This is a genomic window from Kribbella endophytica, assembly GCF_054781295.1.
Map to the genome: position 1 here is coordinate 899,867 of NZ_BAAGUR010000001.1, position 57,545 is coordinate 957,411.

Annotated in this window: 53 protein-coding genes (2 of these 53 running past the window's edge); 21 read left to right on the forward strand and 32 right to left on the reverse strand. The window is 69.2% G+C overall.

Annotated features, from left to right (window positions below; genetic code table 11):
- Positions 1-1,136, reverse strand: partial view of a molecular chaperone DnaK gene (dnaK, locus tag ACYVIO_RS04350; RefSeq protein ID WP_460649323.1) — the 5' portion only. The gene continues 739 nt to the left of window position 1, outside the view; the window shows 1,136 of its 1,875 coding nt (coding positions 1-1,136); its start codon is at positions 1,134-1,136; the stop codon falls past the left edge of the window.
- A 228-nt stretch (positions 1,137-1,364) separates the two neighbouring features.
- Between dnaK and ACYVIO_RS04355 the strand changes: the two genes are divergently transcribed.
- Positions 1,365-1,844, forward strand: a complete 480-nt coding sequence (locus tag ACYVIO_RS04355; RefSeq protein WP_460649324.1) for a GNAT family N-acetyltransferase — start codon at positions 1,365-1,367, stop codon at positions 1,842-1,844.
- Positions 1,845-2,076: 232 nt separating this feature from the next.
- Here the strand turns inward: ACYVIO_RS04355 and ACYVIO_RS04360 are convergent, their stop codons facing one another.
- Positions 2,077-2,646, reverse strand: a complete 570-nt coding sequence (locus ACYVIO_RS04360) for a phosphoribosyltransferase family protein (RefSeq protein ID WP_460649325.1) — start codon at positions 2,644-2,646, stop codon at positions 2,077-2,079.
- Between the two features lie 122 nt (positions 2,647-2,768).
- A complete protein-coding gene (locus ACYVIO_RS04365) occupies positions 2,769-3,791 on the reverse strand; it encodes a sialidase family protein (RefSeq protein ID WP_460649326.1) in 1,023 nt (340 codons plus the stop codon).
- A gap of 231 nt (positions 3,792-4,022) precedes the next feature.
- Here ACYVIO_RS04365 and ACYVIO_RS04370 point away from each other — a divergent pair, with 231 nt between their 5' ends.
- Positions 4,023-4,880, forward strand: a complete 858-nt coding sequence (locus tag ACYVIO_RS04370) for a DUF559 domain-containing protein (RefSeq protein ID WP_460649327.1) — start codon at positions 4,023-4,025, stop codon at positions 4,878-4,880.
- 119 nt (positions 4,881-4,999) lie between these two features.
- On the opposite strand, the gene hutI is transcribed toward ACYVIO_RS04370, so the two are convergent.
- From hutI to hutH, 9 genes are all read right to left on the reverse strand, one after another.
- A complete protein-coding gene (gene hutI / locus ACYVIO_RS04375) occupies positions 5,000-6,163 on the reverse strand; it encodes an imidazolonepropionase (protein ID WP_460649328.1) in 1,164 nt (387 codons plus the stop codon).
- Entirely contained in the window at positions 6,160-7,467 is a 1,308-nt protein-coding gene (locus ACYVIO_RS04380) for a formimidoylglutamate deiminase (protein WP_460649329.1), read from the reverse strand. Before ACYVIO_RS04380 ends, hutI begins: the two co-directional genes overlap by 4 nt.
- Positions 7,464-8,651, reverse strand: a complete 1,188-nt coding sequence (locus ACYVIO_RS04385; protein ID WP_460649330.1) for an allantoate amidohydrolase — start codon at positions 8,649-8,651, stop codon at positions 7,464-7,466. Before ACYVIO_RS04385 ends, ACYVIO_RS04380 begins: the two co-directional genes overlap by 4 nt.
- A complete protein-coding gene (locus ACYVIO_RS04390) occupies positions 8,648-9,580 on the reverse strand; it encodes an ABC transporter substrate-binding protein (protein WP_460649331.1) in 933 nt (310 codons plus the stop codon). The genes ACYVIO_RS04385 and ACYVIO_RS04390 overlap by 4 nt, the downstream gene beginning before the upstream one ends.
- Positions 9,581-9,600: 20 nt before the next feature.
- The gene (locus ACYVIO_RS04395; RefSeq protein WP_460649332.1) at positions 9,601-10,317 is read right to left on the reverse strand and encodes an ABC transporter permease; all 717 of its coding nucleotides are present in this window, start codon (positions 10,315-10,317) and stop codon (positions 9,601-9,603) included.
- Between the two features lies 1 nt (position 10,318).
- On the reverse strand, positions 10,319-10,969 hold the full coding sequence (locus ACYVIO_RS04400; protein WP_460649333.1) for an ABC transporter permease: 651 nt from the start codon (positions 10,967-10,969) through the stop codon (positions 10,319-10,321).
- On the reverse strand, positions 10,966-11,964 hold the full coding sequence (locus ACYVIO_RS04405; RefSeq protein ID WP_460649334.1) for an ABC transporter ATP-binding protein: 999 nt from the start codon (positions 11,962-11,964) through the stop codon (positions 10,966-10,968). Before ACYVIO_RS04405 ends, ACYVIO_RS04400 begins: the two co-directional genes overlap by 4 nt.
- A gap of 172 nt (positions 11,965-12,136) precedes the next feature.
- Positions 12,137-13,792: a urocanate hydratase gene (hutU, locus tag ACYVIO_RS04410; protein ID WP_460649335.1), complete on the reverse strand. Its 1,656-nt coding sequence runs from the start codon at positions 13,790-13,792 to the stop codon at positions 12,137-12,139.
- A 29-nt stretch (positions 13,793-13,821) separates the two neighbouring features.
- Positions 13,822-15,366 carry a histidine ammonia-lyase gene (gene hutH, locus ACYVIO_RS04415; protein ID WP_460649336.1) on the reverse strand — a complete coding sequence of 515 codons (1,545 nt, stop codon included), beginning with the start codon at positions 15,364-15,366 and terminating at the stop codon, positions 13,822-13,824.
- Positions 15,367-15,473: 107 nt separating this feature from the next.
- Between hutH and ACYVIO_RS04420 the strand changes: the two genes are divergently transcribed.
- From ACYVIO_RS04420 to ACYVIO_RS04435, 4 genes are all read left to right on the forward strand, one after another.
- The gene (locus tag ACYVIO_RS04420; protein ID WP_460649337.1) at positions 15,474-16,370 is read left to right on the forward strand and encodes a GNAT family N-acetyltransferase; all 897 of its coding nucleotides are present in this window, start codon (positions 15,474-15,476) and stop codon (positions 16,368-16,370) included.
- A complete protein-coding gene (locus ACYVIO_RS04425) occupies positions 16,367-16,561 on the forward strand; it encodes a hypothetical protein (protein ID WP_460649338.1) in 195 nt (64 codons plus the stop codon). Before ACYVIO_RS04420 ends, ACYVIO_RS04425 begins: the two co-directional genes overlap by 4 nt.
- 24 nt (positions 16,562-16,585) lie before the next feature.
- On the forward strand, positions 16,586-17,344 hold the full coding sequence (locus tag ACYVIO_RS04430; RefSeq protein WP_460649339.1) for an IclR family transcriptional regulator: 759 nt from the start codon (positions 16,586-16,588) through the stop codon (positions 17,342-17,344).
- Between the two features lie 95 nt (positions 17,345-17,439).
- A complete protein-coding gene (locus ACYVIO_RS04435; protein ID WP_460649340.1) occupies positions 17,440-18,924 on the forward strand; it encodes a carboxylesterase/lipase family protein in 1,485 nt (494 codons plus the stop codon).
- Positions 18,925-18,973: 49 nt separating this feature from the next.
- Here ACYVIO_RS04435 and rpsN read toward each other — a convergent pair whose 3' ends face one another.
- Both rpsN and rpmG read right to left on the reverse strand, forming a co-directional pair.
- On the reverse strand, positions 18,974-19,279 hold the full coding sequence (rpsN, locus tag ACYVIO_RS04440) for a 30S ribosomal protein S14 (RefSeq protein ID WP_460649341.1): 306 nt from the start codon (positions 19,277-19,279) through the stop codon (positions 18,974-18,976).
- A 3-nt stretch (positions 19,280-19,282) separates the two neighbouring features.
- On the reverse strand, positions 19,283-19,450 hold the full coding sequence (rpmG, locus tag ACYVIO_RS04445; RefSeq protein ID WP_460649342.1) for a 50S ribosomal protein L33: 168 nt from the start codon (positions 19,448-19,450) through the stop codon (positions 19,283-19,285).
- Between the two features lie 137 nt (positions 19,451-19,587).
- Between rpmG and ACYVIO_RS04450 the strand changes: the two genes are divergently transcribed.
- From ACYVIO_RS04450 to ACYVIO_RS04465, 4 genes are all read left to right on the forward strand, one after another.
- Entirely contained in the window at positions 19,588-20,736 is a 1,149-nt protein-coding gene (locus ACYVIO_RS04450; RefSeq protein ID WP_460649343.1) for a CobW family GTP-binding protein, read from the forward strand.
- On the forward strand, positions 20,733-20,978 hold the full coding sequence (locus ACYVIO_RS04455) for a type B 50S ribosomal protein L31 (RefSeq protein WP_077018606.1): 246 nt from the start codon (positions 20,733-20,735) through the stop codon (positions 20,976-20,978). Before ACYVIO_RS04450 ends, ACYVIO_RS04455 begins: the two co-directional genes overlap by 4 nt.
- Before the next feature lie 315 nt (positions 20,979-21,293).
- Positions 21,294-22,130 carry an SMP-30/gluconolactonase/LRE family protein gene (locus ACYVIO_RS04460; protein WP_460649344.1) on the forward strand — a complete coding sequence of 279 codons (837 nt, stop codon included), beginning with the start codon at positions 21,294-21,296 and terminating at the stop codon, positions 22,128-22,130.
- Between the two features lie 912 nt (positions 22,131-23,042).
- A complete protein-coding gene (locus ACYVIO_RS04465; protein ID WP_460649345.1) occupies positions 23,043-24,464 on the forward strand; it encodes an aromatic amino acid ammonia-lyase in 1,422 nt (473 codons plus the stop codon).
- A 66-nt stretch (positions 24,465-24,530) separates the two neighbouring features.
- Here ACYVIO_RS04465 and ACYVIO_RS04470 read toward each other — a convergent pair whose 3' ends face one another.
- From ACYVIO_RS04470 to ACYVIO_RS04500, 7 genes are all read right to left on the reverse strand, one after another.
- The gene (locus ACYVIO_RS04470; RefSeq protein ID WP_460649346.1) at positions 24,531-25,469 is read right to left on the reverse strand and encodes a PE-PPE domain-containing protein; all 939 of its coding nucleotides are present in this window, start codon (positions 25,467-25,469) and stop codon (positions 24,531-24,533) included.
- A gap of 181 nt (positions 25,470-25,650) precedes the next feature.
- Complete coding sequence (locus ACYVIO_RS04475; protein ID WP_460649347.1) at positions 25,651-26,886, reverse strand: SGNH/GDSL hydrolase family protein; 1,236 nt, start codon at positions 26,884-26,886, stop codon at positions 25,651-25,653.
- Between the two features lie 96 nt (positions 26,887-26,982).
- Positions 26,983-28,167 carry an SGNH/GDSL hydrolase family protein gene (locus ACYVIO_RS04480; protein WP_460649348.1) on the reverse strand — a complete coding sequence of 395 codons (1,185 nt, stop codon included), beginning with the start codon at positions 28,165-28,167 and terminating at the stop codon, positions 26,983-26,985.
- A gap of 98 nt (positions 28,168-28,265) precedes the next feature.
- Positions 28,266-29,117 (reverse strand): hypothetical protein, encoded by an 852-nt coding sequence (locus tag ACYVIO_RS04485; RefSeq protein ID WP_460649349.1) that lies wholly within the window; start codon positions 29,115-29,117, stop codon positions 28,266-28,268.
- A gap of 60 nt (positions 29,118-29,177) precedes the next feature.
- On the reverse strand, positions 29,178-30,197 hold the full coding sequence (locus ACYVIO_RS04490) for a magnesium and cobalt transport protein CorA (RefSeq protein WP_460649350.1): 1,020 nt from the start codon (positions 30,195-30,197) through the stop codon (positions 29,178-29,180).
- A 10-nt stretch (positions 30,198-30,207) separates the two neighbouring features.
- Positions 30,208-30,885 (reverse strand): response regulator, encoded by a 678-nt coding sequence (locus tag ACYVIO_RS04495; RefSeq protein ID WP_460649351.1) that lies wholly within the window; start codon positions 30,883-30,885, stop codon positions 30,208-30,210.
- Complete coding sequence (locus ACYVIO_RS04500) at positions 30,885-33,428, reverse strand: sensor histidine kinase (RefSeq protein WP_460649352.1); 2,544 nt, start codon at positions 33,426-33,428, stop codon at positions 30,885-30,887. The genes ACYVIO_RS04495 and ACYVIO_RS04500 overlap by 1 nt, the downstream gene beginning before the upstream one ends.
- Positions 33,429-33,579: 151 nt before the next feature.
- On the opposite strand from ACYVIO_RS04500, the gene ACYVIO_RS04505 reads away from it, so the two are divergent.
- A complete protein-coding gene (locus tag ACYVIO_RS04505) occupies positions 33,580-34,218 on the forward strand; it encodes a hypothetical protein (RefSeq protein ID WP_460649353.1) in 639 nt (212 codons plus the stop codon).
- A 42-nt stretch (positions 34,219-34,260) separates the two neighbouring features.
- Here the strand turns inward: ACYVIO_RS04505 and ACYVIO_RS04510 are convergent, their stop codons facing one another.
- Positions 34,261-34,656, reverse strand: a complete 396-nt coding sequence (locus ACYVIO_RS04510; protein WP_460649354.1) for a RidA family protein — start codon at positions 34,654-34,656, stop codon at positions 34,261-34,263.
- A gap of 118 nt (positions 34,657-34,774) precedes the next feature.
- Here ACYVIO_RS04510 and ACYVIO_RS04515 point away from each other — a divergent pair, with 118 nt between their 5' ends.
- The 5 genes from ACYVIO_RS04515 to ACYVIO_RS04535 all read left to right on the forward strand — a co-directional run bounded on the left by ACYVIO_RS04515 (position 34,775) and on the right by ACYVIO_RS04535 (position 39,859).
- Entirely contained in the window at positions 34,775-35,899 is a 1,125-nt protein-coding gene (locus ACYVIO_RS04515) for a TIGR03118 family protein (RefSeq protein WP_460649355.1), read from the forward strand.
- Positions 35,900-36,057: 158 nt separating this feature from the next.
- Positions 36,058-37,164, forward strand: a complete 1,107-nt coding sequence (locus ACYVIO_RS04520) for a TIGR03118 family protein (protein WP_460649356.1) — start codon at positions 36,058-36,060, stop codon at positions 37,162-37,164.
- Between the two features lie 151 nt (positions 37,165-37,315).
- Entirely contained in the window at positions 37,316-38,125 is an 810-nt protein-coding gene (locus ACYVIO_RS04525; protein WP_460649357.1) for a class I SAM-dependent methyltransferase, read from the forward strand.
- A gap of 97 nt (positions 38,126-38,222) precedes the next feature.
- Positions 38,223-38,924 (forward strand): type IV toxin-antitoxin system AbiEi family antitoxin domain-containing protein, encoded by a 702-nt coding sequence (locus ACYVIO_RS04530; protein WP_460649358.1) that lies wholly within the window; start codon positions 38,223-38,225, stop codon positions 38,922-38,924.
- A complete protein-coding gene (locus ACYVIO_RS04535) occupies positions 38,921-39,859 on the forward strand; it encodes a nucleotidyl transferase AbiEii/AbiGii toxin family protein (RefSeq protein WP_460649359.1) in 939 nt (312 codons plus the stop codon). Before ACYVIO_RS04530 ends, ACYVIO_RS04535 begins: the two co-directional genes overlap by 4 nt.
- Positions 39,860-39,964: 105 nt before the next feature.
- Here the strand turns inward: ACYVIO_RS04535 and ACYVIO_RS04540 are convergent, their stop codons facing one another.
- Both ACYVIO_RS04540 and ACYVIO_RS04545 read right to left on the reverse strand, forming a co-directional pair.
- Positions 39,965-40,528 (reverse strand): cysteine dioxygenase, encoded by a 564-nt coding sequence (locus tag ACYVIO_RS04540; protein WP_460649360.1) that lies wholly within the window; start codon positions 40,526-40,528, stop codon positions 39,965-39,967.
- A gap of 86 nt (positions 40,529-40,614) precedes the next feature.
- The gene (locus ACYVIO_RS04545; protein ID WP_460649361.1) at positions 40,615-41,553 is read right to left on the reverse strand and encodes an amidohydrolase family protein; all 939 of its coding nucleotides are present in this window, start codon (positions 41,551-41,553) and stop codon (positions 40,615-40,617) included.
- A 110-nt stretch (positions 41,554-41,663) separates the two neighbouring features.
- Between ACYVIO_RS04545 and ACYVIO_RS04550 the strand changes: the two genes are divergently transcribed.
- Positions 41,664-42,677, forward strand: a complete 1,014-nt coding sequence (locus ACYVIO_RS04550) for a LacI family DNA-binding transcriptional regulator (protein ID WP_460649362.1) — start codon at positions 41,664-41,666, stop codon at positions 42,675-42,677.
- 128 nt (positions 42,678-42,805) lie between these two features.
- Here the strand turns inward: ACYVIO_RS04550 and ACYVIO_RS04555 are convergent, their stop codons facing one another.
- Positions 42,806-44,251, reverse strand: coding sequence for a GAF domain-containing protein (locus tag ACYVIO_RS04555; protein WP_460649363.1), 1,446 nt, complete (start codon positions 44,249-44,251; stop codon positions 42,806-42,808).
- Between the two features lie 113 nt (positions 44,252-44,364).
- Here ACYVIO_RS04555 and adh point away from each other — a divergent pair, with 113 nt between their 5' ends.
- A complete protein-coding gene (gene adh / locus ACYVIO_RS04560) occupies positions 44,365-45,888 on the forward strand; it encodes an aldehyde dehydrogenase (RefSeq protein ID WP_460649364.1) in 1,524 nt (507 codons plus the stop codon).
- 8 nt (positions 45,889-45,896) lie between these two features.
- Entirely contained in the window at positions 45,897-46,274 is a 378-nt protein-coding gene (locus tag ACYVIO_RS04565; RefSeq protein WP_460649365.1) for a DUF779 domain-containing protein, read from the forward strand.
- Between the two features lie 47 nt (positions 46,275-46,321).
- On the opposite strand, the gene ACYVIO_RS04570 is transcribed toward ACYVIO_RS04565, so the two are convergent.
- From ACYVIO_RS04570 to ACYVIO_RS04600, 7 genes are all read right to left on the reverse strand, one after another.
- Positions 46,322-46,819, reverse strand: coding sequence for a hypothetical protein (locus ACYVIO_RS04570; protein ID WP_460649366.1), 498 nt, complete (start codon positions 46,817-46,819; stop codon positions 46,322-46,324).
- Between the two features lie 16 nt (positions 46,820-46,835).
- Positions 46,836-49,322: a GH116 family glycosyl hydrolase gene (locus ACYVIO_RS04575; protein ID WP_460649367.1), complete on the reverse strand. Its 2,487-nt coding sequence runs from the start codon at positions 49,320-49,322 to the stop codon at positions 46,836-46,838.
- Positions 49,306-49,953, reverse strand: a complete 648-nt coding sequence (locus tag ACYVIO_RS04580; protein ID WP_460649368.1) for a hypothetical protein — start codon at positions 49,951-49,953, stop codon at positions 49,306-49,308. The genes ACYVIO_RS04575 and ACYVIO_RS04580 overlap by 17 nt, the downstream gene beginning before the upstream one ends.
- A complete protein-coding gene (locus tag ACYVIO_RS04585) occupies positions 49,950-50,762 on the reverse strand; it encodes a carbohydrate ABC transporter permease (RefSeq protein ID WP_460649369.1) in 813 nt (270 codons plus the stop codon). The genes ACYVIO_RS04580 and ACYVIO_RS04585 overlap by 4 nt, the downstream gene beginning before the upstream one ends.
- The gene (locus ACYVIO_RS04590; RefSeq protein ID WP_460649370.1) at positions 50,759-51,637 is read right to left on the reverse strand and encodes a carbohydrate ABC transporter permease; all 879 of its coding nucleotides are present in this window, start codon (positions 51,635-51,637) and stop codon (positions 50,759-50,761) included. The genes ACYVIO_RS04585 and ACYVIO_RS04590 overlap by 4 nt, the downstream gene beginning before the upstream one ends.
- A complete protein-coding gene (locus tag ACYVIO_RS04595) occupies positions 51,634-52,965 on the reverse strand; it encodes an ABC transporter substrate-binding protein (protein WP_460649371.1) in 1,332 nt (443 codons plus the stop codon). The genes ACYVIO_RS04590 and ACYVIO_RS04595 overlap by 4 nt, the downstream gene beginning before the upstream one ends.
- Positions 52,966-53,088: 123 nt before the next feature.
- Entirely contained in the window at positions 53,089-53,508 is a 420-nt protein-coding gene (locus tag ACYVIO_RS04600) for an RbsD/FucU family protein (protein WP_460649372.1), read from the reverse strand.
- 125 nt (positions 53,509-53,633) lie between these two features.
- Here ACYVIO_RS04600 and ACYVIO_RS04605 point away from each other — a divergent pair, with 125 nt between their 5' ends.
- Positions 53,634-54,617 (forward strand): hypothetical protein, encoded by a 984-nt coding sequence (locus ACYVIO_RS04605; protein WP_460649373.1) that lies wholly within the window; start codon positions 53,634-53,636, stop codon positions 54,615-54,617.
- A gap of 149 nt (positions 54,618-54,766) precedes the next feature.
- Positions 54,767-57,545 carry the 5' portion of a M36 family metallopeptidase gene (locus ACYVIO_RS04610; protein ID WP_460649374.1) on the forward strand. The gene runs 80 nt beyond the window's last position, so the window shows 2,779 of its 2,859 coding nt (coding positions 1-2,779); it begins with the start codon at positions 54,767-54,769; the stop codon falls past the right edge of the window.

The following is a 57,545-nucleotide window of genomic DNA, read 5'->3' on the forward strand; positions in this document are numbered from 1 at the left end:
ACGCCACCCTTGGTCTCGATGCCCAGGCTCAGCGGGGTCACGTCGAGCAGCAGGACGTCCTTGACCTCACCCTTCAGCACACCGGCCTGCAGGGAGGCTCCGACGGCGACGACCTCGTCCGGGTTCACACCCTTGTTCGGGTCCTTGCCACCGGTCAGCTCCTTGACGAGCTCGGCGACGGCGGGCATCCGGGTCGAACCACCGACGAGGATGACGTGGTCGATCTTCGACACGTCGGCACCGGCGTCCTTGATGACGGCCTTGAACGGCGCGCGGGCGCGCTCGAGCAGGTCGTTGGTGAGCTTCTGGAACTCGGCGCGGGAGAGCTTCTCCTCCAGGTGCAGCGGGCCGGAGTCGGTCAGGCTCAGGTACGGCAGGTGGATGCTGGTCTCGGCGGCGCTGGAGAGCTCGATCTTGGCCTTCTCCGCGGCCTCCTGCAGACGCTGCATGGCCATCTTGTCGCCGGACAGGTCGGTGCCGTTCTTGTTCTTGAACTGGGTCACCAGCCACTGGACGATGCGCAGGTCCCAGTCGTCACCACCGAGGTGGTTGTCACCGGAGGTCGCCTTCACCTCGAAGACGCCGTCACCGATCTCCAGCAGGGACACGTCGAAGGTGCCGCCACCGAGGTCGAAGACCAGGATGGTCTGCTCGGTGCCCTTGTCCAGGCCGTAGGCCAGCGCGGCCGCGGTCGGCTCGTTGACGATCCGGTGCACGTTCAGGCCGGCGATCTCGCCGGCTTCCTTGGTCGCCTGGCGCTGCGCGTCGGAGAAGTAGGCCGGCACGGTGATGACCGCGTCGGTGACCTGCTCCCCGAGGTACGCCTCGGCGTCCCGCTTCAGCTTCTGCAGCACGAACGCGCTGATCTGCTGCGGGGTGAACTTCTTGCCGTCGATGCTGACGTTCCAGTCCTCGCCCATGTGGCGCTTGACGGACCGGATGGTGCGGTCGACGTTCGTGGTGGCCTGGCGCTTGGCCACCTCGCCGACCAGGACCTCGCCGTTCTTGGCGAAGGCGACCACCGAGGGCGTCGTACGCGCTCCCTCGGCGTTGGGGATGACGGTGGGCTCGCCACCTTCCAGTACGGCGATGACGGAGTTCGTCGTACCGAGATCGATACCGACCGCGCGGGCCATGTGCGTTACCTCCACGAAGTTGAGTGATGCAGACTCAATGTTGCCGATCCAGGATCGGTATTTCAAGTTGCCCCCGGATCCGATCCGGCAGACTTGAGTACACCTGGCTCAACATTGCACCACGGTCGGCTCATTCCCAACCCCGGCCCTCGGATTTCCGGGATCACCCCAGTTCGGCCCTGGTCCGACCCCTGCCGCTGCAAGCGCTTGCCGTGGGAGGCTGACCAGGTGAAACTCCGCCCACTGTCCACCGCTGACGAGTCCACCGTGCTCGCCTTCAACGCCGCCGAGTCCCACCTCGACAAACTCGGTCCCGACCGGCTGGACTGGCTCCGCCTGATCGCCGCCCATGCAGCCGTCGTCGACGTCGACGGTGACGTCGCCGGCTTCGTCCTCACCTTCGCCCCCGGATCCGCGTACGACGGCCTGGACTTCCAGTGGTTCGCCGAGACCTACGCCGACCGCTACCTCTACCTGGACCGCTTGGTGATCGCCGAGCCGTACCGCCGCCAGGGCATCGCCACCTCCGTCTACCGCGCCGTCGAACGGGCCGCCAAGCCCTTCGACCGCCTGGTCTGCCGCGTCCAGTCGGACCCGCCGGACATCCCGTCCCTCGCCCTGCACGCCGCCCGCGGCTTCGTCGAGGTCGGCAAACTCCAGCGCCCCGACGGCACCACCAGCGCCATGCTGTCGAAGGAGCTGACCTGAGCCGCTAGCCGAACCGGAGTCGGCGCCCCGGCCGACATCCGGCCGGGGCGGCACCTGTCGCCGGGCACGGCGAGATCGACGGCCGGGCGGCGGGCTGCCCCGGCGGGGCACGCCGTGGGTCGGCAGCAGACGCGCTCCCTGCCGGTGGGTTCTCCAGGCTCACTGGCGAACTTCCGCCGGCCGCGGCGGGACGTTCCGGCGACGTCGTCCGGCGGGACAGCGGCGACCAGCCCTAGAGCGTCCGTACGTCGAGCAGCGCGCGGACCGGGAGGTCGTGGCGGAGGCGGGGGTCGACGAGGCCGTCGACGATGCAGGCGGCGCCGATGAAGTGGGCGCCGCAGTCCTCGACCAGCTGCCGGACGGTCCGGGCGGTGGCGCCGGTGTCTGCCCAGTCGTCGACCATCAGGACCCGGTCGCCGGACTGGAGCAGGCCGCGGCGGAAGCCGAAGACCAGGTTGCGGTCGCGGTAGTCCGGTCCGGTGGTCCGGCAGACCCAGCGGTCGCTGTCGGTCGCCTGGGCGATCTCCTTGCGCGCCTCCACGAACCCGACGCCCAGCGAGGCAGCCGTCAGCGCGCCGATCATCGCGCCGCGCGACACCGGGCCGACCACGACGGTCGGCGACTCGTCGTACAGGCCGGCGAGGGCAGGGCCGAGGTCGCGGAGCAGGTCGGCGTCCCGCCACCAGCCGGTCAGGTCGGCGCAGGCCCAGCGGTCGACGCGGTCCTGCCGCCAGCGAAGCCCAGCACGCAGCCGCCCGCGGACACCACCGCCGGCTTGCTGGTGCACTGCTGACCTGGACACCCTCCAAGCGTGACGGCCGGGCCCGACCAGCGCACGGCATTTACCGCACAGCGACCGACCGGCCGGAGCGCCCGGCCTCCCGCCGCGCCCAGCCCCGCAGCGCCCGGCGCGCAGCGGATCGCCTATTGCAGCGCCGTACGAGGCAAGAGCTCGCCGACGATCTCCCGGGTGAAGATGTCGTAGCTGATCACCAGCAGCTCGTCGTCGGGGAGCTCGACGACCGCGGGGTTGGCCTGGTCCATCGTGTCCTGGCCGGCGTCGATCACCACGCGCAGCGCGTCCTGGTCCCACGGCCCGAGCGGCTCGCTGATGATCGTCGCCACCGTCGGGCGCCCCGGGTTGAACTGCTTCGACACATCGCCGTACGCCAGCAGCACTGTGCCGTCCGACAGCGTCAGCGTGTCAGCCGACGAGGCGTGCAACCCGCACAGCTCCGGCTCCGACCAGGTGACCCCGTTGTCGTCGCTGCGTACCAGCTCGGCCTCTTCGTCGGTCCGCAGCAACGCCACCACCTGTCCACCCGGCAGCAACGTCAGCACGGGCTCCAGATACTCGCGCCCGTCCCTCCGGCCCAGCACGACCTCCTGCTCGGCCGGCCAGGTGAGCCCGCCGTCAGTCGACCGCACCACACTCGCCGAGTGGTTCTCGTCCCCCGGGAACACCCCGTACACCGGAGCCAGCAGGTCCCCGCCCGGCAGCTCCAGGATCTGCCCGTGCGCCACGATGTGCCCGGCCCGGAACCCGTGCCACACCTCGGCGGTCCCGTGATCCACCATCGCCGACCCGACAGCGACCGGCTCGTCCCAAGAGGCCCCACCGTCGACCGACCGAGCCACCAGCACTCCCGGACACACGTACGGCCGCACCGACCAGTCGATCTGGAACCAGCTCAGCAGAACGTCCCCGTTGGCGAGCTGCACCACCATCGGGTCCCGGTCGTCGTACAGCCTGTCCACCACCACCCGAGGCTCCGACCACGACCGCCCGTCGTCCGAACTCTCCGCCGCAACGATCCGCCCCACGCTCCGCACGTGCCCGAGCCCTTCCCGCCACACCACCAGCACCCGCCCGTCCACCAACCTGACGGCACTCGGAAAGTACGGCAACTGACCAGCAATGCTTCGGGCGATCACCACGCGACTCATACATCCACGCTTTCACACACCGACGGCCACCACTGATCAACCAGCGCGCTGCACCGTCCTCCACGCTCAACCCCGGCACGAAACCGCCGCTCGGCGGAGCTTGATCAGTGGTGGCCGTCGGTCCTCGCGCGGCATCGCTCAGATCAGGCCTGGTCGATGTTGCCTGTGGACAACGCACGGCACCGACGGGCCGCGATCCGGCATGCTGCTGCAGTGGTGGAGGTTGGTGAAGTGCTTGCTCGGCGGGGTGGGAGTGCGACCTTGTCGGAGCTGCGGGCGGTCGTCACCGCGCACGCGATCCGAACGGCACTCGCGGCGAGCGCCATTCGCCGGGTGGCCAAGGGTGTCTACGCACTGCCGGAAGCGCCACCGGCGTTGACGGCGGCGCGCAGTCAAGGCGGCGTCGTCTCACACCTCAGCGCGGCTCAGCACTGGCGGATGAGCATCATCGCCGTCCCTCCGCTACCTCACGTGACTCTTCCGCCCCGCCGAGCGCGGCGCCGGACCGGGCTTCCCTGCATCCTCCACTGGGCCGAGGTGCGCGCGATCGACGACGTGACGACGCCGGTCCGAACCGTGCTGGACTGTGCCCGCGCGCTGCCGTTGAACGAGGCACTCGCGGTGGCGGACTCTGCTCTCCACTTGGGGCTCGTGGATCACGACGAACTGGTGGACGTAGCCTCGCGACTCGCAGGTCCCTACCGGCGGCGCATCCGGCGAGTGGTCGGTCTTGCCGACCGGCGGTCGGAGTCAGTCCTCGAGTCAGCTCTGCGCGCGATTCTGATCGAGGCGGGCATCGAGGGGTTCGAACCTCAGGTGCCGGTCCGGGACACCGAATTCAGCGCTCGGCTGGACCTTGGTCACCGCCAACGCAAGATCGGAATCGAGGCGGAGGGCTTCGAGCACCACGGCACCCGCGCTGCACTGGTCAAGGACTGTCGTCGGCAGGTCAACCTCACCTTGCGCGGCTGGATGGTGCTGCGGTTCAGCTGGGAGGACATCATGTACGACCCGGAGTGGGTGGCCGAGGCAGTGCGCGAGGCGCTCCGACACCCACCACTGATCAACCGGCTTCCCGTGGCCGCCTGAGCGCTCCGCCGCGCTCGGCCCTTCGGCCTACGGGGTCGTTAGTCAGTGGTGGCGGTCGGTCCGACCGGCTGTCGCGGTGGAGATGGTGGCGCTCAGCGCTGATCGTTGCCGGCCGAGCCTCAGATCGGGCGGCCGCCGATGAAGGTTTGGGTGACCAGGGGGACGCCGGGGCGGTAGGCGAGGTGGAGGTACGACGGGGCGTCGAGTACTGCCAGGTCGGCTCGGGCTCCTACTGACAGGTGGCCTACGTCCGTACGCCGGAGGGAGGCGGCGCCGCCGGCGGTGGCGGACCAGAGGGCTTCGGCGGGGGTCATGTGCATCTCGCGGACGGCGAGGGCGATGCAGAAGGGGATGGACGAGGAGTAGCCGGAGCCGGGGTTGCAGTCGGTGGCTAGGGCGACGGTGACTCCGGCGTCGAGGAGGCGGCGGGCGTCGGGGTACGGCGAGCGGGTGGAGAACTCGATGGCAGGGAGCAGGCCGGCGACGACTCCCGCCGAGGCCAGCGCGTCCACGTCCGCGGAGGTCAAGAACGTGCAGTGGTCGGCCGCGGCGGCGCCTACCTCGCAGGCGACCTGGACTCCTGGGCCTTCGCCGAGCTGGTTCGCGTGGACGCGGGCCGAGAGGCCCACAGCCTGGCCTGCGCGGAGGATCGCGCGGGCCTGGTCGGCGTCGAAGGCGCCGCGTTCGACGAAGACGTCGACCCACTTGGCGTGCTTCGCCGACGCGTCGAGCATCGGGCCGGTCACCAACTCGACGTACCCGGCCGGGTCGTCGGCGAACTCAGCCGGTACGACGTGCGCCCCGAGGTACGTCGTCTCGTCGGTGAACTCGGCCGCGACTGCCAGCGACCGCGCCTCGTCGGCGACGGTCAGCCCGTAGCCGGACTTGATCTCGACGGTCGTCGTGCCCTGCCGCCGCATCTCCGCGACCAGCCGCGCCACGTTCGCGGCGAGCTGCTCGTCGGCGGCCTCGCGGGTCGCGGCGACCGTCGTACGGATGCCGCCCGCGCTGTACGGCGTACCGGTCATCCGGGCCGCGAACTCCTCGGCCCGGTCCCCGGCGAACACCAGGTGCGCGTGCGAGTCCACGAACCCCGGTACGACGGCCCGGTCGCCCAGATCCATCGAGGCATCGGCGGCGGGAGCCGAGGTTCGCGGTCCGACCCACGCGACCGTGCTGCCCTCGATCACCAGGGCCGCGTCGTGCAGCTCACCCAGCAGCGGCCCGTGGGACGGGTCGTTCGTCACCAGCGAGCTGATCCCGGTCAGCAGCAGCGAGCTCATGTCACCTCCGCGATCGCGGCCGCCAGCTCGGCGCCGACGTCCAGCTTCGAATGATTGCCATCAGCAACCTGATGTACGCCGCCGGCCACCACATCGGTGACATCGGCACCGGACGCCGCGAAGACCACGGTCTCCACCGACGCTCCGGTCCCTGCCGTTCGCACACTGCCCGTCGAAACGGCGACCAGATCCGCCCTCGCACCGACAGCGATCACTCCGGCATCCCGGAAGCCCAGCGACCGATGCCCGTCGACCGTCGCCGCGGTCAGCAGCTCCGCGGCCGACCAGTGGCCGCGCTCCTGCGACGCGAGTCGTTCGTCCAGCTCGACCGCGCGCATCTCCTCGAAAAGATCAACCACAGCGTGACTGTCCGACCCCAGCGTCACGGTCGACCCGGCCGCGCGCAGCGCGACCGACGGGCCGATCCCGTCAGCCAGGTCGCGTTCGGTCGTCGGGCAGAAGCACGAGTACGTCGCGGAGCTGCCGAGCCGGTCGATGTCGACCGGCGTCAGGTGCGTCGCGTGCACGGCACTCGTCCGCGCGCTCAGGAAACCGGACTCGTCGAGCACCTGCGTCGGCGTACGCCCGTACGCCGCCAAGCAGGCCTCGTTCTCGGCAACCTGCTCCGAGAGATGCACATGCAAAGGAGCCTCGGGCAACAATGAGGCGACCGCGCCGAGCTGGTCGGCCGGGACGCCGCGGACCGAGTGCGCGGCCGCGCCGATCACCACGTCGTCCGATCCGCGCAGCTCCTGGACCCGTGAGGCCCAGCCGCCGACGTCGCCGTCGCTGAACCGCTGCTGCACCTCGCTCAGCGGCTGGTCGATGCCGCCGGCAACGTAACAGGTGTCGAGCAGCGCGATCCGCAGCCCGGCGTCGCGGGCGGCCGCGATCAGCGCCTCGCCCATCGCGTTCGGGTCGTCGTACCGGCGGCCGCCCGGGGCGTGGTGCAGGTAGTGGAACTCGCCGACCGCGGTGATCCCGGTCAGCAGCATCTCGCCGTACACGGCGCGGGCGAGGCGGTAGTAGGTGTCGGGCGTGAGCTTCGACGCCACGGCGTACATCTGCTCGCGCCAGGTCCAGAACGTGCCGCGCTCGGTCTGCGTGCGGCCGCGCAGCGCGCGGTGGAAGGCGTGACTGTGGCAGTTCGCGAGGCCGGGGATGACGAGTCCGTCGAGGCGGATCGCGGAGCCCGGCTCGGCGTCGACGGAGACTGCCGTGATCCGTCCGTCGGTGACAGTGACGAGAACAGAATCTTCAACGCCACCAGGGAGAATCGCCCGTTCACACCAGTACGCCGTCACCGGCCCAGGTCCTTCAGCACCGTCGCCAGCGCGTCGACTCCCGCCAGGCAGTCGTCCATCTCCGCGTGCTCGGCCGGCGAGTGCGAGATGCCGGTCGGGTTGCGGACGAACAGCATCGCGGTCGGGATCCCCGCGTCGGAGAACACGCCGGCGTCGTGCCCGGCGCCGGTCGGGAGGATCGGCGCACCGTCCAGTACGCCGGACAGGCGGTCGCGCAGCCCGGCCGGGAAGTCGACCACGGGCGAGACGGACTCCGCGGTGACCTCGACGGTGGTGCCGTCGCGTTCGGCGCGCTCGGTGGCCTGCTTGGTGATTGCTGCCAGCAACTTTTCCAGGATCTCCGTGGAGGCCGCGCGGGCGTCGAGCCAGGCGGTGACCTGCGACGGTACGGCGTTGGTGCCGTTCGGCTCGACGGACAGGCGGCCGAAGGTCGCGCGGGCGCCGGCCAGGCGGGCCTGCTTGTTGGCCGCGAGCGCGGTCATCGCGTAGGTGAGCATCGGGTCGTGCCGGTCTTCCATCAGCGTCGTGCCGGCGTGGTTGGCCTCGCCGCCGAAGGTGAACCGGAAGCGGCCGTGCGGCCAGATCGAGGATGCTACGCCAACGGGTGCGGTCAGTGCGCGGCCCTGTTCGACGTGGAGCTCGACGAAGGTGCCCATCTTCTCGAGCAACGGCGAGGGGCCGACTCCCGCCGGGTCAACACCCGCCTCCGACAAAGCATCGGACAAAGACACACCCGTACGGTCCTGAAGAGCCAATGCCTTCGAGGGTGCCAGCACCCCGGCAGCCACCCGAGAGCCGAGACAAGGCATCCCGAACCGACTGCCCTCTTCTTCCACAAACGCACCGACACCAACAGGAACAGAAGGCTGGAAGCCCTCAGCCCGCAGTTGGTCGACAGCAGCAAGAGCCGAGACAACACCCAGAGGTCCGTCGAAGGCACCACCGTCGAGGACGGAGTCCAGGTGACTGCCGGTCACTACACCTTTGCCGGTGGAAGGACCCCACCAAGCAACGAGGTTGCCGATGCCGTCCGACTCCAGAGCCAGACCGCGAGTGGTGCATTGATCGACGAACCACGAAGTTGCTGCTCGTTCGGTTTCGGTCCAGCCGCCTCGGCGGTAACCCCCGGTGTGGGGGTCACGGCCGATGGCGGACAGGTCCGTCCAGAGCTGTTCGAAGGTCAAGACAGCGGGTTCTTCGACAGCCAGTCCTTGGCGACGGCGGCGGCGGACTCGCTGCCACCCTCGGCGCGCTTGACCAGGTCGGTCAGCGCGTCGGTGGTCAGCTTGGCCTGTACGGCGTTCAGCGTCGACGCGACGTCAGGGCTCTTGTGGTCGGTGCGGATCAGCGGAACGATGTTGTTCGGCAGGTGGATGTGCTCGGGGTCCTCGAGCACGACCAGGTTGTTGTCCTTGATCGCCGACTGGGTGGTGAAGAACTGGGTCACCTGGATGGTGCCGTCCTTCAGCGCCTTCAGGCTCAGCGGTCCACCGGCGTCCAGCGTCTTGAACTCCTTGAACTCGACGCCGTACTTGTCCTTCATGCCGGCCAGGCCCGCGGTCCGCGTCTTGAACTCGGGACCACCGCCCGCGACCATGTCCTTGCTGACCGCCTTCAGGTCGGCGATCGACTTCAGCGAGTACTTCTGCGCCGTCTCCGGCGTGACCACGATCGCGTCCTCGTCGGCGGCGGCGGACTTGTCCAGCACCTCGAGACCCGCCGGCAGGACGCCCGGGATCGCCTTGTAGACGGCCTCGGCCTCGTTCTCGGTGGCGTCCTTCTTGAAGTAGACCAGGGTGGCCCCGGTGTACTCCGGCAGCAGGTCGACCGACTTGTCCTGGATCGCGGCCATGTAGAGCTCGCGGGCGCCGATGTTCAGCTTGCGGTTGACCTTGATGCCCTTGGCCTCCAGCGCCTGGGCGTAGATCTCGGCCAGCACCTGGCTCTCGGCGAAGTTGGCGGACCCGACGGTGAGCGAGTCGACCTTGTCGGGCGCCGAGCCACCGCCGGCGTCGTTGCCGCCACCCAGCGGGTCCTCGCCGCCCCCGCAGGCTGCGAGCGCGAACACGGCCGTCGCGGCGATGGCACTGCGGACGAAGGTTCTTCTGAACACGGGATCCTCCAGGGTCCGTTCTACTGCACCCCGGCCGGTGCCGGGGCAGTTGAAGTCTTGGTGTCGGTCTTGCGCCGCAGCCGACCGGTCAGCCCGGCGGAGACGGCGTACCGTCCGGCGAACGCGAACAGCAGGTCGAGCACGATCGCCAGTACGGCGACCAGTACGGCGCCGGTCAGCATCTGTGGAAAGTCCCGCAGACTCAGGCCGTCGATCACGTACCGTCCCAGCCCGCCGAGCGCGACGTACGCCGCCACGGTCGCGGTCGAGACGATCTGCAGGGTGGCGCTGCGCAGCCCGGAGATGATCAGCGGCAGCGCGATCGGGATCTCCACCTTGGTGAGGATCTCGCGCCCGGTCATGCCCATCCCGCGGGCGGCGTCGATCGTGGACCGGTCGACGCCGGAGACTCCGGCGTACGTCGAGGCCATGATCGGCGGAATACCCAGGACGACGAGCGCGACGATCACCGGCACCCGGCCGATCCCGATCAGCAGCACGATCAGCGTCAGCAGACCGAGCGTCGGCAGCGCGCGGGCCGCGTTGCCGGTGTTGATCGCGACGAACGCGCCGCGCCGGGTGTGCCCGATCAGCAGGCCGATCGGCAGCGCGATCAGCGCCGCGATCAGCAGCGAGAGGAACGTGTAGCCGAGGTGCTGCAGGATCCGGTTGCCGATGCCTTCGGCACCGGCCCAGTTCGCCGAGTCGCTGATGAAGTCGAGGAATCCCTGCACCATGTCAGGCCTCCTTCGGGGTGTTGACCCGGGCCCACGGCGTCAGCAGCCGTTGCAGCCCGACCAGCAGGACGTCGGCGACCAGCGCCAGCGCGAGCGACAGCACGACGCCGACGATGATCGGGGTGAGGAAGTCCTGCTGGAAGCCCAGCGTGAACAGCTCGCCCAGTCCGCCGATGCCGATGATCGCGCCGACGCTGACCATCGAGATGTTCGCGACCGTGACGACCCGCAGGCCGGCGAAGATCACCGGTACGGCGATCGGCAGGTCGATGGTCACCACCCTTCGCAGGGTTCCATAGCCCACCGACACCGCGGCCTGCAGCACATCCTCGGGCACCGAGCGCAACCCGTCGATCACGTTGCGGATCAGCAGCGAGACCGCGTAGATGGTCAGCGCGATGATGATGTTCGCCGCCGACAGCACCTTCGTGCCGATGATCGCGGGCAGCACGATGAACAGCGCGATCGACGGCAGTGAGTACAGCACGCCACCGAGCGCGACCAGCGGATTCGCCAGCCAGCTGTACCGCGTCGCGACGTACCCGAGCGGCACCGAGATCAGCAGCCCGAGCAGCATCGGCAGCAACGACAGGAACAGGTGCTCGCGCAGCTGTTCCCAGATCAGCGTGCTGTTGTCACCGACCCACGTCACGGGCGAAGCACCCCGGTCAGGCCGGTGTAGTCGATCACGCCGACCGGCTTGCCTGCCTCGTCGACGCAGACACCCTGCCCGATCGGTGACGTCAGTACGGCGTCCATCGCAGCCCGCAGCGAGTCGCCGCGCTGGAACACCGCGCCGACCGGCAACGTGTCGCCGTTCTTCTGCCAGCCCGTCGGCTTGCCGTCCTCGCCGACCGACAGCTCGGCCGGAACCGGTCCGAGCGGCAGGTCCTCGGCGGTCACGAACGTCAGCGCGCGGTAACCGCGGTCCTGCCCGATGAAGCTCTCGACGAAGTCGTCGGCCGGCTTGGCCAGCAGCTCCGACGGCGGCGCGAACTGCGCGAGCTTGCCACCGACCCGCAGTACGGCGACGTTGTCGCCCAGCTTGATCGCCTCGTCGATGTCGTGGGTGACGAAGACGATCGTCTTGCCGATGTCGCGTTGCAGGCGGAGCAGTTCCTCCTGCAACTGGTGGCGCACGATCGGGTCGACCGCGCTGAACGGCTCGTCCATCAGCATGATCTTCGGGTCCGCTGCGAGCGCACGGGCCACGCCGACGCGCTGCTGCTGACCACCGGACAGCTGCGCCGGGTACCGCTCGGCCAGCTTGGGGTCGAGCCCGACCCGCTCCAGCAGGTCCATCGCCGTCTCGCGGGTCTTGCGTTTGTCCCAGCCGAGCAGCTTCGGCACGGTCGCGACGTTGTCCACGACCGTCTTGTGCGGGAACAGCCCGGCGTGCTGGATCACGTACCCGATCCCGCGCCGCAAGGTGACCGGATCGCCGGCGTTGATGTCCTCGCCGTCGATCGAGATCCGGCCGCTGGTCCGCTCGATGGTGCGGTTGATCATCCGCAGCGAGGTCGTCTTGCCGCAGCCCGAAGGGCCGACGAAGACGGTGATCTCGTTGCTCGGGATCTGCAGCGACAGGTTGTCGACGGCCACCGTGCCGTCCGGGTACTGCTTGGTGACGTCTTCGAACTCGATCATGGCGCCCCTTCGCGCTGGTCGGCGATCGCCCGAACGATCCTAGGGGAACAAGGGCCCGGTGCCACGTGATCAGCACCTTTCTCATTCCTCGGGAAAGTGCACCTTAGCGCTGTGGATTGCCACGGTCGCACTGTGTACTGCGTTGACCCCGTTCCCCGTACCGGCCGAAGAGTCAGGACTCCTGCATCGGAATCCGTACCCCGTGCTCGGCCGCTACCTCTGCCGCCTTCTCGTACCCCGCGTCCACGTGCCGAATCACACCCATCGCCGGGTCGTTCGTCAGCACCCGCTCGAGCTTCTGCCGAGCCAGCTCGGTGCCGTCGGCAACCGACACCTGACCGGCGTGGATCGAGCGTCCCATCCCGACCCCGCCTCCGTGGTGGATCGACACCCAGGAAGCGCCGCTGGCCGTGTTCACCAGCGCGTTCAGCAACGGCCAGTCCGCGATCGCGTCCGAGCCGTCGAGCATGCCTTCGGTCTCCCGGTACGGCGACGCGACGCTGCCGGTGTCCAGGTGGTCGCGCCCGATCACGATCGGCGCCTCGAGCTCGCCGGAGGCAACCATCTCGTTGAACCGCAGCCCCGCCTTGTCCCGCTCGCCCTGGCCGAGCCAGCAGATCCGGGCCGGCAGCCCCTGGAACGCGACCCGCTCCTGCGCCATCTTGATCCACCGGGTCAGGTGCTCGTTCTCGGGGAACAGCTCGAGGATCGCCTGGTCGGTCCGGGCGATGTCGCGCGGGTTGCCGGACAGCGCGGCCCACCGGAACGGGCCCTTGCCCTCGCAGAACAACGGCCGGATGTACGCCGGGACGAAGCCCGGGAAGTCGAACGCCCGGCCGAACCCGGCCTTGCGGGCCTCGTCGCGGATCGAGTTGCCGTAGTCGAACACCTCGGCGCCGGCGTCCTGGAACCCGACCATCGCCGCCACGTGCCGGGCCATCGAGGCCTGCGCGCGCTCGGTGAACCCGGCCGGGTCCTTCTGCCGCTCGGCCGCCCAGTCCTCGAACTCGATCCCGACCGGCAGGTACATCAGCGGGTCGTGCGCCGAGGTCTGGTCGGTGACGATGTCGATCGGCGCACCGGCCTCGAGCAGCGCCGGCACGATCACCGCGGCGTTGCCGAGGACACCGATCGACAACGGCCTGCGCGCCTTCTTGGCCTCCTCGGCCAACTGCAATGCGTGGTCCACGGAGTCGGCCCGTACGTCGAGGTAGCGGTGCTCGATCCGCCGGTGGATGCGCGAGTCGTCGACGTCGACGCAGATCGCGACGCCGTCGTTCATCGTCACCGCGAGCGGCTGCGCGCCGCCCATGCCGCCGAGCCCGGCGGTCAGCGTGATCGTCCCGGCCAGCGTGCCGCCGAACTTCTTCGCGGCGACCGCGGCGAACGTCTCGTAGGTGCCCTGCAGGATGCCCTGGGTGCCGATGTAGATCCACGACCCGGCCGTCATCTGGCCGTACATGGTCAGCCCGAGGGCCTCCAGCTTGCGGAACTCCTCCCAGTTGGCCCAGTCGCCGACCAGGTTGGAGTTGGCGATCAGCACCCGCGGCGCCCACTCGTGCGTACGCATCACGCCGACCGGGCGACCGGACTGGACCAGCATCGTCTCGTCGTCCTTCAGCGTGGTCAGCGTGCGGACCATCGCGTCGAAGGAGTTCCAGTCCCGAGCGGCCTTGCCCGAACCGCCGTACACGACGAGTTCGTCGGGGTGCTCGGCGACCTCGGGGTCGAGGTTGTTCTGCAGCATCCGCAGTGCGGCTTCCTGCTGCCAGCCCTGGGCGGTCAGAGTGGTGCCGCGAGCGGCGCGTACGGGACGGGGTCCGGACATGGGTGATCCAGCCTTTCTGAGTAGAACCGTCAGGCGAGTGGGCCGGTGACGGCCTCGACAGCGGACAGGTAGGTGCCGTCGGCAACGAGCCGGACGGAGTGCTCGATCTCGGGGGCGAGGTGCCGGTCGGTGCCCGGTCCCTCGACGTGGGTGCGCAGCTCCCGCCGTACGGCGTCAGTTGCAGGCGCGGGCTCCAGCGGCGCTCGCATGTCGAGAGCGCGAGCGGCGGTGAGGATCTCGACGGCCAGCACGCGTTCCAGACCGTCGACCGAGCGGCGCAGCTTGCGCGCGGCCGACCAGCCCATCGACACGTGGTCCTCCTGCATCGCGCTGCTCGGGATCGAGTCGACGCTGGCCGGAACCGCGAGGCGCTTCAGCTCGGACACGATCGCGGCCTGCGTGTACTGCGCGATCATGTGGCCACTGTCGACACCCGGGTCGTCGGCGAGGAACGCGTTCAGGCCGTGGTTGCGGGCGACGTCGAGGAAGCGGTCGGTACGGCGTTCGCTGATGCTCGCGACGTCGGCGACGGCGATCGCCAGGAAGTCCAGCACGTAGCCGACGGGGGCGCCGTGGAAGTTCCCGTTCGACTCGACCCGGCCGTCGGGCAGCACGACCGGGTTGTCGATCGCGGCGGCGAGCTCACGGCCGGCGACGGTCGCGGCGTGCGCGACGGTGTCCCGCGCCGCGCCGTGCACCTGCGGGGAGCAGCGCAACGAGTACGCGTCCTGGACCCGGTTGCAGTCCGGCCCGCGGTGGCTGGCGACGATCGCGCTGTCGGCCAGTACGGCGCGGAGGTTGGACGCGGCAGCGCCCTGACCCGGGTGCGGACGCAGCGCCTGCAGGTCGGCGGCGAAGACACGATCGGTCCCGAGCTGGCCCTCGACGCTCATCGCGGCGGCGATGTCGGCGGTCTTCAGCAGGCGATCCAGGTCGGCGATCGCGAGAACCAGCATGCCGAGCATGCCGTCGGTCCCGTTGATCAGCGCGAGGCCTTCCTTCTCGGCCAGTACGACGGGCTGCAGGCCGTTCTTGGCGAGTGCCTCGCCGGCGTCGAGCAGGTTGCCGTCGCGGTCGCGGACCTTGCCCTCACCCATGACCGCGAGCGCGACGTGGGAGAGCGGAGCGAGGTCGCCCGAGCAGCCGAGGCTGCCGTACTCGTGCACGACCGGGGCCAGCCCGGCGTTCAGCAGTCCGGCGTACGCCTGAGCGGTTTCGACCTTGACCCCCGTGCGACCGGTGGCCAGCGTCGACAAGCGCAGCAGGACAAGTGCGCGCACGACCTCGGTCTCGACCTCAGGGCCGGACCCCGCGGCGTGCGACCGGACCAGGCTGCGCTGCAACTGGGCCCGCAACTCCGGTGCGATGTGCCGCGTCGCCAGTGCTCCGAACCCGGTCGACACCCCGTAGTGCGGGATGTCGGCGTGCGCCAGCGCCTCGATCGCGGCCCGCGACTTGGCGATCTCCTCCAGCGCGTGGTCGTCGATCCGCACCGTCGCGCCGTACCGCGCCACGGCGACCACGTCACCGGCGGCCAGCGGCCCGGTGCCCACTACTACTTCAGCTGTCTCCACCCGCTCATTGCACCGCGCCTTCGCCCGGACCGACAGGACCGCCACCCCGGTTGCTGTCTCACATGCGAGACAGTTGCTGCGACCCTGTCGCCGATTAGGCTCAGACAATGGTCGAAGTACGCCGGGCGGTCCCGGGCGACGGGGCGGGGATCGCGGCGGTGCTCGCGGCGTCGCTGCCTCATTTGGTGAAGACAGCCCGCGGGGCCGAGGCCGAGCTGCGGTCCAGTGGATCGAAGGTCGTGCTGCTCGCGGTGGACGACGGAACGGCCGTTGGCTTCGGCAACGTGTACCTGCCGAACGAGGCCCACACCGTGCCCCGCGTCCGGGTGGCCGTGCAGGTCGCCCGGGACCAGCGCGGCAAGGGCGTCGGCCAGGCGCTGGCGACCGAGATCGAGCGGCTCGCGGTCGAGGTCGGCGCGATTTCTTTGCTGGTGGTGGTCGAGGACGAAGAGCACTCCCAGCACTTCGCGCGGCAACGCGGGTTCGTGCTCAGCCGGCAGATGAGCCACTCGACCGCGGTGCTGGCCTCCTCGCCGGATCCGGTCGATCCACCGGCGGGACTGCGACTGGTGACGCATGACGAACTGGAGCCACGGCAGGTCTACGACGCGACCATGGCGGTCATCGGCGGGGATCCGAGCGGACTGTCGTTCGTCGGCCCGTACGACGACTGGCTCGTGACGGGCTGGAACCATCCGGACCTGCGGCGTGATCTCAGCATCGCGGTGCTGGACGGTTCGCAGGTGGTCTCGTTCGTGACCACGACGGCCGATCCGGAGCGCGGCGTGATCTGGTCGAACCTGACCGGCACCGTCCCGACGTACCGGGGTCGTGGACTGGCCAAGGTGGTGAAGTCGCACGCGCTGCGGCGGGCGCACCTGGCCGGTCTGAAGACAGCATCGACCGGCAACGACGCGGCCAACGAGCCGATGCTCGCGGTCAACCACTGGCTCGGGTACCGGCTCGCCGGCTCGGCCTGGACGGCGGAGAAGACGCTGCGATGAAGAAGCTCGTGACCTCCCTCTCGTTCTTCGCCGTACTGTCGATCGCGGTCGGATTCCTGCTCTCGGGTGACGACCGGACCTTCGACTGGCGGCTGGCCGGCGGACTGTTCGCGTTCGCGCTGATCGGCGAGCTGGTCCGGGTCAAGATCCGGCGCGGCCGCGCCCGGAGTGGTCAATCGTCCAAAATCTGAGACAGGGCCGCTACCCTCACAGTTGTGAGCGGCAACGTTCCCGCCTCGACCCGGACCCTGCGGGTACTGACGTTCCTGGCCACCCAGCCCGGACCCGTACCGATGGAGCGCATCGCCTCCGCGGTCGGCCTGCCGCGCTCGTCGACCTATCACTTGCTCCGGGCAATGATCGACGAGGGCTTCGTCGTACACCTGCCCGAGGACAAGCGCTACGGGCTCGGGGTCTCCGCTTTCGAGATCGGATCCGCCTACCTGCGGCACGATCCGCTCGAGCGGCTGGCCCGTCCGCTGCTCGCCCAACTCGTCGCCGAAGTCGGCCACACCGCGCACCTCGGCGTACTGCACGGGCGTGAACTCGTCTACCTGCTGAAGGAACAGCCGCCGCGTCCTTTGACCCTGGTCACGGACGTGGGCGTCCGGCTCCCCGCGACGCTGACCGCGTCCGGCCGGGCTCTCCTGGCGGCGTTGCCTCCCGCGCAGGTCCGGGCCCTGTTCCCGACGCCCGAGTCCTTCGTCCGTCGTACGGACCACGGCCCGCAGACCCTCAGCCAACTGCGCCGCCTGCTCGCCGACGAACGCCAGCAAGGCTTCGCCATCGAGGAGTCCCACGTGACGGCCGGTGTCACCTCGGTCGCCAGTGCCGCCGTCGACCACGCCGGCCACCCTGCCGCGGCGATCAGCATCTCGTTCCGCAGCGAATCGGTCAGCCCGGGCGAACGCTCGCTCCTGGCCCGGCGCGTCCGGCAGGCCGCCGAGGCGCTCACCCGCCGCCTCCGCGGCTGAGGTGGTGCTGCCTCCACCCGCACCGGGGACCTGAACCCAGTGCCAGGCCTCTCGACCTTTTCCAGGATGGAGCTCTCCTCCTGGAAAGGCTTCCGATGCTTCCTCTTCTGGCCGCCACCGCCCTCCTGGCGACGCCGCTCGCCGCGGCTCCACCGACCGACACCGTCGTGCGCACCGACCTCGGCCAGGTCCGTGGCATCTCCGACGACACCACCCGCACCTTTCGCGGCATCCCGTACGCCGCCCCACCTGTCGGCGAGCTCCGGTGGCGCGCACCGCAACCCGCGACCCGCTGGACCGGCGTCCGCGACGCCACGCAGTACGGCGCCGCCTGCGCACAGAACGAGCACCCGATCGGGGTCGCCAGCACCAATGAGGACTGTCTGTTCGTCGACGTGACGACTCCGAAGCGGCCGGGCAAGGATCTCCCGGTCGTGGTCTGGATCCACGGGGGCAGCTTCACCAACGGCGCGAACAGCGTCTACGGGACGAAGCGGCTCGCGGCTCAGGGCGGGCTGGTCGTCGTCCAGGTGCAGTACCGGCTCGGCGCGCTCGGATTCCTGGCCGGCAACTACGGGCTGGAGGATCAGCAGGAGGCGCTGCGCTGGGTACGGCGCAACGCGTCGGCGTTCGGCGGCGACCCGCGGAACGTGACGATCATGGGCGAATCAGCCGGTGCCTACAGCGTCTGCGACCACCTGGCCTCGCCGACCGCGGCCGGGCTGTTCCAGCGGGCGATCGTGCAGAGCGGGCCGTGTGCGCAGGAGTACTCGGCGACCAACTACGCGGCGCCGCGGCCTCGGGCCGTCGCCGAGAAGTACCGCCGGGAGCTGACCGGCAAGCTCGGCTGCCCGACCATCGACTGCCTCCGCGAGATCGGGGTCCCCGAGCTGCTGGCAGCGACGGCCGAGGACGAATTCGGCCCGGTGCTCGGCGGCCCGGTCCTGCCGCTTCATCCGACCCAGGCCCTGCTCACCGGCCGCGTCAACCGTGTCCCCGTCCTGCACGGGATCAACCACGACGAGGAGCACGGCCGGTACGGCGCACAGGAAGCGGCCGGATTCCCGGTCACCCAGGAGAACTACGAGACAGCCGTCCGGGCGCAGTTCGGCGCGAAGGCCTCGAAGGTCCTCGCGCAGTACGCCGGTACGAAGCCGGCCGGTCTGGCTCTCTCGACCGTGATGACCGACTCCCAGTGGGCTGCTCCGGCGTACCGCTCCAACCAGCTGCTGTCGCTGCGGATGCCGACCTACGCCTTCGAGTTCGCCGGCGACGCGCCCTGGTACCTGGGGATCCCCAAGCCCGGGTGGCCGGTCGGTTCGCACCACATGACCGACCTGACGTACTTCCTCGACGACAGCATCTTCGCGCCGCTGAACCCGGCCCAGCAGAAGCTGTCGGGCGAGCTGATCAGCCGCTGGAGTGCCTTCGCCCGGACCGGTCGGCCCACCACCACCGGTACGGCGTACTGGCCGCGGGCGACCCCGCTGGACCGCACAGTTCAGTCACTCGACCCGGCCGGTGTGACCCGGACCGATTTCGTCCGCGGCCACCGGCTGGCGTTCTGGTCCTCGCTGTAGACGTGACGAAGGCCCGGAACCATCTGGTTCCGGGCCTTCGATCAAAGAGTCACCAAGACGATTTGGTGATCCCCGGGAGCTCCCCACGGTGGGCCATCGTGCGGAAGCGGACTCGGGAGATGCCGGCCTTGCGGAGGAACCCGCGCGGCCGGCCGTCGACCACGTCGCGGTTGCGGACCCGGATCGGGCTCGCGTCGCGCGGCAGTTTCTGCAGCTTGAGCTGCGCCTCGCCGCGCTCGGCGAAACCGGTCGCCGGGTCGGCGATCAGCCGCTTCAGCTCGGCGCGGCGCTCGGCGTACAGGGCGACGGTCACCTTGCGCTGCTCGTTCTTGGCGATCTTGCTGGTCTTCGCCACCGGCTACCGCTCTTCGCGGAAGTCGACGTGCTGGCGCAGGACCGGGTCGTACTTGCGGACGATCAACCGATCGGGGTCGTTGCGGCGGTTCTTCCGGGTCACGTAGGTGAACCCGGTGCCGGCCGTGCTCCGCAGCTTGACGATCGGGCGGATGTCGTTGTGCTTGGCCATCGACCAACCTTTCTGGGCGCTCGCGCGCCGTAGGACTCAGTACGGTGAACACCTGGGACCCGGGTGCCTATTCCGGTTCCTGGAGTGTAGGTTGTGTTGGTAATCATTTTCAATAAGCGTCGAGGAAGAGGGTACGGATGCTGCCGGTCACCTTGGTCAGCGGGGTCGACACCACGACCCGCGACAGCGCCGCGACCGATCTCCTGCTGCCCGGGACCGTCCTCGTCGAGTACGACGTGCGCGAGCTGGCCGGCGGGTCCGTGGTCCGGATCGCGCGGACGACCGACGGGGTGATCGACCGCGAGGTGATCCGGATGAACCACCCGTGCGTCTCGTGCGCGATGCGCGGGACGCTGGTGGAGCTGCTCCGGAGCATCGCGGGCGTCGGCCGGTACGACGCGGTGGTGGTGAACGTCCCAGCGGCCGGTGATCCACAGGCGCTGGCCGAGGAGATCGAGCGGGACGCTTCTGAGGAGCTGCAGGTCAGCGTGGTGCTGGCGGTTGTGGAGGCGGGCAGGTTCGTCGCTGATGCGACGGGTGAGGAGCTGGTGCGCGACCGGGGGATCCCGACCGCTGTGGAGGACAACCGGGCGTTGGCCGAGGCTGTTGTGCATCAGGTGGAGTACGCGGACGCCGTACTGGTCGCTGGCGCCGCGGACGGGCCGACCACCGGGCTCCGGGCTGCCGGCAGCGAGGCGGATGCGGCTGCTCGGGCACTGGCTCAGGCCTTGAATCCCCAGGCCCGACACGTCGTACGGGCTCGCGAGCTGGTCGGCGTACAGCTGCACGATCGGGCCGCCGCACGAGCGCGCGTCGAGCCCGGGACGATCAGCGCTCCGCTGCGGGAAGAAAACGGACCCGTGCGGACGTTCCTCTTCTCGTCGGACCGGCCGTTCCACCCGGAGCGGTTGTACGACGCGTTGGAGGACCTGGTCGACAAGACCGCCCGCGGCAAGGGCACGGTGTGGCTGGCAACGCAGCCGCAGGCCCGGCTCGGGTGGGACAGCTTCGGCACCAACATCTCGATCGGCGTACTGGGCCGCTGGCTCGCCGACCTCCCGGCCGACCGCTGGCCGGAGGTGAGCAGCAGCCACCGGGCCCGCTCGGCGCTCGAGTGGCACCCGGAGCACGGCGACCGCGCGAGCTACCTGTCCTTCACCGGAGTGGACCTCGACGTCTGGGAATTAGAACGCCGCCTGAACGGTTGTGTACTACGTGCGGATGAAGAGGTCAGAAGCCTGACCGACCCGTTCGCCCCTTATCTGGAAGGAAGTGCCGCTGCATGAAGCAGAACATTCACCCGGAGTACCGTCGGGTCGTCTTCCGCGACAAGTCGGGCAACTTCAGCTTCCTGACCGGCTCCACCCGCGAGAGCTCCGAGACGGTCGTCTGGGACGACGGCAACACCTACCCGGTGGTCGACGTCGAGATCTCGTCCGCGAGCCACCCGTTCTACACGGGTCAGCAGCGCGTGATGGACACCCAGGGCCGCGTCGAGAAGTTCAAGAAGCGCTACGGCCAGAAGTAACACCTGCCGCGGGGCCCCGGACCCGGCCCCGCCCAAGACCAGGCACGGTCGCCGCTCGACCCGGCGACCGCTGCCACGCGGCCCGCTGATCCCACCCTCCCCCAGGATCGGCGGGCCTTCCTTGTGCCCTGAAGCCTTTCGGGCGCCAGGTCCCCCGGCGTGTTTCGGACGTGCGCCCCGGCACCTTGCGGGCGGGCGCTTGCGGGCGTGCGACCCGGCGCCCCTTCGGGCGTGGACCTCGGTGTCCCTTCGGGTGTGGCGCCTTGCGCTCTGACGTTTGGCGGGCGTGAGCCGCGAGCGGGTTAGCGTGCGGCGGTGTCCATCACGGCGTACCACCTGCCCGGCGACCGCGTCCGGCCCGAAGGCATCACGCTCGGCCCCGACGGCACGTTCTTCGCCGGCAGTAGCGCGGACGGCACGCTCTACCGCTGCGCCCTCGACCAGCCAATCGCCGAGATCTGGTCCCCGGCCGGCACCGACGAACGAACCGTCGCCCTCGGCCTCACGACCTCCCCCGGTCTCCTCATCGTCTGCGGCGGCAAAACCGGCGATCTCTTCCTGTACGACGTCGCCAGCCGCACGCTCGTCTCCCGCCGCCACGTCGACGGCTACCTCAACGACGTCTGCGTGATCGACAACCACGCCTACGCAACCGACTCCTCGCAGCCAATCGTCTGGCGCTTCGACCTCCACTCCGAAGCCCCACCCACCGCCCTGGACCTCCCCGCAGCCGGCCCCGACGCCTACCTCAACGGCATCGTCCCAACCGCCGACAACACCGCCCTCCTGATCGCCGCCCAGGGCACCGAACTCCTCTTGCGCCTAGACCTCACCAACCTGTCGACGACCCAGCTCGCCACCGATTTCGCCGGCGACGGCCTCCTGCTCACCGGCAACACCCTGATCGCCGTCTGCAACGAGGGCGACACCATGGCCACGGCCCAGTTCTTCCTAGCCGCCCTCACCGTCTCCCCCGACGGCCGCACAGCAACCCCACTAGGCCGGCACACAGACCCCGCCTTCGACACCCCCACCACCCTGACCACAGACGGCAACCGCCTACTGATCGTCAACGCCCAACTCGCCAAGGGCCCCGCAGCAGCCCCGCCGTACGAGGTCATCGCAATCCCACTCCCCGACTTCGCTCAATAGGGCATAGACGGCCCAGCTGCCGCCGGCAACGCCGGTCAGACCCACCCGGTGACGCGGCCCCCAGCCCGAGGTCATCGCAATCCCTCGCCCACGTCGGCTGAGACAGGCCCGCCCGGCGGCAAGACAGCGACACCCGTCGCACGACTAGCAGCAGCCGCCGCACAGGCGGCACGACTAGCGCAGACACCGACACCCGCGGCACGACCAGCCGCACGCACCCACACCGGCCGCACGACCAGCGGCACGCACCAACACCCCGCGGCTCGCCTAGCGGCACGCACCAACACCCGCGCCCGCCTGGCGGCACGCAACACAACCGAGCAGCACGCACCCACACCCCGGCACGCCGGCGGCACGCACCGACACCGCGGCCCGCCTGGCGGCAGGCACCGGCACGACTCGCGGCGAGAGGCGGGCGGTGCGCTCGCGGGCAGCGCCACGGGCCAACCTGCTGCGCACGGAGCTAAAGCTGAACCAGACTTCCGCGAAGGCCGTCGACGCATCAGCGAGCGGCGGCACGCACCCACACCCGGCACGCCTGGCGGCACGCGCCGACACCCGCGGCACGACCAGCACCACCCACCCACACCCCCGGCACGCACCGACACCGCCGCATGCGCGAGCTCGCCGGCTGCAGCACGCCGGAAGACCTGGCAACACCCCAACCGGTTTCCGGCCGGAGCGGCCTCTGCCACCGCGGCCCTGCTCGGCCGCATAGGCGCCGACGGCAACCACAGGCCCGTTGACCAGCAGATGAGGGAGTCCATTGGGTGGAGGCACTCCGTCGTGCCGACGCCGGCGTGACGCCGCCGGCGGGTGCGACGTACCGGCAGGTGACCCTGTCTCGTACCCGAGACGGGGATGTTGGCGTGGTGCTTCAGCCTGTGGGCTGGGAGGTCTCACACTGTGGCTGTGGAGCCGATCGAGCTTTTCGGGGCCGGGCTGACGCCGTTGACCGCTGTCGGCCTCGGCCAGCGCCGTACGCCGGTCCGCCTGGGCGACGTCGCCCGCAAGCGGATGGCTGACTCGGCCGCGGCTGTCACCGAGATCGCACGGCACCAGCCCGTGTACGGGCGCACCACCGGCGTCGGTGCGAACCGCGACGTGCTCACCACCGACCCCGAGCACGGCACCCGACTGCTGCTGTCGCACTCGACGACCGGCACCACGCCGTACCCGCGCGACGTCGTCCGGCTCGGCCTCCTGATTCGCGTCAACCAACTCGCCTCCGGCGGATCCGGCCTCGCGCCCGAGGTCGCCGAGGCGATCGTGCGGCTGCTCAACGAGGACAAGCTCCCCGACCTGCATCGCGGCGGCGCGATCGGTACCGGGGATCTCGGTCCGCTCGCCGAGCTCGGCCTCGCGCTGGGCGACGTGATCGACGGGACCAGCGCGCTGCCGCTGCTGTCGAGCAACGCGATCACGCTCGCCGAGTGCTGCCTGGCGTACGTCGAGGCGTCGACGCTGATCAACGTCGTACCGCTGGTCGGTGCACTCGCCCATGTCGCGATGCGCGGCAACGCGGAGGTGTACGACGTTCGCGTGCACGAGGCGCGTCCGCAGCCCGGTCAGGTCCGGGTCGCCGATCGCATGCGCGGTCTGCTCGCCGGTCTTCCGTTGGCGCCTGCTCGCATCCAGGATCCCTTCGGGCTAAGGGCTTTCGCCCAGGTCCTGGGCCCCGCCGTCGACCACGCCGACACTCTCGGCAACGCGCTGAAGATCGACATCAACGCCTCCGCCGAGAACCCGTTGGTTGCCGGAGGCACCGTCCTGCACAACGGCAACTGGCACGCGATGCCGATCGCCCTGGCGCTCGACTCGCTCCGCCTCAGCCTGCACAGCGTCGCGACCCTCTCGACCTCCCGCGTCGCGAACCTCGTGGACCCCGACTTCACAGGCTTGTCCCGCTTCCTCGCCAGCGGCGCCGAAGCCAGCTCGGGCGTGATGATGATCGAGTACGTCGCCCACGACGCGCTAGCCGCCGTACGCTCCACAGCCCAGCCGGCGACGCTAGGCACCGCCACCCTCTCCCGAGGCGCCGAACACCACGCCAGCTTCGCTCCCCAGGCGGCGGTCCTCACCACCCAACTCCTGGACGCCCTCCGAGAAGTCCTGGCCTGCGAACTGGTCACCGCCGTACGAGCCATCCGCCTAGCCGGCTTCACCCCCGAAGAGCTAGCGCCGTCCGCAGTAGCCGCCTGGCTAGCCGACGCCCTAGCCGCCCTCCCCCCAGCCCTGGCCGACCGCTCCCTCCGAGACGACCTGGAAATCGCCCGAGGCCTCATGACCCAATGGGGCGACCGCCAAGTCGAACACCCCGCCGAAGCCGGCTAGGGCTCCACCCAGGAACAGATGGGTGGGAAGAGAGCAGCCCGCCCATCTGCACCGAGGCAAATCAGGTCAGGCAGCTGCCAGTAGGCGGAACCAAGGGCGGTTGGCCAATGCTGCAAGGGCTTCTGGGGGAACTACCGAGCCCAGGGAGTTGCGGGCGGTGATTGCGGCCTGGCGGGCAGGGCCGTCGCCGAAGATCTGTTGTTGGATCTGCCACGGAGTGCCGATGGGGAGCGGGAGCGGGGCGCCGTACGGGATTCTTGGGTTCTGGGGGTGCAGGGTGACTCCGTTGCCGGTGTCTCGGATGGGGTCGAGGTCGTAGCCGTGGTCGCCTGAGGTGTAGCCGATCAGGCCGTTGGCGAAGGCGGCCAGGTTGGTGATCATGTTGGTGGAGTTGCAGATGCCGTCGTTCTCGTTGCAGACCTCTCGGACGGCGATGCCGGCGTAGTTGTGCGGGCCCTGCATGGTGACGCCGGGGAGGACGGACGGCAGGTTGGTTTCGATGCCGCCGGCTACTCCGCCTCGGCCGCCGGGGCCGAAGGGGCGGCGGGGGTTGCCGTAGAGGACGCCGTTGAGTTGCGTGTGCGGGATCGCGGACGACTGCGCGAAGCGTTCGAGAACGTTGCCTGCGACAACGGCTCCTTCGGAGTACCCGGCCAGCGTGAGCTGCGACCCGGGGCACCGCCCGTGGAAGTCGTTGACGGCCGCGGTCAGCTTGCCGATGCCTTCGGCGACCGACGCGTCCAAGGCCAACCGATCAACGACAGGGAAGACTCCCGCGTAGTACGGCACCTGAACCACGTGTACGCCGGCCGGCACGTTGTGGTTGAAGCGCGAGTTGTTCCAGTTCACCAGCGACTCGCCTGCCGTGTAGCCGTCGGTCTGGAAGACCGCGGTCGCCGGACACGCGGCAACCGACGCCTCGGCGGTCGCGACCCCACCTCCCAGCACCAGCACGCCACCCACCACACCGGCCATCATTCGAGCAATCGATTTCCCACCACGCATGAGCACTCCTCCATCGGTCAAAGGGAATGCCCGCAGCCTGCCGAGACCGCCCACCCGGATTCAACCCCCACAAAGCCGTCCGGCCCCCGACCCAGCGCACCAAACGCGCAGGTCAGAGGCCGGACAACCGTTCTCCACAACGGATGCCGCCTATTCCAGCAGCATCGAAAAGCCCACCGGTTCAGCGACTCAGCGCCGCCAGATCAAAAGCAGCCGCCATCGCCTTGAACCCGTCGGCGTTCGGGTGCAGGTGATCACCCACGTCGTACGCCGGCAGCATCTTCCCCGGCGAGGCAGGATCCCGCACCGCCTTGTCGAAGTCCACGACCCCGTCGTACTCGCGCGACGTCCGGATCCACTGGTTCAGTGCCTGCCGATCCGCCTCACCCTCGACCGAGTAGTACCCAGCACCCTCGTACGGCGTCAGCGTCGCCCCGAACACCTTCAGCCCAGCCTCCCGCGCCCGCTGAATAAACTGACGATGCACAGCGATCAGCTCAGCCGGATCCGTCGCCCCACGGCTGTTCCCGATGTCGTTGATCCCCTCCAACAGCACCACACTGCGAGCGCCCGTCTGCCCCAGCACGTCCCGATCGAAGCGCGCCAGCGCCGAGTCGCCCGCCGTACCGGCGTTGGCCAGCAGCCGATTCCCGCTGATCCCAGCATTCAGTACGCCGAGCTCGCGCCACGCCGGCTGGGCCAGCAACCGATCGGCCAGCTGATCCGGGTACCGCAGGTTCTTGTCGATCGGCGACACCACCCCGTCAGTGATCGAATCGCCGAACAGCACGACCGACCCCCGCACCCGGCTCTTCACGTCGACACCCTCGATCACGTACCGAGCCGCACCCGCGATCGGCGCGTACGACGGACCAGCCTCGCCCGTCTGATCGCCACCGGCCAAGAACCCCGTCGCGTACCCCGCAGGATGCTGCGTCAACGGCCCGGTCGGCCCCGGGAAGTACGTGCTGATCACCAGATCGGTGTCGTCCGGCACCTGCAACCGCACAGGGTCGGACACCCACTCGGTCCCGACCGGCACGTTGACCGAGGCCTGCCCACCGAACGTCACCGGCTTGAGCCGAGCAGGATCGACAGTCGGCGTACCGGCCAGAGCATCAGCCCGCGGGACCACCGTCACCTTCCCGACCTTCAAAGGTGAAGTCCCGCAGACGTTCGACAACCTGAGTCGCAGCTCAGATCCACCGACCGACAAGTGCGCGACCTGCCGCAACGTCGTGTCGGTGACCCCGGTCGCCGACAGACCCGACGTACCAGGCGGAGTAACGGCAACAGCCCAGGACCCGACCCAGTCCGCCGCGAAGGACGGCTCGGCGGAGGCCGGAACGGCAGCGGGGGCAAGTGGAACCAGTAGCAGAGCAGCAGCGGTGACGACCAGTTTGCGCAACGGGCGCATGACAGCACCTCTCGTGGGACGGACACGTAGCATCGATTCCACGCAGCACGCTCCGAGACCGCAACCCTACGGTCGGTGAGCGGTCGAACCCCTGCGTTAAGAGGTCAGCTGATCCAGGTCGACCGCGTGGGCCATCGCCGTGAAGCCCTTCGCGTTCGGGTGCAGGTGATCCCCGCCGTCGTACCCCGGCGCGAGCCGCAGCGGCTGGTACGGATCGCGCACCGCGTGCTCGAACTCGACGTACCCGTCGTACTCGCCGGCCGTCCGGATCCACTGGTTCAGCGCCTGCCGCGCGACCTCGCCGCCGACGGTGTAGTGATCGGCCGCCCAGTACGGCGTGAGCGTCGCGCCGTACACCCGCAGCCCGGCGGCGCGCGCCCGCGCGATCAGTTGCCGATGCGCGTTGATCAGCTGTGCTCCGGAGATCGCGCCCTTGCCGGCGCGGATGTCGTTGATCCCTTCGAGAATCACGACGGCCCGGACCCCGCTGCGCCGCACCACGTCCCGCTCGAACCGCGCGATCGCGGCCTCGCCCGAGACACCGCCGTTGACGAGCAGCCGGTTGCCGCCGATGCCCGCGTTCACCACGGCGTACCGGCGCTTGGTCAGCCGGTCGGCGAGCTGGTCCGGGTACCGCAGATTCCGGTCGACCGGCGACGAGGCACCGTCGGTGATCGAGTCGCCGAACAGCACGATCGACCCCTCGGCCCGCGTCTTCACGTCCACGCCGGACACGACGAAGCGCGCCATTCCCGGGATCTTCCTGTACGGCGCACCGCCGGCGCGCGTCTGGTTCCCCGCCGCGCTGAAGGCCGACGCGTACCCGGCCGGGTGCTGCGTCAGCGGCCCGGTCGGCCCGGGGAAGTACGTGCTGATCACGACGTCGCTGTCATCGCCGAAGGGCAGGTCGATCGGGTCCGACACCGACTCCGCGCCGACCGGGATCGTGACCGCCGCGCGGCCGCCGTACGTGACCGGAACGCTCTTGAGCAGCTCGAGGTTCGGCGTACCGGCACCGCCCTTGCGGGGTGCGACCGAGCTCGCGCCGACGACCAGCGGCTGCTTGCCGAAACGGTTCGACAGCCGCAGCCGGATCGAGCTGCCGCCGAGCGAGAGGTGCGCGACCTGCCGGATCGTGGTGTTGCGGACGCCGGTCGCGGACGGCCCGGTCGGACCGCCCTGCGTCACGGCGACACCCCAGCTCGCGACCCAGCCGTCGGTCGGTGCGACCCGCGCGGGCGCTTGCGGCGCGGGCGCTCCCGGCAGGGAAGAGGCCACCATGGCAATCGCTGCGATGAGCGATTGCATCCAGCTCTCGGCGAGCATCATCGGGGCGGCCTCACCGGCTCCATTCTTCCACAGCCGGGAGGCGAGTTCATTCAGTCGATTGACAAGTTCCCGTTCAGATGGAGGCTGCGCAGCGCCGCCACCGTGACGACGCCGCGGTACTCCAGCGTCGCCATCGGGCCCGGCGGTTCCCACGTGATCGCCCAGCCGCCGTCGGCCTGCTGGTCGGCGAGCAGCCGGTCGAGATGCCCGTCGATCTGCTCCTGGGTGAAGAGCTGCCGCCACAGGCTGTCCGGCGTCGGCGCGAAGTGCAGGGGCGTCACGCCGTACGACGGATCGTCGGCGTTCGCCCGGTACGTCGAAAGTTTCGGCAGCCAGTCCCGGATCTGGTCCAGGTCGACGTCCGGCTGGTGCTCCAGGAACTGCAGCGCCTCCAGCATCCCGTGCCCGTCCGTCGGGAGGCCCTTGGCCAGCTCGGCCTGGCACCACGCGGCCGCCTGGTCACGCCACGGGTGCTCGAACCCCAGCGTGTAGAGCCGCCCGACCAGTCCCGCCGTCGGGTTGAGCGCCGGCACGTAGGTCCAGTCGGACATGTGATCGGCCCGCGGGTACCCCTCGATCGCCGGGTTGCACAGCGACACCGCGCCCTCCGGCGTCGCGACCGACTGCAGCCAGTCGCACGCGCCGCCGATCAGCTCGTCATCCCGTACGCCGGCCGCGATCATCACGTCGAACGCGGTCTCCACGTCGAGCGCCGTACTGTCCGGGCACCGCTTGTCGGGCTCGAGCCCGTGGCCGAACCCACCGTCGGCGTTCCGGTACCCGCGCAGCGCGTCCACAACGCCGGCCCCGTCAGCACCCTCGAACAACGTCGCGAACAGCCGCCGCTCAACCAGCCGTGCGTCCCGCCTGACAAACTCCCGACCACCCGCGAAGATCTCCATGCCCGTACCCTGCCAACTCGCGCGGCGGATGTCTTACAGGAATCGGACGCCAGGGTGCGTTTACAGCCAGCCGCGGCGTTTGAACACGAAGTACAGGCCGCAACTGACGACCAGCATCAGCAGCAGCGCGTACGGGTAGCCGACCTTCCAGTGCAGCTCTGGCATGTGGGTGAAGTTCATCCCGTAGACCGTGCCGACCAGCGTCGGCGCGAACAGGATCGCGGCCCAGGAGGAGATCCGTTTGACCTCCTCGTTCTGGCGCAGACTCAGCTCGGACAGCCGCTGGGTCTCCTCGTTCTGGCGTTGCGCGACCAGCGTGCCGTTGACGCCGATCAGGTTGATCAGCAGGACCTTGTACCCGTTCGCCTGATCGACGACCCGCTCGACGTGGTCGGCGACGTCGCGCAGGTTGCGCTGCAGCTCCATGTCCACGCCGTACTTGTCGAAGCCCGAGCGCAGGTCGGCGATCATCGCGGGCAGCGGCTGGGTCGCCCGGAGGAACTTGACCACCTCGCGGAGCAGCTCGTAGATCCGCCGCGACACCTCGGGATCGCCCGCGAAGACCTGGTCCTCGATCTCGTCGATGTCGCCCTGCAGGCCGTCCAGGACCGGCAGGTACTCGTCGACGACCTGGTCGAGGATCGCGTACAGCACCGCCTCCGGGCCGAGCCGGAGCAGTTCGGGCTCCGCCTCCAGCCGCTTGCGCACCTCGCTGAGATCCGGCGACTCGGCGTGCCGAACGGTGACCACGAAGTCCTTGCCGGTGAACACGTGCAGCTCGCCGAACTCGACCCGCTCGACGTCGTCCAGGTACCTCGCCGAGCGGAGCACGGTGAACAGCACGTCGCCGTACCGCTCGAGCTTGGGCCGCTGGTGCGCCGAGATCGTGTCGTCGACCGCGAGCCGGTGGAACCCGAACTCGTCCCCGACCGATTCGATCTCCAGCGGGTCCGGCCGGTAGAGCCCGATCCAGGCCATGCCGCCGTCGTGGTCGCGCAGCATCCTGTACGTCGCGTCGAGGCTGCCGGGCTCAGCGGCCCGCCGCCCGTCGACGTACACCGCGTTGTCGATGATCGTCATCGGACTCCCGTCAGGGTTCGAAGCGGTAGCCCATGCCGGGTTCGGTGCGCAGGTGCTGGGGTCGGGCCGGGTCGGCCTCGAGTTTGCGGCGGAGCTGACCCATGTAGAAGCGCAGGTTGCCGCCGGCGTTCTCGTAGCCCGGCCCCCAGACCTCGGTGAGCAGCTGGCGCTGGGACATCAGTTTGCCGGGGTGCCGGACGAGGACCTCGAGCAGGTGCCACTCGGTCGGCGTCAGCCGGACCTCGTCGCCGTTCTTCATCGTGACCCGCTTGGCCGCGAGATCGACCTCGGCATCGCCGACCGTGACGACCGGCTCCTCGGCCGCGGTACCACTGCGGCGCAGTACGGCGCGCATCCGGGCGAGCAGCTCGTCGATCCCGAACGGCTTGGTGACGTAGTCGTCCGCGCCGGCGTCCAGCGCCTCCACCTTGTCGGTGCTGTCGGTCCGGCCGGACAGCACCAGGATCGGCGCCTCGGTCCAGCCCCGCAGCCCGCGGATCACCTCGACGCCGTCGAAGTCCGGCAGGCCGAGGTCGAGAATGACCAGGTCAGGCGGGTGCTGCGCGGCCACTTTGAGCGCCGCGGTCCCGCTCCCGGCCACGTGCACCTCGTACCGGCGCGCCTTCAGGTTGATCTGCAGCGCCCGCACGATCTGCGGTTCGTCGTCGACCACCAGGACTCTGGTCATCAAGCTCCCCGCTCGAGACGGCCGGGCACCGGCACGTCGCTCATTGTTGCCGAAGGCATCGAGACCACCATGGTCAGGCCACCGCCCGGCGTGTCCTCCGGGCGCAGCGATCCGCTCATCGCCTCGGCCAGACCACGCGCCAGGGCCAGGCCGAGCCCGACGCCGGTCGTGTTGTCGGTGTCGCCGAGGCGCTGGAACGGCGCGAACACCCGGTCCCGGTCCTCGGCCGGGATTCCAGGTCCACGATCGATCACCCGGATCTCCACCACGTCTCCCAGTGAACTCCCCGTCAGCAACGGCCCGCGCCCCGGGGGTGAGTACCGGATGGCGTTGGTCACCAGATTGGCGACCACGCGCTCCAGCAACGCCGGATCCGCTTCGACCAGCGGCAGCCCCGGTGACAGGTCGATCGTGACGTCCTTCCCGTCCTCACCCAGTACGCCGGGCAGGATCTCGTCCAGCGCCATCGGCCGCGTGAACACCGGCAGTACGCCGGCTTGCAGGCGACTGAGATCCAGCAGGTTGTCGACAAGTCGGCTCAACCGGTCGAGCGACTCGTCGGCCGTCTCCAGCAACTCGTCCCGCTCGTCCGGGCTCCACTCGACGTCGGAGCTGCGCAGGCTCGTCACCGACGCCTTCGCCGACGCCAACGGCGAGCGCAGATCGTGGCCGACGGCCCGCAACAACGCCGTACGGAGTTTGTCGGCCTCGGCCAACGGCTTCGCCTCCGCCGCAGCCTCGGTGAGCCTGGTCCGGTCGACCAACGCGGCAGCGTGCGCCGCGAACGCACCGACCAGACGGCGTTCGTCGGCGGCGAGCGAGCGGCCCTGCAGCACCAGTACGAGGCCGTCCCGGCCGGGGATCTCCGCGTCACCTTCCTCGGGGCGGCGGCAGGTCGGCGTACCGGCGGATGCGATCGGTCGCCAGGTCTCGGTCAGCTCGTCGGTGTCGACCCGTTCCATCAGGCAGGCCGACGACATCCCGAACGCCTCGCGGACCCGCTCCAGCAGCGCGGGCAACGCCGTCTCGCCCCGCAGTACGGACCCAGCCAACGTCGCGAGCGTTTCGGACTCGGCAGCGGCCCGAGCGGCCTGCCTTGTACGACGGGCCGCCCGGTCGACGACCGAGCTCACCATCGCGGCGACCAGGATGAAGATGCCCAGCGCGAGCGCGTTGTTGGGCTCGGTGATCGAGAAGGACCGGGTCGGCGGCGTGAAGAACCAGTTCAGCACCAGCGTGCCGGCGATCGCCGCCAGCATCGCCGGCCACAACCCGCCGACCAGCGCGACCACGACGACGGCGAGCAGGAAGGCGAGCACGTTGCTGGTCAGGTTGAGCGTGTCGCCGCCCGGGCCGAGCAGCAGGGCGAGGGCGGGCAGCAGCAGGACCGCGAGGGCGAAGCCGTAGATCAGGCGCATCCGCGACAAGCTGCCGTGCAACCGCGGCAGCCGGCCGCGGCCCATCTGCGAGTGCGTGACGATGTGGACGTCGATGTCACCCGACTCGCGGATCGAGGTCGCGCCGATCCCGGGTCCGGTCAGCAGCGTCGACAGGAACGAACGACGGCTGCCGCCGAGCACGAGCTGGGTCGCGTTCTCCGCGCGAGCGAACGCCAGGAGCGCATCGGGGACGTCCTCGCCGACGACCTGGTGGTAACTCCCGCCCAGGCTCTCGACGAGCTGCCGCTGCTGGGCGAGCCGGGCCGGATCCGCGCCGGTCAGCCCGTCCGACTGCGTGACGTGTACGGCGAGCAGGTCGCCTCCCGCCGAGCGGGCGGCGATCCGAGCCGCGCGCCGGATCAGCGTTTCGCCCTCGGGACCACCGGTCAGCGCGACCACGACCCGCTCCCGGGCCTCCCAGGTCGAGTCGATGTCGTGCTGCTCGCGGTACTGCTGAAGTCCGGCATCGACGCGGTCCGCCAGCCAGAGCAGCGCCAGCTCGCGCAGGGCGGACAGGTTGCCGATCCGGAAGTAGTTGCCCAGGGCAGCGTCCACCTTGTCGGCGGCGTACACGTTGCCGTGCGCCATCCGGCGCCGCAGGGCCTCGGGAGCCATGTCGACGAGCTCGATCTGGTCCGCCGCGCGAACGACGCGGTCCGGGACGGTCTCGCGCTGCGGGACGCCGGTGATCTTCTCGACCACGTCGTTGATCGACTCCAGGTGCTGGATGTTGACCGTGGAGATCACGTCGATGCCCGCGCCGAGCAGCTCGTCGACGTCCTGCCAGCGCTTCGCGTTCCGGCTGCCGGGGACGTTCGTGTGGGCCAGCTCGTCGACCAGCGCGACCTCGGGGCGGCGGGCCAGCAGGGCGTCGATGTCCAGCTCGGTGAAACTCGCGCCGCGGTGGTCGATGATCCGGCGCGGCACCACCTCCAGGCCGTCGAGCATGGCGGCGGTGTGCTCGCGCCCGTGGGTCTCGACGAAGCCGACGACCACGTCGGTCCCACGCTCGCGCCGCCGTCGTGCCTCGCCCAGCATCTTGTACGTCTTGCCGACGCCGGGCGCGGCGCCGAGATAGATCCTCAGCCGCCCGCGACCTGCCATGACTCCATAGTGTCAGGTCCGAACCCGGCGGACGCCGTACTCACAGGCCTCTCACAGGCACTGATTCCGGACACGACTTCGTCGTGGCGGCCGGAGCCCACATACTTACGCCTGGCAATGAGAAGTCTTCACAGAGTTAGGGAAGAACGCAGTGACTGAAGTGGACGACCAGCAGTTCCCCGCCCAGGGTTCCGAGCAGTTCTTCTCCGACGAGTCCCGCAAGACGCTGGCCGAGGCCAGCCGACTGCTCGCCGAACGCCTCCAGGCCCACACCGAGGCCCTGCTGGCGATGACCGGCGACGAGGAGCAGGCCGTGCTCGACGAGCACAACGCCCAGCTCGAGGAACTCGTCGAGGGCTGGAACGACGCCGTGTTCGAGCACACCGGTACGACGCCGCTGCTGCTCGACGACGAGATCGTCGAGACCGACGACGAGGAGCCCGAGGAGCAGGACCACCTGATCAGCGTGGTGTCCCGGTTCGACCTGAAGGTGGTCGACCTGGAGGCCCTGCTCGACGCCGGCCGCGCGGCCCAGGAGCGCCACCCGGTCGAGCTCGACGAGTCCGGCGACCGCGACCCGGTCGACACCGCCGAGCAGGCCATCTACGAGATCAGCCGCGAAACCGGCGAAGCCTGGTTCGAGCTCCCCGGCGTCGACCTGGTCGCCGGCGCGCGGGCGTACGTCGTACCGGAGTACCCCTTCGAGCCCCTAGAGGCCGACGCCGACGACGTCATCACCGAGATCAGCGCCCCCAACGGCGTAGTAACCCACGCCGAAACCTGGGCGTAAGTACTTCGCGGCGGGGTGTGTGCCCGCACCCCGCCGTACCGCCTAACCGACCGCGATGGCGTCGATCTCGAGCAACCACTCCTCGGCGTAGATGTCGCAGATGAACACCGTCAACGCCGGCGCATGATCCCCGAGCACCTCCTCGCGAATCTTCGAGTTCGCCGCCCGGTACTGCCGGTCGGACAGATGCGTGGTCACCTTCACCAGGTTCTCCACACTCATCCCAGCTTCCGACAGCACCGCGAGCACGTTGCGCCACACCATCCGGCACTGGTCCTCGAAGTCCTCAGGAATCCGCCCCTGCTCGTCCCCCCACGGCACCTGACCGCTGACGAACACGAGCCGCTTGCCGCCGGTCACCTCGACCCCGTGCGTGTAGTTCCCGGTCGCGGCCGGCAGGATCGCCGGGTTCAGCGGGGTGATCGCGAGCTCGGTCATGTCGGGTTTCTCCCAGTGTCGGTACGGACACCGCAATGTTTACCCTGCCAAAGGCTGAACCGGCCAGCCGAACCGTCCGTGTGGAAGGTGTTCAACCACCTACCCGAAGGACTGTGACATGTCGCTGCGCCGACCCCGCCGCTCAGCTCGGACGGGCACCATCGCACTCGCCACCGCCGTGACCGCCGGTCTGGCTCTGGTCGCCCCCAGCACCGCCAGCGCGCACGGGGACCACCCGTCCCGCGACGGGCTCGCCGTACAGCAGGTCAATCTCGTGTCCGACGTACCGGGCAAGGCCGCTCTCCTCGACCCCGACCTCGTCAACCCGTGGGGCCTCGCCCTCGGCGCAACCTCGCCACTGTGGGTCTCGAACGCCGGTACGTCGTCCTCGACGCTCTACTCCTCGGCCCCCGGCGCCACCACGGCGACGAAGGTCCCGACCATCCGGGTGGACGTCCCTGCTCCCTCCGGCCAGGTCGCGAACGCCGGCACCGGCTTCGTGCTCAGCAACGGCACCGCCAGCGCCCCAGCCCGCTTCATCTTCGCGACGCTCACCGGCTCGATCGCCGCGTGGGGCCCACCGGTCAGCCCGCTCGTCGGCGCCGCCCAGATCAAGGCCACCACGCCCGGCGCGGCGTACACCGGCCTGGCCATCTCCCCCACCAACGACAGCCTGTACGCCGCCAACTTCGCCCAGAACCGCGTCGACGTCTTCGACTCCACCTTCGCCCGCACGAAGCAGCCGTGGTGGTCGTTCCGCGACCTGCACCTCCCGAAGGGCTACGCCCCCTTCAACGTCCAGACCCTCGGCACCCGCGTCTTCGTCACCTACGCGAAGGTCGACCCGAAGACCGGCCGCAGCGTCAACACCCGCGGCGCCGGCTACGTCTCCGAGTTCACCACCAACGGCCACTTCGTCGACCGCATCGCCTCCCGCGGCACCCTCAACGCCCCCTGGGGCCTCGCCATCGCCCCCACCTCCTGGGGCAAACTCGCCGGCTCCCTCCTGGTAGGCAACTTCGGCGACGGCCGCGTCAACGTCATCGCACCCAAGTCCCACGGCCGCTTCGACCACAAGATCACCGCCCAGCTGAAGTCCACCAACGGCCACCCCCTCGTCATCCCCGGCCTCTGGTCCCTGACCCCCGGCACCGCCACCACCGGCGGCACCGACGCCCTCTGGTTCTCCGCCGGCATCGCCAACGAATCCCACGGCCTGCTCGGCCTCCTGCGCCACCCGTAACCACTTGATCGCTGACGGCTCCCACCACACGCGCTGTGGTGGGAGCCGTTGTATTCCTGGGGTTTGTGGCTGATGTGTGCCACCCGGTCCGTGAACCCGGGCGATGGCGGGAGGCGTGTCGGGGGTGTCTCATTTCCCTCCCGAAGGACTGTGCACTCGTGTCAATCTCCCCCGCGGTTCGACCGCTCGCTGTGACCGCCGCCCTGCTCGGCGGACTTGCTGTCGGCGTACCGGCCAGCGCCGATGCCACCGGCTTCCACCGGCCTGACGACGGACTCACCGTCCAGCAGACCAACCTGATCTCCGACATCCCCGGCAAGGCCGCGCTCCTCGACAAGGACCTGGTCAACCCGTGGGAGATCGTCGTCAAGGGTGTCTCCCCGATCTGGTCGCCCAACGCCGGCAACTCGACCGTGACGCTGTACCACGCTACGCCTGGCGCGGGCACCGCCGCCAAGCTGCCGAACGTGCGGATCACCACCCCGGCACCGGCCGGCCAGGTCGGCTACGACGGCAAGGGCTTCCTGCTGACCGACGGCAAGGTCAAGACGCCGTCCCGCTTCATCTTCGGCACCCTGACCGGCTCGATCGGCGCGTGGGCCCAGCCGGTCACCCCCGACATCGGCGCCGCCCAGATCAAGGCCACTGTCCCCGGCGCGGTCTACACCGGCCTGGCTCTGGCCTCGACACCCAAGGGCGACCGCCTGTACGCCGCCAACGTCGCCCAGAACCGCGTCGACGTCTTCGACGACAAGTTCCAGCTGCTCGAGCAGCCCACCTGGGCCTTCCACGACCCGTTCGTCCCGAAGGGTTTCACCCCCTTCAACCCCGAACTCCTGAACGGCAAGATCTTCGTCACGTACCACAAGACCGAGCCGGTTGCCGATGGCAAGGATCTGGGCTACGTCAGCGAGTTCACCGCGGACGGCCTCCTGATCGACCACTACGCGGCCAAGGAGTTCAACGACCCCTGGGGCCTCGCGATCGCCCCGAAGTCCTGGGGCAAGATCGCCGGCTCCCTCCTCGTCGGCAACTTCGGCAACGGCAAGGTCAGCGTCCTCAAGCCCTCGCTCTTCGGCCACTTCCAGCACCACGTCTACGGCCAGCTGAAGGACGCCAAGGGCACCCCGATCGTCAACGACCGCCTCTGGACCCTCACCCCCGGCACCGCGACCGTCAGCGGTACCGACGCCATCGTCTTCTCCGCCGGCATCGAACAAGAAACTCACGGCCTCATCGGCACCCTGCACCACGTCAACCACTGACAACCGCTGCGGATGTACCCACCACCGGGTACATCCGCAGCACCCAGGCCCACCCCACGGGACAGGGCCTCCATGTCAGCAAAACGATCTGCCCCCGAATGCCCCACGATCTGCCCTCCTGAGACGGCCCGGCAGGCAGCAAGGTCGAAGCATGTCGATCGAAACCGCGCTCGAGGCGCACTACGTGGAGCGGGACGAAGGCCTGCGGCTGACGTCCACCCTGAAGGGCCAGTTCGAGCTCGCACGGATGCAGGAACTGCTGGGCAGGTATCTACCGGATCCCCCGGCGGTCGTCGCCGACATCGGCGGCGGGACCGGCGTACACGCCCGCTGGTTACAGCAACGCGGCTACTCCGTCGAGCTGCTCGATCCCATGCCCCACCACGTGGTGGCCGCACGGGCCGCAGGCCTCGACGCAACCCTCGGCGATGCCCGCCACCTCCCCTGGGAGGACGAGTACTTCGACGCCGTACTGATGGCCGGCCCGATGTACCACCTACCTCAGCTCGAAGACCGCCTCACCGCACTCCGCGAGGCCACCCGAGTCACCCGCCCCGGCGGTTTCGTCGCCGTAGTAGCCCTCAACCGAACCGCCAACCTGATCGGCGCAACCCTCGCCAACGAACTCCAGCAACGCGAACACATCGTCCGCGAACTCCTCGACACCGGCTACACCCCCGCCAACGACCGCATGCCCGAAACCACCTACCACTCAGTCCCCCAACTCCGCCAAGAGCTGTCCGGCCTAGGCCTCCGCTCCATCACCATCCACGGCCTCACCGGCCCAGGCGGCTGGCTGACCGTAGCCCTCGACGCCCACTTCCCAGACCTGGAGCCCCCGGCAACCCTCACCACCCCAGACCCCTTGCAGACCGCCCTACTCGCCTCCCACCTAGCCGACCGCTACCCAGACCTCGTCCCGTCCAGCTCGCAGTTCTTCGCAGTAGGCCAACGTGCCTAGCGCCCGAGTGCAGTCGACCTACTTCCGGCTCGACTCCCTAGCTACTGCATTTGTCCCATTTGGTGGGTACAATTGCAGCAATCCCGGGGAGGTGGCCATGTCGTTCGCCGATCTCGCAGACCTCGCCGCAGACCAGTGGGGCCTCGTCACCACCGCCCAGGCCGAGGCCGCCGGAAGCAGTCGAAAGACCATCGGCCGGTTCGCACAATCCGGGCTCCTCGAGCGCCTCGCCCAGGGCGTCTACCGGTTGGCCGGCGCACCCCCGGACCCTCTCGAAGACCTCCGAGCTGCGTGGCTCGCTCTCGATCCCAATCGCTCCGCAGGCGATCGCCTGCGCGACGATCTCCCCGAGTTGGTTTCCCATCGCTCAGCCGCCGCCCTGTACGAACTCGGCGACCTGGCCGCCGATCGTCACGAGTTCACGGTCTCCGGCCGACGTCAAAGCCGCCGCATCGACATCCGCTTCCACAAGGCGACACTCGCCCCTTCGGACTGGACCGTCGTCCAAGGGTTGCCCTGCACAACTATCCCTCGCACGATCGCCGACCTCGCCGCCGTACACACCGACGGCGGGCACCTCGCAGGGGTGGTCCGCGACGCACTGACCGTCCGCCATGTCGACGTCGACCAACTGGCGCACACCGTCAGTCCGTACGCCGCCCGCTACGGCGCCCGTCGCCACGACGGCGAGGCGCTGCTCGTCCGCTTGCTCGAGGAGTCCGGCATACCTCTGGCGATTCGCCAGACCGTCGATCTCATCGCCACCACCCATCGAGCACCTGCTCGACGGACCGCGTGAGGACGCCGGACAATCCGCCAACCCCTTCGAGAGTCAGCCGCTCACTCGGCGACCGCCTGAGAGCCGAGGCCAAGCGCCGCGGCCGACCGGCAGGCGACGTACGCCGGGAGTTCGTCTTCCAGAGATTCCTCGGACGAGTCTTTGCCGAGCCCGGCAATCGATGGGTACTCAAAGGCGGAACTGGCCTCCTGATCAGGATCCGGCAGGCCCGTCCGAGCAAGGACGTCGACCTGGTCGTCCCGGCAACCACCTTCGACCTCGAGGAGGCCCTGGCAGCACTGCGAACGGACATCGCTGCCGACGCCGGCGATCACCTGACCTTCGCGCTCGACAGCGTGGCCCGCTCCATCGACGAGCAATCAGCAGTCCTGCTGCGAGTCACCTGCCTCGTCGAAGCAAGACCGTTCGAGCACTTCACCATCGATCTCTCGACCAGGACCCGACTAACAGCGAAGGTCGACCGCATCCGCCCGCGCCCGGTCCTCGACCTCGCCGACGCGACCCCACTCCCGCGGTTCGTCCTTTACCCGTTGCCGGACCAAGTAGCCGACAAGCTCTGCGCGATGTACGGCCGGTACGGCGTAAGCCAACAACCCTCGACCCGCTACCGCGACTTGGTCGACCTGGTCCTCATCACCACAACAACCGAACTCGATGCCACCCTCACCACCGCAGCAGTCACAGCAGAAACCACCCGCCGCAACTGCACCCTCCCGCCAACCATCAAATCCCCAGGCCCGAAATGGCAAGCAGGCTACGCCCGGGTCGCCCGGGAACTCCCCTTGAACCCCAACCTACGAACCTTGACCGGCGCCCTCGAAACAGTCGCCGCCTGCCTCGACCCCGTCCTCACAACCACAGCCACCGGAACCTGGAACCCACAAACAAGACGCTGGCAGATTGAGGGCGGTGGCCCCTTGCCCCAGCGAACGTGAGGGAAGAAGCCACCGCAACCACGCGCCGACCTAACTAATTTGCTCTTGTTCTGTTCTTCAGTTGTTGTCTTTAGTTCTTTGGTTCTACTGCCCTTTGGTTCTTGCTCAGTCGATGGGGCGGAGTTCGTCGGCGTACGAGACTGAGGTTCGCTTGAGGACGCCGTCCTTGGCTGAGTACTGGCCCATGCGCCACAGGGGCGGGCTGTAGGCGTGGATGGTTACTGAGCCCTTGTCCAGGCCGACGACTCGGTGGATGTGGTCGGGGCCGAAGCCGAAGACGTCGCCTGCGGCGATCTCAGTCTCGAGGGACGCGGTGCCCAGGGCGAGGTTGTGTTCGACGAGGCGGCCTTGGGCTACGGCGACGGCGCCGGAGGAGACGTCGTGGTCGTGCCAGCCGGTGTCGTTGACGGGGGTCCAGCAGATGAGCCAGACGTCGACGTTGGCGTCGCGGTGGAGGGAGGCGAAGACGCGCTCCTCGTCGCTGTAGGCGACCTTGTCTTCCCAGAGGTGGGGCTGGGCGGCGAGGCCGCCGGCGAGCTCGGCCAGTTCGTCGGGGTCGAGATCACGTCCCGGGAGGTTGTCCAGGGACAGACAGCCGTTCAGCTCCACGAGCCGGCTGGCCTGGCGCGCGGGAACGACGGGTGCGTCGGAAACGGGCTGAGCAGTCACTGCACTCCCCTCTCGGAGGATGAATCGGTTGGGCTCGCCGCTGGTCCGCAGCGAGTAGGTGCCCGGCGTACAGGACGCCGGAAGATTCAGTACGACGGTGCGCCGCGTCCGAAGCCGATGCGGCCGGGTGCGTCGCGGGGTGGTGAGGTGCCGAACAGCAGGCGGTGCGGGTTGTCGTGGCGGATGACCGTCGTCGCGGCTTCGCCTTGGCGGAGCTCCGTGACTCCGGCGTACGGGCGGTCGGTACCGTGTACGACCTGGTCGATGCCGAGGACTCGCGCGACCGCGTCAATGCCTTGCGGGCCGTAGCTCGAGGTGTCGACGAAGAGCCGCGGGTCGATCGTGCCGAGGCGGCCGCCGCGGGCCGACAGACGTTCGTGGTGGACCGGCGCGAGACCAGCTGCGGCGACGAAGCAGATGCGCAGGGCCGGGAAGGACTGGCGACCGGCGTACGCATGCCAGGCCCACCAGGCGGCTTGCAGCTGGTTCACGTAGTCGACGACCGGGGCCCACCAACCGGGCAGCTGAGCTGCCCCGGGCTGCCCGACGATGCCCGGGTGGACGAGTACGGGCTTGTCGGCCTGCTCGGCGACAGCCAGAACGGGTGCCAGGGCGGCCCAACCGTCCGGCGTGCCGAGCACGTGCGCCGGCAGCTGTACGCCGAGGAATTCGTCGGCCAGCAGTGCGGCGAGGCCGGCCAGGTCGGGCTCCAGCATCGAGACCGACGCCCAGGCCCGGAACGGCGCCGGCAGTGCGGCCGCGCCAACGTGCCAGGCGTCCAGCAGAGCCGAGTCGCCGAGTTGCTCGACGCCCAGCGGGCTCGACAGGGACACCGCCGCCAGCGACGTACCGGCGTCCAGTTCGAGCGCGACGCGCTTGTCAACCTCGTGGTCGGAGGGGTCGACGTCGTACGGCGGTTCGCCCTCGGTGTGCAGGGTCCAGCCATCCAGGTACGGCGCGGAAGTGCGGGCGCGGAGGCGGTCGACGAACTCGGCCGGCCACAGATGCTGATGGACGTCGATCACGAGTTCACCTCCGACTGAAGAGTTTGAAGCGCTTCAAGATAGGGAGAGTGAAGCGCTTCAAAGCGGTTCTTGTCAAGTTTCTGTCCACGGCAGCGCATAGGCTCGTCGGCATGTCCGGTACTGGCCGACGGCCGACCCTCAAGGACATCGCGGCTGACACCGGTCTCTCGATGGCCGCTGTCTCCTACGCGCTGCGAGGTCTGCACGGCACGCCCGAGACCCGGCAGCGGGTGCAGGAGGCGGCCGAACGGCTCGGCTACCAGGCCGATCCGGTGGCCCGCGCGCTCGCGTCCGGCCGGAGCGGTTCGGTCGGCGTACTGTGCGCGTCGCTCGAGGATCTGTGGCAGCAGCGGCTGGCCGCCGCGCTCGGTCGCGAACTGCTGGCGCCGGACCGGAATGCTTGGATCATCGACTCGGCCGGCGACGCCGATCGGCAGCTCGAGCTGGCTCAGCACCTGGTCGACCATCGCGCCGACGCGATCGTGGTGATTCCGATCGACCCGGCCGCCAAGGGCTGGGCGCCGATCGCCCAGCAGGCGCCGGTGATCGCGATCGGCGACGCGCTGCCGGCTGCGAAGGCCAAGTCGGAGGTGCTGTTCGACAACGAGCTGGGGATCAGTACGGCGCTGCGCCGGCTGGCTGAAGCCGGTCATCGCGACGTCGCCGTACTGACGCCGTCGCGCCGGGTCGAGGTGGATCGGCCGGCTGAGGAGATCGCCCAGCGGATCGCCCGCGAGCTGAAGCTCCGCGTGACGATCGTGCCGTGTCCGCACGATCTGGCCGGCGCGACCGAGGTCGCCTGCGAACTGCTTCGGCGCACTCCCCGTCCGACGGGCATTCTCGCGCTGGCTGATTCGATGGCTTTCGGGGTGTACGCCGCGGCGACTGAGCTCGGCATCGTCGTACCGGACGAGTTGTCCTTGCTCGGGTACGACGACCAGCCGATGTCCCAGCTGCTCACGCCGCCGCTGTCCACCTTCCGCTGGCCGCTCGACGAGCTGGTCCAGGACGTCGTCGCGCGGGTCACGTCCGCCGTCGACACCAATCGGCGGGTCCGTCGGACGACTGTCGTACCGACCCTGATCGAGCGCGGCTCGGTCGCCGCCCCGCCCGCACCGGCGTGACGACGACCTTCGAGCCCCTGCATCCACAGCTCGAAACTAGACCAAATCAGTGGACTTAAGCCCAGATCTCAGCATGTGGAACGGCTGCCCATTACTTGATGGCAGTTGGTGGTGGAGCCGGCCGACAGTTAGTCGGCCAGGCGGGCCAGGCGGGCGGAGACTGCGGGGCGGCGGTGGTCGTCTGGGGGGAGGCGTAGGGCGAGGAGTTCGAAGACTTCGAGGTCCTCGGCGCCTGCTGAGGTCTCCGCGTAGCGCCAGAGGAGATCCGGGGCCCCTGCGTCGAGGACGGCTCGGCGGAGGGTGGCGTCCAGCTCGTCGCGTTCGGCTCGGAGGGCTGGGGCGTCGGAGCGGACGAGGAGGGGGCCGGCGTACAGGTCGAGGGCTGCGGCCAGTTCTCCGCGGCGGATCAGGGCCTGGACGTCGGTGACGTCGCCGGTGACGTTCGCGAGGATTCGGTACGGCTTGGTGTCCAGTACGCCGGCCCCGAGCAGATTGCGCAGCCGGTGCATCTCGGCGCGGACCGTGGTCGGGTTGCCCTCGTCGCCGTACAGCTGGAGCATCAGCTGCTCGGCGGTGAGACCGGACGGTTGCAGCAGGAGCAGCGCGAGCACCTCGGCGCGGCGGAGGGTCAGCGGGATCTCGCGGCCACCGACGACGGCGACAGGCTGCCGCGAGCCCAGCAATCGCAGCCGCAACGACGTACGCCGGCGGACAGCCCCCGGGATCCGCAGCAGGTACCCCTCGTCGAGCTGCTCGATCACGCCCTCGCGTCCGTCGCCGAGGTCGATCCGATCAGCGCCAGCCGGTACGGCGAGCCGATCTGGCAGCCACGCCAGCGGCTGGACTGCCAGCACGCGGCCGGTCGGCGTCAGCAACGCGCCCGGCGCATCGCCCAGCGCGATCAGGTGCCGCATGTTCCGAGCCCGCAGCACCTCGTCCGCCGCGGCCATCCGCACCCGAAGCTGCCCCTCGGCCAACCCCGCCGCCGCGGTCACCAGCGCCATCATGGCCGGATGCACGGTCCGCAGCGGCCCGGAGACATCGACCGCTCCGATCAGCTTCCCCGTGTCCGGGTCGTGCACCGGCGCGGCCGCACACGTCCACGCGTGAATCCGCCGTACGAGATGCTCGGCCGAGTGGATCTGCACCGGCTGATCAGCCGCCAGCGCCGTCCCCATCCCGTTGGTCCCGATCGCGTCCTCGGACCAGATCGCCCCCTCGGACAGCGCGATCCGATCGGCCTGACGCCGTACGTCGGCCGCGCCCTCGCGCCACAGGATCAGCCCGCGCGCATCGGTGACGATCATGATGTGGGACGCCTCGTCCGCGATCGTGGTCAGCGTCTGACGCAGCACCGGCAGTACGGCGTGCAGCGGGTGCCCGGCGCGGATCTCCTCGAGCTCCTCGCCCGAGACCACGACCGGCGGCGCGTCCAGCTCCGGGTCGACCAGCGCGGCCAGTGACCGCTGCCAGGACTCGGCGACCAGCGCCCGGGGCGCTTCGGGTACGCGGCCGCCGCTGAGCACCTCGTCGTAGAGCTCGCTCAGCCGCCGCGCCTGGTCCGGTGCGTCCACACCCAACTCTTGCCCGGATCCGGACGCCGTTCAAGTGCGGGGCGTGCAACGTTGATGCAACGTCCCCGCTCGTAGGTTGCGGAGCACGCCGCACCGCAGGAGCTGGAGGACCAATGACGATCTACGCCGCTCCCGGGCAAGAAGGCAGCCCGGTCACCTACAAGTCCCGCTACGACCACTTCATCGGTGGTGAATGGGTCCCGCCGGCCAAGGGTCAGTACTTCGAGAACCCGACCCCGGTCACCGGCGAGAACTTCACCGAGATCGCCCGCGGGACCTCCGACGACGTCGAGGCCGCTCTGAACGCCGCGCACGGTGCCGCCCCCGGCTGGGGCCGGACGTCACCGGGTGAGCGCGCGAACATCCTGAACAAGATCGCCGACCGGATCGAGGCCAACCTCGAACTGCTCGCGGTCGCCGAGACCTGGGACAACGGCAAGGCCGTCCGGGAGACGCTGGCCGCCGACATGCCGCTGGCGATCGACCACTTCCGGTATTTCGCCGGCGCGCTGCGGGCCCAGGAGGGCTCGATCTCGCAGGTCGACGAGGACACCATCGCGTACCACTTCCACGAGCCGCTCGGCGTGGTCGCGCAGATCATCCCGTGGAACTTCCCGATCCTGATGGCGACCTGGAAGCTGGCCCCGGCACTCGCGGCCGGCAACGCCGTCGTACTGAAGCCTGCCGAGCAGACTCCGGCGTCCATCCACGTGCTGATGGAACTGATCGCGGATCTGCTCCCGCCGGGCGTGCTGAACATCGTCAACGGATTCGGCGTCGAGGCCGGCAAACCGCTTGCCTCCAGCAACAGAGTGGCCAAGGTCGCGTTCACTGGTGAGACCACGACCGGCCGGCTCATCATGCAGTACGCGTCGGAGAACATCATCCCGGTCACGCTCGAGCTCGGCGGCAAGAGCCCGAACATCTTCTTCGACGACGTCGCGAGCAGCAAGGACGCCTTCTACGACAAGGCGCTCGAGGGCTTCACGATGTTCGCGCTGAACCAGGGCGAGGTCTGCACCTGCCCGTCCCGGGCGCTGATCCAGGGCGGCATCTACGACTCGTTCCTGGCCGACGCGACGGCGCGCACCGAGGCGGTCAAGCAGGGCAACCCGCTGGACACCGACACGATGATGGGCGCGCAGGCCAGCAACGACCAGTACGAGAAGATCCTGTCCTACATCGACATCGGCAAGGCCGAGGGCGCGAAGGTCATCACCGGCGGCGAGAAGGCCGACCTCGGTGGGAACCTGAGCGGCGGCTACTACATCACGCCGACGATCTTCGAGGGCGACAACAAGATGCGGATCTTCCAGGAGGAGATCTTCGGCCCGGTCGTCTCGGTCACGCGCTTCGACGACTACGCCGACGCGCTCAAGATCGCCAACGACACCCTGTACGGGCTGGGCGCCGGGGTCTGGTCGCGCGACATCAACACGGCGTACCGGGCCGGGCGGGAGATCCAGGCCGGCCGGGTCTGGACCAACTGCTACCACGCCTACCCGGCGCACGCGGCGTTCGGCGGCTACAAGAACTCGGGCATCGGCCGCGAGAACCACAAGATGATGCTCGACCACTACCAGCAGACCAAGAACCTGCTGGTCAGCTACTCGCCCGACAAGCTCGGGTTCTTCTAGGCCACGTGATGATCGAGAAGGTTTCGTACACGGAGGAGGCGGCGGAGCTGCTCCGCCGCCTCACCGAGCTGCACGGGCCGCTGATGTTCCACCAGTCCGGCGGGTGCTGCGACGGCAGCTCGCCGATGTGCTACCCGGACGGTGAGTTCAAGACGGGGGCGGCCGACGTGTGCCTCGGCGACCTGGTGATCGACGGCCTGGACAAGCCGGTCAGCTTCTGGATGTCGGTGAACCAGTACGAGTACTGGAAGCACACCCACCTGACCGTCGACGTGGTCAAGGGCCGCGGCAGCGGCTTCTCGGTCGAGGCCCCCGAGGGCGTCCGCTTCCTGATCAGGTCCCGCCTGTTCAGCGACCAGGAGTCCATGGAGCTGGGTCTCCTCTAAAGCGAGTGCCGACCGTCCGGTGGCGTTGCCGGGCGGCCGGCACTCTTTCACGTCCGTACGCCGTGCCGCAGTACGGCGTCGTAGATGTCGGTACCGCCGATCAGTTCCGGGTAGGCCGGGCAGTCGGTCTTCAGCCGCAGGATCGCCTGCCGCTCCTCCTCGGTGATCCGCTGCAGCCGGAGCGCGTCGGCGACGTGCGGGCGCTCGACCACGTGCAGCCAGAACGTCAGGTCGACCTTCCAACCTCCCACCTCCAGTACGGCGTAGAAGCGTTCGTCGGTGAGGCGTGGGGTTGGCCGGCGGTCGCCGCGCTCGTCGCGGACGTCTGCCGACAGCAGGTCGCACCGCTCGGCGACCACGCCCAGCCCCGCCAGGACGCCGGCCAAGCTGGCGGTGGGTGCGTCGAACATGACGTCCAGGTCGCGGAGGACGATCAGGCCCGAGCGGGCGCTGCCGATGAGCTGCGGCGGGCCGTAGTCGGGGAACGCCGTCTCCAGGCCGAGCTCCGCGAAGAGCTGGTGGGCTTCGGCCTGGAGCGGGGTCATGCGGCGACGGTAGAGGTCAGTGCGGCGGGATCTCCAAGGGTTTTCCGGGGACGACGACCTGGGCGTCCACCGGGAGGGAGCTGCCGTCGACGTGGACGGCGTGGAGGTCCAGGTGGCCGGAGTGGCAGGTGATTGTCAGCTCACCACCGGTGCAGCGGGCTACGCCCCAGCCGGTGCCGGCTACGAAGGGGACCTGCCAATCGTCGCCGGTGCGGGCTACAGCTAGGGGCGCGAAGGTGAGCGTTCGGGTGAGGGCGTTGTAGCGGTAGCCGGCTAAGGCCTCCAGGACTGACCAGCCGGCGGCGTTGCGGATGTAGTGGTCGCCGCACTCGATGGGGTTGAAGGGGTTGCGGCGGGTGCCGTCGTACCGGGCCCACAGGCCGTGGAGGATGGCGAAGGCCTCGTCGGTGAGGCCTTCGTAGAGGCAGTGGGCGGCGACCTGGTACTCGGAGCCGGTCCACACCTCGTCGCAGTAGCGGGTGGGCACCTCCGGTCGGCCGCCGTGCGGCCAGGTGCACATGAGCAGGCCGGTGTCGTCCCCATCGGCGAAGACCCGGTACGGGTGGTCGAAGTCGGTGAAGCCGGTCCGCAGGTTGTGCCGTACGACGTTGCGCAGCGCCGTCTTCACGTGCTCCTCCGGCAGCACGTAGCCCAGGTCGAGCTGGTGTGCCCACCACTGCCCGATCAGCTGGTCGGCCAGGCATCCCTCACCCCACTGGAACTCCTGCTTGTCCTCAGCCGACAGCACCTGCCGGTAGTACTCCCCCGTGAACAGCAGCTCGTCGTACGCCGTACTGCCGGCTTCGAACAGCGCCCTGTACGGCTTGGCGTCCTCACCGAGCAGCTGCGCCATCTCCTCGGCCGCACGTAGTGCAGCCAGCCAGAGCGTCCCCATGAACGAGTTGACCCCGGACAGGTCGATGTCGTGCGTACTGGGCTGGATGCCCCGCAGCACACCGGTCCCTGCCGGGTCCCACTTGTCCCTGATGTGCTGCAGCAGCAGTACGACGTTCGGCCAGCGACCAGCGAGCCAGTCAAGCCCCGCGCCCTGCCGGACCTCCCGGTAGGTCTTCAGCACGTTGCCGAGCATCCCGTCGAGAGCAGGCTCCTCCGGTCCGCCGATCACCACGTCCCACAGCTGCTTCAGGTACGTCGGCGCGATCACCCGGTGCGGGATGTACCCCTCCGGCGCCTGCATCACGTCGTACTCGGTGTCGCGCATGTTCCGCTCGAGCTCCGGGAACAGCCGCGACAGGGTCTGCTCGTAGTTCCACACGTGCGTGCAGTTGAGCGGGCACGAGCCGCCGTACCGGCCGGCCCACATCTCCGTCGACCGGCCGAGCACGCCCTCGAAGCCGTGCACGGTCCCCTCGGCGGTCCGGAAGACGGTGGGGCTCCGGATGTCGGCGCCCAAGGCCGCAAGGCGAGACCCGGCCTCACCGGGCAGGCTGCTGTCCTCGAAAGCCTCAGCCCAGTCACCAGTCGCGCGGGCCAGTTCGTCCCAACGCGCAACGAACGCGTCAGCCGCAGCCACCGCATCAACCTTGGCGTAGGCGTTCCCGAGCCAGAACTTCGTGTGCCCGTAGTCCCGCCGCGGCCCGAACTGGTGGAAGTCGACGTAGCGGTTCGGGAAGTGCCACGCGATCAGGAACCGCACCCGCACGGTCTCCCCCGGCTCCAGCTTGTACGGCGCGATCAGCCCGCCGTTCCAGGTAGACCCCGGCGCACTAGGCCCACTCGCAACACCAGCACGCGACGTAGGCCGCCCAGCAAGGTCGGTGACGAAGGCATCAGGCCGAGACCACTGCGGCGACGCCGTAGCCCGCTCGGCATCGGTGGAGAACACCAACTGCCCAGCACCCGGGTGCTCAGCCGGCAGCGAGACGTTCTCCATCACCAGCGACGTCCAGGACCCGAGCCGAACCCGGTTGGTGTTGCCGCCGTACAGCCCGCAGGACACGCCGTCGATCGGCGTGACCCCGTCCCAGCCGACCGAGTTCTGCAGCGCCCCACCCAGCGACCCGTGCACAGCGACGTCACCCGGGTTGTGCAGCGTGAAGGTGAATCCGACGACCGGCTGCGAGCTGGCGTCGGCATCCAGCGGCACCAGCGGGTTGAAGACCTCCATGCTCACGTCGACCGGCAGATCGGTTTCGTACGACATCCGTGCCTGCGGATAGACCGCCTCGACGGTCGTAGCACCCACCGGCTTCAGCAGCTCGTGCAGTGCCCGCTCACCAGCTGGTACGACGCCGTCCGACACGAGCGGCGTCTCCGACGGCTCCAGCGGAGGCCCTTGCAGCAAACGGATGTCGTCGTACGGCGGCTCGATCCGCGACACCCTCAGGGCGAAGAAGCTGTCCGGTACGTGGCCCTCGTGGTTGCCGATGTTGTGCAGCTGCCACTGCCGCAGGGCGCCGTTGCCCGCGAGTGCCAGAGTGCCGGTCCCCAGGCCGCCCAGGGGTAGTGCGAAGTGCCGCAGGTTGTCACCGGTGTAGCGCATCCAGGTTCTCCATCCGATAGACAGTCCAGGTACCGGCCGAGGCGAACAGCGCCACCGGGCCAGGTGCGAGCAACAGCAGCGAGGCAGTCACCGAGGTGCCGAGCAGCAGCGCGACCACCACGACCGAGAGCACGCCCAGCGGCATCCACGGGCTGCGGGCGACCACACCGAGTGCGGCGAGCCAGAGTGCCTTGCCACGAAGGCCTCCGGTCACCCGCAGGCTGAAGGCGCTGAACGACGCGAGCACCAGCAGTACGGCGGCGCAGCAGCTGACAGCCAGCGGCAGGAGCATGACCGGCCCGCTGTAGAGCGACCAGTTGACCAGTGCGAGAGCCACCACAACACCCGGTACGGCGCCAACAGCCAGCCCACCCCGCCAGTGCCTAAGGACGCTATGCAGCAACAGCACCACCCCACCCCGCCCGCCCTGCACCACCGAGTCCGTCGTAGCCACCACCCCAGCCCACACCGGCCCGACCAGCACCACCATCAGCAGCACTCCACCAGGCCCGAGCCCAGGCATCAACGCGACAACCCCGACGAACGCCGTACAGACCAACACCCCCGACACGGCCAGCAGCGGCAACTCGTGCCACAACGCACGCAGGGCAACAGGCATCCGGTCTGTCATCCGCGCAGCCCCGTCGAGGCGATCGACGCGATGAACGACCGCTGGAAGATCAGGAACAGCGCGAGGATCGGCAGCACCACCAGCGTGATCGCCGCGAACAGCACGACCGCCGGCCCACCGCCCATCGCGCCCTGCAGCGACACCAGCCCGACCGGCAGCGTCATCTTCTCCGGCGACGACAGGAAGATGTACGGCCAGAAGAAGTTGTTCCAGGACGCCTCGAAGACGAAGATCGCCAGCGCGGTCAGCCCCGGCCGGGCCAGCGGCAGGATCACCCGGAACAGGATCCAGAAGTGCCCGGCGCCGTCCATGATCGCGGCCTCGTCCAGCTCGCGCGGGATCGACGCGATGTACTGGCGCAGGAAGAAGATGCCGAACACGTTCACCAGCGCCGGCAGCCAGATCGCGACCGCCGTGTCGACCAGGTGCAGCCAGCGCATCAGGATGAACACCGGTACGACGGTCAGCTGCACCGGTACGACGAGCGCGGCCAGCAGCACCAGGAAGATCTGGTCCCGCCCCGGGAACCGCAGCCGGGAGAACGCGTACGCCGCCAGCGCGCTGGTCAGCAACGACCCGGCCGTGGTGATCACGGCGATCTGCAGGCTGTTCCACGCCATCCGCGCGAACGGGATCAGGTCCGGCACCTGCTGGAAGTTCTCCAGCGTCGGCGGCCGCGGGATCCAGCGCGGCGGCAGCTGGAACGCGTCGATCGGCTGGGACAACGCCGTGACGATCAACCAGACCAGCGGCGCGATCATCAGCAGTCCGCCGAGCACCAGCACGAGGTCGAGCAGCCGGCCCTTCACTGGTGCACCCACCGTCGGCTGAGCCGGAACTGCAGCCCGGTCGCGACCATGATCACCAGGAACAGCACCAGCGAGAGCGCCGCGGCGTACCCGACCTCGAAGGACTGGAAGCCCTTCTCGTACGTGTACATCACGATCGACTGCGTCGCGCCGTCCGGACCGCCGTTGGTCATGATCAGCATCGGGTCGAAGATCTGGAACGCGCCGATGAACGTGATCACGGTGGCGAAGAAGATCGTCGGCGACATCACCGGCAGCGTGACGCTCCAGAACCTCCACCACGCATTCGCGCCGTCGACCCGGGCCGCTTCATGCAGCTGCGCCGGCACGGTCTGCAGGCCGGCCAGCAGGATGATGAACGTGTAGCCGATCGTGTGCCACCAGTCGACCACGATCAGCGTCGGCAAGGCCCAGGTCGGCGAGGCCAGCCAGTTCGTCACCGGCAGGCCCAACGACGACAGGTAGTGCGTGGCGAGCCCGAAGGTCGGGTCGAGCACGTACTTCCAGATCAGCGCGACCGCGGCCCAGGAGACCAGGAACGGGAAGAAGTACGCCGTGCGGACGAAGTACTTGGTGCCGCGCGTCATCGTCCGGTGCACGCCGAGCGCGAGCAGCATGCCGATCCCGATGTGCGTGACCACCGACGAGATCGCGAACACGAACGTGTTGATCACCGCACGGACCGTCGCGTCGTCGGTGACGAGCTGGCGGAAGTTGTCGAGGCCCGCGAACTCCGGCGTACTGAGCAGGTCCCAGTGGAACAGGCTCAGCCCGAACGCGGCGACCAGCGGAGCGGCGACGAAGACCAGGAACAGCAGCAGGGCGGGACTGATGAACAGGTACCCCGGGAGCCAGTCCCGCCGCTGTGCGCTCAAACCAGTCCTTCGAGAGCCGTCTGCGCCTTGCCCAGCGCGTCAGCCGGCGACGCGTTGCCGGTGAGCACCTGCTTCCAGCCGTCCTCGATCGCCTTCTGTACGGCGGCGCCCTTGTCCGGCGAGGGAATCGGCGTCGCGTAGCTGAGCGCCTGGTAGAGCGACTCGGTGCCCTTGGGCGCGTCGTCGAGGAACGACTTGCTGTTCGCGATCGACTTGCGGGCCGGGACGATCGTGCCGCCGAGCTGCGCGAAGAACGACGAGCCCTCGGCCGAGATCAGGAACTTGATGAACGTCCAGGCGTCGTCCTTCTGCTTCGACGCCTTCATGATCGGGTAGCCGTTCCAGCCGACCGGCGAGCCCTGCTCGACCTTGGTCGGCCACGGCACGATCCCGGTTTTCCCCTGAGCCTTCAGGTTGCGGATGCTGATGATCGGCCAGCGCCCGCCGCCGAACATCGCCAGCTTGCCCTGCGCGAGCGCGGTCGGTGCGTCGAACTGGCCGCCCGGCGGCGGCGACAGCTTGTCCGCGACCAGCGCCCGGTTGAACTCGGCCGCCTCGATCGCCTTGGCGTCGTTCAGCGTCGGCGTCGACCAGTCGTCGGAGAAGCTGCTGGTCCCGTTGGTCAGCAGCCACGGCATGATCGCCGCGAAGTACGCCGAGTCCGCGGCGTACCCGAAGGCGCCCGTCTTCGCCTTGATCTGTTCACAGGCGGCGCGGAAGTCGTCCCAGGTCCACTTCGCCGTCGGCTCCGGGACGCCGGCCTTGGCGAACAGGTCCTTGGAGTACCACATGCACATCGTGTTGAACTCGCCCGGCAGGTAGTAGGTCTTGCCGTCGGTCGAGCTGTACTTCTTGTTCCACTCGATCAGGTTCGGGTCCATGTCGGCGTAGTACTCGTCGATCGCCGCTTTGTCCTTGCTGATGTAGTCGTCGAGCGGCGCGAGCAGGCCCTTGGACGCGAACAGGCGTTGGCCTTCCGTGGCCACCTGGATCACGTCCGGGACCTGGCCGCCGGCCAGTCGGGTGGACAGCTTGTTGAAGAAGTCACCCCAGTTCGACAGCGGGATGCCCTCGGCCTTGAGCTTGATCTCCGGGTGCTGCTCACTGAACTTGGCGAACAGCTTGTTCCAGGTCGCCTGCTGCTCGGCCGTGCCCATGTAGACGAACGACAGCTCCTTGGTGCCCGAGCCGCCGCCGTCATCGTCCCCGCCGCAGGCCGTCAGCGCACCGCCGGCCGCGGCCGCGAGCGCCGTACCGCCGGCTGCGCGGAGGAATCCGCGGCGGCTCAAGGGCAGGCTGAAGCTGCTTCGATCGATCGCAGGGCTCATCGCGCGCTCCTGTTCGTCAGGCGCGACGACTCGTCACCAGCGCGTCCCACGCCCGGGGCGGGAAATCGATTTCTCGCCAGCATAGGCCGCAGCCCTGAACCCCTGTCAAGGGCGGAACCGGGGTCAGCTGCCGCTGACGACGCCCAACGTCAGCAGGATGTTCGCGTACAGGCGCTGCTCGCCGGTCGCGACCGCGACGGCCAGCTCCGGACCGCGCGCGGTCGCGTAGAAGTCCGCGCGCTGCAACGGCTGCAACGGCGTACCGGGCAGCAGTTCGCGGAAGCGCCCGTACACGTCCGGCTCCTCGCCGGACTCGGTCGCCATCACCCGCGCCGCCTCCACCGGTACGACGCCGAGCAGCGTCTCCAGCACGTCGTCGACCGGGATCTGCCCGGGCCGCAGGTTCAGCCAGATCGTCTCGACGCCCGGCGCGACCGCGGTCGCATACGGGTAGTTGCCATCAGCAAGCAGTACGACGGAGCCGTGGCCGGCCCGGGCCAACGCTCCGAGCAGCGGCGGGTGGATCAGCGGGTAGCGCAGCACCAGGGTCCTCCAGGAGTACGGCGGCCAACACTGGATCAGGGTGGACTCAGGGTAGGTCCAGGTCCACCGTCGCGGGGGGAGTTGGTGCTCCTGTCTCACGACGGCGCGAAACCGACGATCGGTCCATGACCACCACGAGGCCCGTCCCGCCGACGCTACCCGCCCTGCCCAGCAGCCCGCATCGATTGCACCGACCGCTCGTCGCCGTCTCGATCGCGCTCGCCGTACTGACGCTGGTCGGCATCGGCGGCGCCCTCTTCGACGACCGCGACCTGCTCGGCCACGCGATCTGGATGAAGCCGCTGAAGTTCATGATCAGCTTCGCCCTGTACTGCGCGACGCTCGCCTGGATGCTGTCGCTGCAGACCAAGGCCCGCCGGCTCGGCTGGTGGATGGGCACGGTCGTCGCGGTCGGCGTCGCGGCCGAGATGGTGCTGATCGTCGGCCAGGTCGTGGTTCGCGGCCGGCAGTTGCACTTCAACATGTCGACGCCGGCGGACAAGCTGATCCACGACATCATGGCCGGAACCGTCTACCTGATCTGGACCGCCGTCCTGGTGGTCGCGATCCAACTGCTGTTCGACAAGCCCGGCGACAAGGCGCTGCGCTGGAGCATCCGGCTCGCACTCGGTACGACGCTCGGCGGCATGCTGCTCGGCAACCTGATGTTCCGCGCGACGCCGGCCCAGCAGACCGCGATGGACACGACCGGCCGCGAGGACTTCTTCGGCTCCCACTCGGTCGGCGTCGAGGACGGCGGGCCGGGTATGCCGATCACCGGCTGGAGCACCGAGGGCGGCGACCTGCGGATCGGCCACTTCCTCGGCGTGCACGCGTTGCAGCTGATCCCGTTGCTTGCCTTGGGCCTCATTCTCCTGGCTCGCCGGTACGCCGTACTGCGGCCCGAAGGTCCGCGTACCGCGCTCGTCGCGATCGGCGCCGCGTCGTACGGGAGCCTGATCTGGCTGGTCACCTGGCAGGCCGAGCGCGGCGAATCCCTCGTACACCCAGGCCGTCCGACACTGCTCGCGTTCGCGTCGTTGCTCAGTGCGACCATTGTGCTGTCACTGGCAGTTCTGCACCGTGCACGAAGGACAACCCTCGTCTAGACATATTTGTGCCCAATTCTCTTCCGCCGGGCCCGACGCAGGCTTAGTGTCGGCCCGGACGGGTCGTGGAGGGCGACTCGCGCACACAACTTCATGGAGCGTTTGTGAAAGTTTCAGGCAAAGGGCGGGGGCTCCTGGCAGTCTCTGCCGTGTCCGCGACCGCCCTACTGGCCGTAGCCGCCGGCGGCGGGGCTTCGGCCGCCACCGCCGCGACCCCGAACGGCGACGAGCACAGCCCGTCGGTGACCTCGAAGGAGCGCAAGGGCAACTTCGACGCCCGGACGCCGAGCGCCCGCGCGAGCTACGCCCGCGCCGCGAAGGTGGTCGGCAAGGACACCGCGGCAGCGGAGAAGTTCCGCGACTCCCTCGGCGCCCAGGGCATCGTCGGCATCGACGAGAACACCGGGACCCCCTCGCAGGTGACCAAGCTCAACGGCTTCCTCACCGCCGCGAGCTCGAAGAAGGCCACCCAGGTCGCGCTGGACTACATCAAGGCGCACCCCGAGGTCTTCAAGCTGACCGACTCCGACCTGGGCACCCTCAAGCTCCGGAAGGACTACGTCGACGACCTCGGCACCCACCACATCTCCTGGGTCCAGGTGGTCGACGGGCTCGAGGTGTTCGGCAACGGCGTCAAGGCCAACGTCACCAAGGACGGCAAGCTGATCTCCGTCCAGGGTGCGCCCGTGGCCGGCCTGGTCGGACTCGCCAAGGCCCGTACGGCGGCCGCCAAGCTGACCGCCTCCGCCGCCCGCAGCGCCGCGACCGAGGACGTCGGCGGCACCGCGAAGAGCGCGACCGCCAAGGCGGCCGGCACCACCACGACGTGGAGCAACGGCGACTGGGCCAAGGAGGTCTGGTTCCACACCGCCGACGGCCTGCGCAAGGGCTGGGCGACGTACACCAACGCCGGTGGATCGCTGATCTACACCCACGTGGTCGACGCCCAGACCGGCGCGCTGCTGTACCGGCGCGACCTGTCGAGCAAGGCCACCGAGGGCATCGGTGACGCGCTCGTGCAGGACAACTACCCCGGCGCGCCGATGGGTGGCACGCAGCGCACCGAGAACCTGATCTACAACAAGTGGCTGCCGAAGAAGGCCAAGACGCTGCTCGAGGGCACGTCGGTCGCCGCCTTCGCCGACGTGAACGACGACAACCAGCCGAACGCCGGCGAGACCGTCAACGCGCCGGGCACCGCCACCTCCTCGCAGTACAAGCTGGTGCCGTTCCAGTCCAACCCGCTGTGCTCGGCGGCGTTCGTCTGCACCTGGGACCCGGCCAAGCCGGACTCCTGGAAGACGAACATGAACCAGGACGTCACCAACGGCTTCTACCTGGCCAGCAACTTCCACGACTGGCTGGCCAAGCCGCCGATCAGCTTCACCAAGGCGGCTGGCTCCTTCGACGCCGACGGCGGCGACCCGGTCCTGCTGAACGCGCTGGACGGCGCGGCGACCGCGGCCAACGGTGGCCCGGACGCCAACCACATCAACAACGCGAACATGAACACCCCGCCGGACGGCACGCCGCCGACCATGCAGATGTACCTGTTCGGCAGCCCCGGCGACGACGCCACGGTGCCGAGCAGCTCGTCGAACTCGGCCGAGATCCTGTACCACGAGTACACCCACGGCCTGTCGAACCGCCTGGTCGTCGACGCGACCGGCAACTCGACGCTGAACAGCATCCAGGCCGGCTCGATGGGTGAGGCGTGGAGCGACTTCTACGCGCTCGACTACCTGGCCTCGCACAACCTGGAGAAGGACACCACCGCCAACGGCGAGATGCGGATCGGCAAGTACGACACCGCCGGCGGCACCATCCGCACCCAGCCGGGCGACTGCCGGGTCAAGGCCAAGGAAGCGGCCTGCGTCGGCATCGACGGTTCGCAGGGTGGCTACACGTACGGCGACTTCCCGACCATCGGCGGCGCGCCGGAGGTGCACTCCTCCGGTGAGGTGTGGACGCAGACCCTCTGGGACCTGCGCGAGCGCTTCGGCCGGGCCTACGCGGTGAGCATCATCACCCGCGCGATGGAGCTGTCCGCGGCCGACCCGACCATGCTCGACATGCGCAACGCGATCGTGCAGGCCGACCTGGTCGCCTCCGGCGGCAAGAACGCCAAGACCATCTGGCAGGTCTTCGCCAACCGCGGCATGGGCTGGTACGCCGGTGTCCTGGACGGCGGCGACTCCACCCCGGTCGAGGACTTCCACATCCCGCCGACCGGTGCCACCACGACGATCACCGGCAAGGTGACCGACTCCGACACCAAGGCTCCGGTCGCCGGCGCGCTGGTCTTCATCGGCGGTCACGCCTCCGGGTACGCCGGTGACTACTCGGCCGTCACCAAGGCCGACGGCACCTACGCGATCGACAACGTCTTCCCCGGGACCTACGGCAAGTTCGTGGTCTCCGGTGCGGGCTACGAGATCCTCGGCAACGCGCTGAAGGTCACGGCCGGTGGCACCAAGGCGAACTTCTCGCCGCGGCGCAACTGGGCGGCGGCCTCCGGCGGCGGCTCCGTGGTCGACTTCAACGGTCCGGACTTCAGCCCGCAGTGCGGGCCGTCGTACGCGAACGACTCCAGCCAGGGCACCGGCTGGGGCAGCACCACCGGCGACGACGCGGGTACGCCGTCCGGCGTGATGATTCCGAAGCACGTCGACATCAAGCTGCCGAACGCGGTCACGGTGTCGAAGTTCTCGGTCGACCCGTCCAACACCTGTGGCGACCCGGGCAGCTCGGCGACCGGCAAGTACCGGATCGAGACGTCGGCTGACGGCACCACCTGGGCCACCGCCCAGGAGGGTGAGTTCACCGCCGCGAACCGCGGCAAGTACACCGAGCTCGCCCCGTCCGCGGCGACCACGAACGTCCAGTACGTCCGCTTCTGGATGCTCAGCCCCCAGGTCCCCGACTTCG

What these genes read in the sequence shown, in the direction of transcription:
- ACYVIO_RS04565 (WP_460649365.1), top strand. Translation starts at nt 45,897, where the DNA reads ATGATCGAGAAGGTTTCGTACACGGAGGAGGCGGCGGAGCTGCTCCGC.
- hutI (WP_460649328.1), bottom strand. Translation starts at nt 6,163, where the DNA reads ATGAGCTCGCTGCTGCTGACCGGGATCAGCTCGCTGGTGACGAACGAC.
- ACYVIO_RS04525 (WP_460649357.1), top strand. Translation starts at nt 37,316, where the DNA reads ATGTCGATCGAAACCGCGCTCGAGGCGCACTACGTGGAGCGGGACGAA.
- ACYVIO_RS04500 (WP_460649352.1), bottom strand. Translation starts at nt 33,428, where the DNA reads ATGGCAGGTCGCGGGCGGCTGAGGATCTATCTCGGCGCCGCGCCCGGC.
- ACYVIO_RS04510 (WP_460649354.1), bottom strand. Translation starts at nt 34,656, where the DNA reads ATGACCGAGCTCGCGATCACCCCGCTGAACCCGGCGATCCTGCCGGCC.
- rpmG (WP_460649342.1), bottom strand. Translation starts at nt 19,450, where the DNA reads ATGGCCAAGCACAACGACATCCGCCCGATCGTCAAGCTGCGGAGCACG.
- ACYVIO_RS04550 (WP_460649362.1), top strand. Translation starts at nt 41,664, where the DNA reads ATGTCCGGTACTGGCCGACGGCCGACCCTCAAGGACATCGCGGCTGAC.
- adh (WP_460649364.1), top strand. Translation starts at nt 44,365, where the DNA reads ATGACGATCTACGCCGCTCCCGGGCAAGAAGGCAGCCCGGTCACCTAC.
- ACYVIO_RS04455 (WP_077018606.1), top strand. Translation starts at nt 20,733, where the DNA reads ATGAAGCAGAACATTCACCCGGAGTACCGTCGGGTCGTCTTCCGCGAC.
- ACYVIO_RS04475 (WP_460649347.1), bottom strand. Translation starts at nt 26,886, where the DNA reads ATGCGCCCGTTGCGCAAACTGGTCGTCACCGCTGCTGCTCTGCTACTG.
- ACYVIO_RS04485 (WP_460649349.1), bottom strand. Translation starts at nt 29,117, where the DNA reads ATGGAGATCTTCGCGGGTGGTCGGGAGTTTGTCAGGCGGGACGCACGG.
- ACYVIO_RS04405 (WP_460649334.1), bottom strand. Translation starts at nt 11,964, where the DNA reads ATGATCGAGTTCGAAGACGTCACCAAGCAGTACCCGGACGGCACGGTG.
- ACYVIO_RS04515 (WP_460649355.1), top strand. Translation starts at nt 34,775, where the DNA reads ATGTCGCTGCGCCGACCCCGCCGCTCAGCTCGGACGGGCACCATCGCA.
- ACYVIO_RS04570 (WP_460649366.1), bottom strand. Translation starts at nt 46,819, where the DNA reads ATGACCCCGCTCCAGGCCGAAGCCCACCAGCTCTTCGCGGAGCTCGGC.
- ACYVIO_RS04425 (WP_460649338.1), top strand. Translation starts at nt 16,367, where the DNA reads ATGAAGAAGCTCGTGACCTCCCTCTCGTTCTTCGCCGTACTGTCGATC.
- ACYVIO_RS04395 (WP_460649332.1), bottom strand. Translation starts at nt 10,317, where the DNA reads ATGGTGCAGGGATTCCTCGACTTCATCAGCGACTCGGCGAACTGGGCC.
- hutU (WP_460649335.1), bottom strand. Translation starts at nt 13,792, where the DNA reads ATGTCCGGACCCCGTCCCGTACGCGCCGCTCGCGGCACCACTCTGACC.
- ACYVIO_RS04605 (WP_460649373.1), top strand. Translation starts at nt 53,634, where the DNA reads ATGACCACCACGAGGCCCGTCCCGCCGACGCTACCCGCCCTGCCCAGC.
- ACYVIO_RS04495 (WP_460649351.1), bottom strand. Translation starts at nt 30,885, where the DNA reads ATGACCAGAGTCCTGGTGGTCGACGACGAACCGCAGATCGTGCGGGCG.
- ACYVIO_RS04365 (WP_460649326.1), bottom strand. Translation starts at nt 3,791, where the DNA reads ATGAGTCGCGTGGTGATCGCCCGAAGCATTGCTGGTCAGTTGCCGTAC.
- ACYVIO_RS04490 (WP_460649350.1), bottom strand. Translation starts at nt 30,197, where the DNA reads ATGACGATCATCGACAACGCGGTGTACGTCGACGGGCGGCGGGCCGCT.
- ACYVIO_RS04480 (WP_460649348.1), bottom strand. Translation starts at nt 28,167, where the DNA reads ATGGTGGCCTCTTCCCTGCCGGGAGCGCCCGCGCCGCAAGCGCCCGCG.
- ACYVIO_RS04470 (WP_460649346.1), bottom strand. Translation starts at nt 25,469, where the DNA reads ATGCGTGGTGGGAAATCGATTGCTCGAATGATGGCCGGTGTGGTGGGT.
- ACYVIO_RS04450 (WP_460649343.1), top strand. Translation starts at nt 19,588, where the DNA reads ATGCTGCCGGTCACCTTGGTCAGCGGGGTCGACACCACGACCCGCGAC.
- ACYVIO_RS04435 (WP_460649340.1), top strand. Translation starts at nt 17,440, where the DNA reads ATGCTTCCTCTTCTGGCCGCCACCGCCCTCCTGGCGACGCCGCTCGCC.
- ACYVIO_RS04580 (WP_460649368.1), bottom strand. Translation starts at nt 49,953, where the DNA reads ATGACAGACCGGATGCCTGTTGCCCTGCGTGCGTTGTGGCACGAGTTG.
- ACYVIO_RS04575 (WP_460649367.1), bottom strand. Translation starts at nt 49,322, where the DNA reads ATGCGCTACACCGGTGACAACCTGCGGCACTTCGCACTACCCCTGGGC.
- ACYVIO_RS04595 (WP_460649371.1), bottom strand. Translation starts at nt 52,965, where the DNA reads ATGAGCCCTGCGATCGATCGAAGCAGCTTCAGCCTGCCCTTGAGCCGC.
- ACYVIO_RS04420 (WP_460649337.1), top strand. Translation starts at nt 15,474, where the DNA reads ATGGTCGAAGTACGCCGGGCGGTCCCGGGCGACGGGGCGGGGATCGCG.
- ACYVIO_RS04530 (WP_460649358.1), top strand. Translation starts at nt 38,223, where the DNA reads ATGTCGTTCGCCGATCTCGCAGACCTCGCCGCAGACCAGTGGGGCCTC.